The organism is Lentzea sp. NPDC059081, assembly GCF_042738015.1.
In the GTDB taxonomy this organism is placed as follows: Bacteria; Actinomycetota; Actinomycetes; order Mycobacteriales; family Pseudonocardiaceae; genus Lentzea.
The window spans coordinates 55996-111832 of record NZ_JBHYGW010000018.1; the positions used below are offsets into that span (position 1 = coordinate 55996).

57 protein-coding genes, 2 tRNA genes and 1 riboswitch (1 of these 60 cut by a window edge) are annotated in these 55837 nt (G+C 69.4%); of the genes, 17 read left to right on the forward strand and 42 right to left on the reverse strand.

The annotated features are described in order from the left end of the window. Positions 1 to 296: 296 nt before the first annotated feature. From ACFWV3_RS31440 to leuC, 3 genes are all read right to left on the reverse strand, one after another. The gene (locus ACFWV3_RS31440; protein WP_382416531.1) at positions 297 to 977 is read right to left on the reverse strand and encodes an HU family DNA-binding protein; all 681 of its coding nucleotides are present in this window, start codon (positions 975 to 977) and stop codon (positions 297 to 299) included. Positions 978 to 1162: 185 nt separating this feature from the next. Next, on the reverse strand, positions 1163 to 1765 hold the full coding sequence (leuD, locus tag ACFWV3_RS31445; protein WP_382416533.1) for a 3-isopropylmalate dehydratase small subunit: 603 nt from the start codon (positions 1763 to 1765) through the stop codon (positions 1163 to 1165). A 2-nt stretch (positions 1766 to 1767) separates the two neighbouring features. Beyond that, positions 1768 to 3174, reverse strand: a complete 1407-nt coding sequence (leuC, locus tag ACFWV3_RS31450; protein WP_382416535.1) for a 3-isopropylmalate dehydratase large subunit — start codon at positions 3172 to 3174, stop codon at positions 1768 to 1770. Between the two features lie 73 nt (positions 3175 to 3247). Between leuC and ACFWV3_RS31455 the strand changes: the two genes are divergently transcribed. After that, positions 3248 to 3949 carry an IclR family transcriptional regulator gene (locus ACFWV3_RS31455; protein ID WP_177221282.1) on the forward strand — a complete coding sequence of 234 codons (702 nt, stop codon included), beginning with the start codon at positions 3248 to 3250 and terminating at the stop codon, positions 3947 to 3949. Positions 3950 to 4300: 351 nt separating this feature from the next. Here ACFWV3_RS31455 and ACFWV3_RS31460 read toward each other — a convergent pair. From ACFWV3_RS31460 to ACFWV3_RS31470, 3 genes are all read right to left on the reverse strand, one after another. Next, a tRNA-Glu gene (locus ACFWV3_RS31460) sits at positions 4301 to 4373 on the reverse strand. A 136-nt stretch (positions 4374 to 4509) separates the two neighbouring features. Continuing rightward, positions 4510 to 4581, reverse strand: a tRNA-Gln gene (locus ACFWV3_RS31465). 150 nt (positions 4582 to 4731) lie between these two features. Further along, positions 4732 to 5469, reverse strand: coding sequence for an HAD family hydrolase (locus ACFWV3_RS31470; RefSeq protein ID WP_382416538.1), 738 nt, complete (start codon positions 5467 to 5469; stop codon positions 4732 to 4734). Positions 5470 to 5862: 393 nt separating this feature from the next. On the opposite strand from ACFWV3_RS31470, the gene ACFWV3_RS31475 reads away from it, so the two are divergent. After that, positions 5863 to 7119 (forward strand): FAD-dependent oxidoreductase, encoded by a 1257-nt coding sequence (locus ACFWV3_RS31475; protein WP_382416540.1) that lies wholly within the window; start codon positions 5863 to 5865, stop codon positions 7117 to 7119. On the opposite strand, the gene ACFWV3_RS31480 is transcribed toward ACFWV3_RS31475, so the two are convergent. The 7 genes from ACFWV3_RS31480 to ACFWV3_RS31510 form a co-directional block, all read right to left on the reverse strand. Continuing rightward, positions 7109 to 7768, reverse strand: a complete 660-nt coding sequence (locus ACFWV3_RS31480) for a LuxR C-terminal-related transcriptional regulator (protein WP_382416542.1) — start codon at positions 7766 to 7768, stop codon at positions 7109 to 7111. The genes ACFWV3_RS31475 and ACFWV3_RS31480 overlap by 11 nt on opposite strands. Positions 7769 to 7835: 67 nt before the next feature. After that, a complete protein-coding gene (locus ACFWV3_RS31485; protein ID WP_382416544.1) occupies positions 7836 to 8594 on the reverse strand; it encodes a fumarylacetoacetate hydrolase family protein in 759 nt (252 codons plus the stop codon). Between the two features lie 9 nt (positions 8595 to 8603). Then, positions 8604 to 10190: a citramalate synthase gene (gene cimA, locus ACFWV3_RS31490; protein ID WP_382416546.1), complete on the reverse strand. Its 1587-nt coding sequence runs from the start codon at positions 10188 to 10190 to the stop codon at positions 8604 to 8606. 634 nt (positions 10191 to 10824) lie between these two features. Then, the gene (locus tag ACFWV3_RS31495) at positions 10825 to 11805 is read right to left on the reverse strand and encodes an ABC transporter substrate-binding protein (RefSeq protein ID WP_382416548.1); all 981 of its coding nucleotides are present in this window, start codon (positions 11803 to 11805) and stop codon (positions 10825 to 10827) included. After that, positions 11802 to 12542, reverse strand: coding sequence for an ABC transporter ATP-binding protein (locus tag ACFWV3_RS31500; protein ID WP_382416550.1), 741 nt, complete (start codon positions 12540 to 12542; stop codon positions 11802 to 11804). The genes ACFWV3_RS31495 and ACFWV3_RS31500 overlap by 4 nt, the downstream gene beginning before the upstream one ends. Then, positions 12542 to 13564 carry a FecCD family ABC transporter permease gene (locus tag ACFWV3_RS31505; protein WP_382416552.1) on the reverse strand — a complete coding sequence of 341 codons (1023 nt, stop codon included), beginning with the start codon at positions 13562 to 13564 and terminating at the stop codon, positions 12542 to 12544. Before ACFWV3_RS31505 ends, ACFWV3_RS31500 begins: the two co-directional genes overlap by 1 nt. A 35-nt stretch (positions 13565 to 13599) precedes the next feature. After that, a riboswitch (cobalamin riboswitch) is annotated at positions 13600 to 13721 on the reverse strand. Between the two features lie 4 nt (positions 13722 to 13725). Then, positions 13726 to 14277: a dihydrofolate reductase family protein gene (locus tag ACFWV3_RS31510; protein WP_382416554.1), complete on the reverse strand. Its 552-nt coding sequence runs from the start codon at positions 14275 to 14277 to the stop codon at positions 13726 to 13728. 38 nt (positions 14278 to 14315) lie between these two features. On the opposite strand from ACFWV3_RS31510, the gene ACFWV3_RS31515 reads away from it, so the two are divergent. Continuing rightward, the gene (locus tag ACFWV3_RS31515) at positions 14316 to 15230 is read left to right on the forward strand and encodes a sigma-70 family RNA polymerase sigma factor (protein WP_382416556.1); all 915 of its coding nucleotides are present in this window, start codon (positions 14316 to 14318) and stop codon (positions 15228 to 15230) included. Here ACFWV3_RS31515 and ACFWV3_RS31520 read toward each other — a convergent pair. Genes ACFWV3_RS31520 through ACFWV3_RS31535 form a run of 4 tightly spaced genes read right to left on the reverse strand, consistent with a single transcriptional unit; the run spans position 15227 to position 17921 of the window. Further along, a complete protein-coding gene (locus tag ACFWV3_RS31520) occupies positions 15227 to 15730 on the reverse strand; it encodes a hypothetical protein (RefSeq protein WP_382416558.1) in 504 nt (167 codons plus the stop codon). The two genes, ACFWV3_RS31515 and ACFWV3_RS31520, sit on opposite strands and share 4 nt — an antisense overlap. Positions 15731 to 15745: 15 nt before the next feature. Beyond that, complete coding sequence (locus ACFWV3_RS31525) at positions 15746 to 17101, reverse strand: putative T7SS-secreted protein (protein WP_382416560.1); 1356 nt, start codon at positions 17099 to 17101, stop codon at positions 15746 to 15748. Further along, complete coding sequence (locus tag ACFWV3_RS31530) at positions 17098 to 17544, reverse strand: hypothetical protein (protein WP_382416562.1); 447 nt, start codon at positions 17542 to 17544, stop codon at positions 17098 to 17100. The genes ACFWV3_RS31525 and ACFWV3_RS31530 overlap by 4 nt, the downstream gene beginning before the upstream one ends. Next, entirely contained in the window at positions 17541 to 17921 is a 381-nt protein-coding gene (locus ACFWV3_RS31535; RefSeq protein WP_382416564.1) for an SseB family protein, read from the reverse strand. The genes ACFWV3_RS31530 and ACFWV3_RS31535 overlap by 4 nt, the downstream gene beginning before the upstream one ends. Positions 17922 to 18138: 217 nt before the next feature. Between ACFWV3_RS31535 and ACFWV3_RS31540 the strand changes: the two genes are divergently transcribed. Then, positions 18139 to 18558, forward strand: coding sequence for a YciI family protein (locus ACFWV3_RS31540; RefSeq protein WP_382416566.1), 420 nt, complete (start codon positions 18139 to 18141; stop codon positions 18556 to 18558). Between the two features lie 73 nt (positions 18559 to 18631). On the opposite strand, the gene ACFWV3_RS31545 is transcribed toward ACFWV3_RS31540, so the two are convergent. The 7 genes from ACFWV3_RS31545 to ACFWV3_RS31575 all read right to left on the reverse strand — a co-directional run bounded on the left by ACFWV3_RS31545 (position 18632) and on the right by ACFWV3_RS31575 (position 29545). Beyond that, on the reverse strand, positions 18632 to 19669 hold the full coding sequence (locus ACFWV3_RS31545) for a 3-isopropylmalate dehydrogenase (protein WP_355444223.1): 1038 nt from the start codon (positions 19667 to 19669) through the stop codon (positions 18632 to 18634). A gap of 274 nt (positions 19670 to 19943) precedes the next feature. After that, on the reverse strand, positions 19944 to 23219 hold the full coding sequence (locus tag ACFWV3_RS31550) for a S8 family serine peptidase (protein WP_382416569.1): 3276 nt from the start codon (positions 23217 to 23219) through the stop codon (positions 19944 to 19946). A gap of 236 nt (positions 23220 to 23455) precedes the next feature. After that, the gene (gene serA / locus ACFWV3_RS31555; RefSeq protein ID WP_382416571.1) at positions 23456 to 25045 is read right to left on the reverse strand and encodes a phosphoglycerate dehydrogenase; all 1590 of its coding nucleotides are present in this window, start codon (positions 25043 to 25045) and stop codon (positions 23456 to 23458) included. Between the two features lie 709 nt (positions 25046 to 25754). Continuing rightward, positions 25755 to 26018 carry a DUF397 domain-containing protein gene (locus tag ACFWV3_RS31560; protein WP_382416573.1) on the reverse strand — a complete coding sequence of 88 codons (264 nt, stop codon included), beginning with the start codon at positions 26016 to 26018 and terminating at the stop codon, positions 25755 to 25757. 93 nt (positions 26019 to 26111) lie between these two features. Beyond that, positions 26112 to 27125, reverse strand: a complete 1014-nt coding sequence (gene ilvC, locus ACFWV3_RS31565) for a ketol-acid reductoisomerase (RefSeq protein ID WP_382416575.1) — start codon at positions 27123 to 27125, stop codon at positions 26112 to 26114. An 81-nt stretch (positions 27126 to 27206) separates the two neighbouring features. Beyond that, positions 27207 to 27713 carry an acetolactate synthase small subunit gene (ilvN, locus tag ACFWV3_RS31570; RefSeq protein ID WP_030467896.1) on the reverse strand — a complete coding sequence of 169 codons (507 nt, stop codon included), beginning with the start codon at positions 27711 to 27713 and terminating at the stop codon, positions 27207 to 27209. Then, positions 27713 to 29545: an acetolactate synthase large subunit gene (locus ACFWV3_RS31575; protein WP_382416577.1), complete on the reverse strand. Its 1833-nt coding sequence runs from the start codon at positions 29543 to 29545 to the stop codon at positions 27713 to 27715. The genes ilvN and ACFWV3_RS31575 overlap by 1 nt, the downstream gene beginning before the upstream one ends. A 232-nt stretch (positions 29546 to 29777) precedes the next feature. On the opposite strand from ACFWV3_RS31575, the gene ACFWV3_RS31580 reads away from it, so the two are divergent. The 3 genes from ACFWV3_RS31580 to ilvD all read left to right on the forward strand — a co-directional run bounded on the left by ACFWV3_RS31580 (position 29778) and on the right by ilvD (position 32604). Further along, a complete protein-coding gene (locus ACFWV3_RS31580; RefSeq protein ID WP_382416579.1) occupies positions 29778 to 30260 on the forward strand; it encodes a PH domain-containing protein in 483 nt (160 codons plus the stop codon). Continuing rightward, on the forward strand, positions 30257 to 30682 hold the full coding sequence (locus ACFWV3_RS31585; RefSeq protein ID WP_382416581.1) for a vitamin K epoxide reductase family protein: 426 nt from the start codon (positions 30257 to 30259) through the stop codon (positions 30680 to 30682). The genes ACFWV3_RS31580 and ACFWV3_RS31585 overlap by 4 nt, the downstream gene beginning before the upstream one ends. Positions 30683 to 30759: 77 nt before the next feature. After that, positions 30760 to 32604, forward strand: coding sequence for a dihydroxy-acid dehydratase (ilvD, locus tag ACFWV3_RS31590; RefSeq protein ID WP_382416583.1), 1845 nt, complete (start codon positions 30760 to 30762; stop codon positions 32602 to 32604). Here the strand turns inward: ilvD and ACFWV3_RS31595 are convergent. Beyond that, on the reverse strand, positions 32601 to 33227 hold the full coding sequence (locus ACFWV3_RS31595; RefSeq protein ID WP_382416585.1) for a hypothetical protein: 627 nt from the start codon (positions 33225 to 33227) through the stop codon (positions 32601 to 32603). The two genes, ilvD and ACFWV3_RS31595, sit on opposite strands and share 4 nt — an antisense overlap. Before the next feature lie 158 nt (positions 33228 to 33385). On the opposite strand from ACFWV3_RS31595, the gene ACFWV3_RS31600 reads away from it, so the two are divergent. Next, positions 33386 to 33742 carry a hypothetical protein gene (locus tag ACFWV3_RS31600; protein ID WP_382416587.1) on the forward strand — a complete coding sequence of 119 codons (357 nt, stop codon included), beginning with the start codon at positions 33386 to 33388 and terminating at the stop codon, positions 33740 to 33742. A 2-nt stretch (positions 33743 to 33744) separates the two neighbouring features. Continuing rightward, positions 33745 to 34881, forward strand: a complete 1137-nt coding sequence (locus tag ACFWV3_RS31605) for a hypothetical protein (protein ID WP_382416589.1) — start codon at positions 33745 to 33747, stop codon at positions 34879 to 34881. Here ACFWV3_RS31605 and ACFWV3_RS31610 read toward each other — a convergent pair. The 3 genes from ACFWV3_RS31610 to ACFWV3_RS31620 all read right to left on the reverse strand — a co-directional run bounded on the left by ACFWV3_RS31610 (position 34876) and on the right by ACFWV3_RS31620 (position 36846). Beyond that, the gene (locus ACFWV3_RS31610; protein WP_382416591.1) at positions 34876 to 35118 is read right to left on the reverse strand and encodes a hypothetical protein; all 243 of its coding nucleotides are present in this window, start codon (positions 35116 to 35118) and stop codon (positions 34876 to 34878) included. The genes ACFWV3_RS31605 and ACFWV3_RS31610 overlap by 6 nt on opposite strands. A gap of 11 nt (positions 35119 to 35129) precedes the next feature. Next, on the reverse strand, positions 35130 to 35861 hold the full coding sequence (locus tag ACFWV3_RS31615) for a DoxX family protein (RefSeq protein WP_382416593.1): 732 nt from the start codon (positions 35859 to 35861) through the stop codon (positions 35130 to 35132). 70 nt (positions 35862 to 35931) lie between these two features. Next, the gene (locus ACFWV3_RS31620) at positions 35932 to 36846 is read right to left on the reverse strand and encodes a 2-hydroxyacid dehydrogenase (protein WP_382416595.1); all 915 of its coding nucleotides are present in this window, start codon (positions 36844 to 36846) and stop codon (positions 35932 to 35934) included. Between the two features lie 28 nt (positions 36847 to 36874). On the opposite strand from ACFWV3_RS31620, the gene ACFWV3_RS31625 reads away from it, so the two are divergent. Continuing rightward, entirely contained in the window at positions 36875 to 37777 is a 903-nt protein-coding gene (locus ACFWV3_RS31625) for an alpha/beta fold hydrolase (protein ID WP_382416597.1), read from the forward strand. Between the two features lie 10 nt (positions 37778 to 37787). Continuing rightward, positions 37788 to 38948: a PQQ-dependent sugar dehydrogenase gene (locus tag ACFWV3_RS31630; protein WP_382416599.1), complete on the forward strand. Its 1161-nt coding sequence runs from the start codon at positions 37788 to 37790 to the stop codon at positions 38946 to 38948. A 253-nt stretch (positions 38949 to 39201) separates the two neighbouring features. On the opposite strand, the gene ACFWV3_RS31635 is transcribed toward ACFWV3_RS31630, so the two are convergent. Then, positions 39202 to 40149 carry a LysR family transcriptional regulator gene (locus ACFWV3_RS31635; protein ID WP_382416601.1) on the reverse strand — a complete coding sequence of 316 codons (948 nt, stop codon included), beginning with the start codon at positions 40147 to 40149 and terminating at the stop codon, positions 39202 to 39204. Between the two features lie 146 nt (positions 40150 to 40295). On the opposite strand from ACFWV3_RS31635, the gene ACFWV3_RS31640 reads away from it, so the two are divergent. The 3 genes from ACFWV3_RS31640 to ACFWV3_RS31650 are packed head-to-tail and all read left to right on the forward strand — an operon-like array spanning position 40296 to position 41541. Further along, positions 40296 to 40820, forward strand: coding sequence for a hypothetical protein (locus tag ACFWV3_RS31640; RefSeq protein WP_382416603.1), 525 nt, complete (start codon positions 40296 to 40298; stop codon positions 40818 to 40820). Further along, positions 40817 to 41185, forward strand: coding sequence for an SgcJ/EcaC family oxidoreductase (locus tag ACFWV3_RS31645; RefSeq protein WP_382416605.1), 369 nt, complete (start codon positions 40817 to 40819; stop codon positions 41183 to 41185). Before ACFWV3_RS31640 ends, ACFWV3_RS31645 begins: the two co-directional genes overlap by 4 nt. Beyond that, a complete protein-coding gene (locus tag ACFWV3_RS31650; RefSeq protein ID WP_382416607.1) occupies positions 41182 to 41541 on the forward strand; it encodes a VOC family protein in 360 nt (119 codons plus the stop codon). The genes ACFWV3_RS31645 and ACFWV3_RS31650 overlap by 4 nt, the downstream gene beginning before the upstream one ends. Before the next feature lie 329 nt (positions 41542 to 41870). Here ACFWV3_RS31650 and ACFWV3_RS31655 read toward each other — a convergent pair whose 3' ends face one another. The 6 genes from ACFWV3_RS31655 to gatC form a co-directional block, all read right to left on the reverse strand. Further along, a complete protein-coding gene (locus tag ACFWV3_RS31655) occupies positions 41871 to 44441 on the reverse strand; it encodes a CHAT domain-containing protein (protein WP_382416609.1) in 2571 nt (856 codons plus the stop codon). A 96-nt stretch (positions 44442 to 44537) separates the two neighbouring features. Beyond that, positions 44538 to 44837, reverse strand: a complete 300-nt coding sequence (locus ACFWV3_RS31660; protein ID WP_382416611.1) for a hypothetical protein — start codon at positions 44835 to 44837, stop codon at positions 44538 to 44540. A gap of 184 nt (positions 44838 to 45021) precedes the next feature. Beyond that, a complete protein-coding gene (gene gatB / locus ACFWV3_RS31665; RefSeq protein WP_382416613.1) occupies positions 45022 to 46524 on the reverse strand; it encodes an Asp-tRNA(Asn)/Glu-tRNA(Gln) amidotransferase subunit GatB in 1503 nt (500 codons plus the stop codon). After that, positions 46521 to 46718: a hypothetical protein gene (locus ACFWV3_RS31670; RefSeq protein ID WP_330854915.1), complete on the reverse strand. Its 198-nt coding sequence runs from the start codon at positions 46716 to 46718 to the stop codon at positions 46521 to 46523. Before ACFWV3_RS31670 ends, gatB begins: the two co-directional genes overlap by 4 nt. After that, positions 46715 to 48199: an Asp-tRNA(Asn)/Glu-tRNA(Gln) amidotransferase subunit GatA gene (gene gatA, locus ACFWV3_RS31675; protein ID WP_382416616.1), complete on the reverse strand. Its 1485-nt coding sequence runs from the start codon at positions 48197 to 48199 to the stop codon at positions 46715 to 46717. The genes ACFWV3_RS31670 and gatA overlap by 4 nt, the downstream gene beginning before the upstream one ends. Continuing rightward, the gene (gatC, locus tag ACFWV3_RS31680; RefSeq protein ID WP_189154510.1) at positions 48196 to 48495 is read right to left on the reverse strand and encodes an Asp-tRNA(Asn)/Glu-tRNA(Gln) amidotransferase subunit GatC; all 300 of its coding nucleotides are present in this window, start codon (positions 48493 to 48495) and stop codon (positions 48196 to 48198) included. Before gatC ends, gatA begins: the two co-directional genes overlap by 4 nt. A 230-nt stretch (positions 48496 to 48725) precedes the next feature. Here gatC and ACFWV3_RS31685 point away from each other — a divergent pair, with 230 nt between their 5' ends. Beyond that, positions 48726 to 49379 carry an ACT domain-containing protein gene (locus ACFWV3_RS31685; protein WP_382416750.1) on the forward strand — a complete coding sequence of 218 codons (654 nt, stop codon included), beginning with the start codon at positions 48726 to 48728 and terminating at the stop codon, positions 49377 to 49379. Between the two features lie 15 nt (positions 49380 to 49394). Here the strand turns inward: ACFWV3_RS31685 and ACFWV3_RS31690 are convergent, their stop codons facing one another. Beyond that, positions 49395 to 50078: a 3-keto-5-aminohexanoate cleavage protein gene (locus ACFWV3_RS31690; protein WP_382416618.1), complete on the reverse strand. Its 684-nt coding sequence runs from the start codon at positions 50076 to 50078 to the stop codon at positions 49395 to 49397. 188 nt (positions 50079 to 50266) lie between these two features. On the opposite strand from ACFWV3_RS31690, the gene ACFWV3_RS31695 reads away from it, so the two are divergent. Together ACFWV3_RS31695 and ACFWV3_RS31700 are read left to right on the forward strand one after the other, a co-directional pair. Further along, positions 50267 to 50491 (forward strand): hypothetical protein, encoded by a 225-nt coding sequence (locus tag ACFWV3_RS31695; protein WP_093593770.1) that lies wholly within the window; start codon positions 50267 to 50269, stop codon positions 50489 to 50491. 115 nt (positions 50492 to 50606) lie between these two features. Continuing rightward, positions 50607 to 51032 carry an SWIM zinc finger domain-containing protein gene (locus tag ACFWV3_RS31700; RefSeq protein ID WP_382416620.1) on the forward strand — a complete coding sequence of 142 codons (426 nt, stop codon included), beginning with the start codon at positions 50607 to 50609 and terminating at the stop codon, positions 51030 to 51032. Positions 51033 to 51060: 28 nt separating this feature from the next. Here the strand turns inward: ACFWV3_RS31700 and ACFWV3_RS31705 are convergent, their stop codons facing one another. The 6 genes in view from ACFWV3_RS31705 to ACFWV3_RS31730 are tightly spaced (at most 60 nt apart) and all read right to left on the reverse strand, a layout consistent with a single transcriptional unit that may run on beyond the window. Beyond that, a complete protein-coding gene (locus ACFWV3_RS31705) occupies positions 51061 to 51570 on the reverse strand; it encodes a hypothetical protein (protein ID WP_382416622.1) in 510 nt (169 codons plus the stop codon). Positions 51571 to 51630: 60 nt separating this feature from the next. Beyond that, entirely contained in the window at positions 51631 to 52134 is a 504-nt protein-coding gene (locus tag ACFWV3_RS31710) for a GNAT family N-acetyltransferase (protein WP_382416624.1), read from the reverse strand. Further along, a complete protein-coding gene (gene ligA / locus ACFWV3_RS31715) occupies positions 52127 to 54235 on the reverse strand; it encodes an NAD-dependent DNA ligase LigA (RefSeq protein WP_382416626.1) in 2109 nt (702 codons plus the stop codon). Before ligA ends, ACFWV3_RS31710 begins: the two co-directional genes overlap by 8 nt. Positions 54236 to 54267: 32 nt before the next feature. Then, positions 54268 to 54921, reverse strand: coding sequence for a hypothetical protein (locus ACFWV3_RS31720; RefSeq protein WP_382416628.1), 654 nt, complete (start codon positions 54919 to 54921; stop codon positions 54268 to 54270). Positions 54922 to 54926: 5 nt separating this feature from the next. Then, entirely contained in the window at positions 54927 to 55484 is a 558-nt protein-coding gene (locus ACFWV3_RS31725) for a YdeI family protein (RefSeq protein ID WP_382416630.1), read from the reverse strand. Continuing rightward, positions 55481 to 55837, reverse strand: the 3' portion of a protein-coding gene (locus tag ACFWV3_RS31730; protein WP_382416632.1) for a hypothetical protein. The gene runs 153 nt beyond the window's last position; only the last 357 of its 510 coding nucleotides appear in the window; the start codon falls outside the window, past its right edge; it ends in the stop codon at positions 55481 to 55483. The genes ACFWV3_RS31725 and ACFWV3_RS31730 overlap by 4 nt, the downstream gene beginning before the upstream one ends.

Sequence of the window (55837 nt, forward strand, 5' to 3'; positions counted from 1 at the left end):
CAACCGCCGAAGGCGATTCGGCCCGAAGCGGCAGCCGGACGACCGACAAGAGGCGAACGAGCCGCCGTCTGCGAAGCAGCGGCCAACCAACACAGCGATTCGGCCCGAAGCGGCGGCCGGACGGCCGACAAGAGGCGAACTCGCCGCCGTCGCGAAGCGGCGGCCAATAAACACAGCAGCCAAGACAAGCAGCCAGCCCTACAGCCAAATAAACACAGCAAGGCCCCGGTGTGCGCACACCGGGGCCTTCGCATGTTGTGCTGAAGTGACGCAGCCTCCCTCTCAGGAGGCCCGTCTCACTTCTTCTTGGCAGCCGTCTTGCGAGCCGCGGGCGCCTTGGCGGCCGTGGTCTTCGCAGCGGGCTTCGCCGCAGCCGTCGTCTTGGCGGCGGCAGTGGTCTTGCGAGCCGCGGGAGCCTTGGCAGCCGTGGTCTTGGCGGCAGCCGTCGTCTTGGCAGCGGCGGTCTTCGTGGCGGTCGCCTTCGCGGGCGCCTTGGCAGCAGCAGCGGGCTTCGCGGCGGCCGTGGTGGTGCGACGGGTCGTGGGCGCCTTGGTGGCGGCCGCGGCCGTGCGGGTGCGCGTGGTGGTCGCGCGCGTGGTGGCCGCCTTGGTGGCGGGCGCCTTCGTCGCGGCCGCGGGCTTCGCGGCGGCAGCGGCGGCCGGCTTGGCAGCAGCCTTGGCGGCCACGACCTTCGGCAGCTTCTTCGCACCGCTGATGACGTCCTTGAACGTCGAGCCGGGGCGGAACGCGGGCACGTTGGTCTTCTTGACCTTCACGGTCTCACCGGTGCGCGGGTTGCGAGCCGTGCGAGCCGCACGGGCGCGCTTCTCGAAGACGCCGAAGCCCGTGATGTTGACCTTCTCGCCCTTGTTGACGGAGCGCACGATCACATCGACGAGCCCGTCAACTGCAGCACCGGCGGTCTTCTTGTCTCCCAGGCGCTCGGCGAGCGCCTCGATGAGCTGGGCCTTGTTCACCTTCAGTCCCTCCCAGGACGCTCACGGCCCTAGCGTCGGGCCGACTAGAACGCAACGGTAGGCCCAAATCGCGAGAAATACCAATCGCCACGCCAAAATTTTCGTTGTGGCGTGGCTAATTGCGCCCCTTCGAGGGACTCAGGGCGCCGGATTCGCCCCTCTCAAGGGGAGAATCCGGCCTCCTCTCAGACCGCTGGAAGCGGATCCGTTGTGGGCAGCCAAGTCTGGCGATTGCCCTCGAAATCGCTGATCTCGGCCTCGTGGCGCAGTGTCAAAGCGATGTCGTCGAGGCCTTCGAGAAGGCGCCAGCGGGTGTAGTCGTCGATCTCGAAGGGCGCTACCAAGTCCTTGGCGCGAACGGTCTTGTCGGTGAGGTCGACGGCGACCGGAGTTCCGGGCTCCGACTCCAGCAACTTCCACAGCAGCTCGACATCGGACTGGCTGCACTGCGCCGCCACGAGGCCCTGCTTGCCGGCGTTCCCCCGGAAGATGTCGGCGAAACGCGAGGAGACGACGACCCGGAAGCCGTAGTCCATCAACGCCCAGACGGCGTGTTCCCGAGAGGACCCGGTGCCGAAGTCGGGGCCCGCCACGAGGACCGTGCCGGCCCGGAAGGGCTCCTGGTTGAGGATGAAGTGCTCGTCACCGCGCCAGGCGGCGAAGAGCCCGTCCTCGAACCCGCTGCGGGTCACGCGCTTGAGGTAGACGGCGGGGATGATCTGGTCGGTGTCCACGTTGGACCTGCGCAGCGGCACGCCGACGCCCGTGTGGGTGGTGAAGGCATCCATGGTCAGTTCTCCAGGTCTGCGGGGGCGGAGAGGGTACCGCGCACGGCCGTGGCGGCGGCGACGAGCGGGGAGACCAGGTGCGTCCTGCCGCCCTTGCCCTGCCTGCCCTCGAAGTTCCTGTTCGACGTCGAGGCGCTGCGCTCGCCGGGTGCCAGCTGGTCCGGGTTCATGCCGAGGCACATCGAGCAGCCTGCCTGCCGCCACTCGGCGCCCGCGTCGAGGAAGACCTTGTCCAGGCCCTCTTCCTCGGCCTGCCTGCGCACCCGCATCGAACCGGGGACGACCAGCATCCGTACTCCTGAAGCGACGTGCTTCCCCTTGATGACGTCCGCGGCGGCCCGCAGGTCCTCGATGCGCCCGTTCGTGCAGGAGCCGAGGAACACCGTGTCCACGCGGATGTCGCGCAGGGGCGTGCCGGGCTCGAGGCCCATGTACGTCAGCGCCTTCTGCGCGGCCACGCGCTCGTTCTCGTCCCCGATCTGCTCGGGGTCGGGGATGCTCGCGCCCAGAGGCAAGCCCTGGCCGGGGTTCGTGCCCCACGTGACGAACGGAGTGAGCTCGTCCGCGTCGATGTGTACCTCGGCGTCGAAGGTCGCGCCGTCGTCCGTGCGCAGCGTCTTCCAGTAGGCGACGGCCGCGTCCCAGTCCGCGCCGGACGGTGCGTGCGCGCGGCCCTTGATGTAGTCGAAAGTCACGTCGTCCGGTGCGATCATGCCGGCGCGGGCGCCCGCCTCGATCGACATGTTGCAGACCGTCATGCGCGCTTCCATCGACAGGTTCTCGATCGCCGCGCCGCGGTACTCGAGGACGTAGCCCTGCCCGCCGCCGGTGCCGATCTTCGCGATGACCGCGAGGATGATGTCCTTCGCCGTCACGCCGGGCCGCAGCGCGCCGTCGACGTTGATCGCCATCGTCTTGAACGGGCGCAACGGCAACGTCTGCGTCGCCATCACGTGCTCGACCTCGGACGTGCCGATGCCGAACGCCAGCGCGCCGAACGCGCCGTGCGTGGACGTGTGGCTGTCGCCGCACACCACGGTCATGCCGGGCTGCGTGAGGCCGAGCTGCGGGCCCACCACGTGGACGATGCCCTGCTCCAGGTCACCCATCGGGTGCAGCCGCACGCCGAACTCCGCGCAGTTGCGGCGAAGCGTCTCGACCTGCAGGCGCGACACGGGGTCCGCGATCGGCTTGTCGATGTCGACGGTCGGGACGTTGTGGTCCTCGGTGGCGATCGTCAGGTCGGGCCTGCGCAGCTTGCGGTTCGCAAGGCGCAGCCCGTCGAACGCCTGGGGGCTGGTGACTTCGTGCAGCAGATGGAGGTCGATGTAAAGCAGGTCCGGCTCCGCACCACTTCCGTGGCGCACAACGTGTGCCTCCCACACCTTCTCCGCGAGCGTGCGGCTCATCGCGACATCTCCCACATGATGGACGTGCCGACAGATCTGGACTTCTCACTGCTTGGGAAGTTAGTATCGGCTTGTGGGACAGCATAGCGGGATCGGCGTGCTGGACAAGGCAGTGGCCGTGTTGAACGCCGTGGCAAAAGATCCATGTGGCCTGGCCGAGTTGTGCAATCGCACCGGCCTGCCGCGAGCAACCGCACACCGCCTGGCCGTGGGCCTGGAGGTGCACCGCCTCCTGCGCCGGGGCTCTGACGGCCGCTGGCGCCCCGGCGCCGCTCTCGCGGAACTGGCGGGCGGCGCAACGGACCCGCTTCTCGACGCGGCCTCCTCGGTACTACCGCGCCTGCGCGACATCACCGGCGAGAGCGTCCAGCTCTACCGCCGCGACGGCATGCAGCGAGTCTGCATCTCGTCGGCAGAACCCCCTTCGGGCCTGCGGGACACGGTCCCCATCGGCGCGAGACTGCCGATGACGGCGGGCTCGGGCGCCAAGGTCCTCGCCGCCTGGTCAGACCCCGGCACCCAAAGGGCAGTGCTGGCCGACGCCGTCTACGGCGAACGAACCCTCCTGGAAGTAAGACGCCGAGGCTGGGCCCAGTCGGTAGCAGAACGAGAACCAGGCGTAGCAAGCGTCAGCGCCCCGGTAAGAGACTCTTCCGGCGCCGTAGTGGCCGCAGTCTCCGTAAGCGGCCCCATCGACCGAATGGGCCGCCGCCCAGGAGCCCGCTGGGCAGCAGACCTACTGGCAGCCGCCGAGGCCCTGCAAAGCCGCCTCTAGCCCCCCGAACACAACACACAACGGCCGCTCTCCCCAAGGGAGGGCGGCCGTCGCCATGACAGACCAGAAATAGCCACCACAACCAACAATGACAACGCTCGACGGGTGACCGCAGTCACGCACCAGAATGAGACTCGGACGAGCGAAGCGAAGTCCCACCAATGACGATGCGAAGCGAAGCGAGCCCGAAATGGCAAGCGAAGCGAAGCCCCACCCTTTCCCCGATGGGAAACCTACGGGGGGTCCGGGGGACGAAGCCCCGCCGGCTGGGGGTCTGGGGGCTCGGCCCCCAGAGAACAAAGCGAAAGAGGCCTGTCAGCGCTTTCCGCTGACAGGCCTCTCCCACCTCTGTAGCCCCGAAGGGATTCGAACCCTCGCTACCGCCTTGAGAGGGCGGCGTCCTAGGCCGCTAGACGACGGGGCCCTAGAACTTCTTGCTGGCGTGAACCTTATCAGATCGCTCTGTCCGGTCCAAATCCGGCTATTCAGTTTGTTTTTTGCTTTACCGCAGTTCCTGCTTCGCTCCGAAAGCCTACCCGAGGGCGGATCTTCCGTTGCAGCTGGGGTACCAGGACTCGAACCTAGACTAACTGAACCAGAATCAGTCGTGCTGCCAATTACACCATACCCCATTGGCTTTCACGATCGACTTGGTTCTCCTCGCGGAGTTCCGAGCCCCTCGTTGCTGCCGTGAGAAATACTAGACCACGCCCCCGCCAGAAGTGAAATCGGCCCCCACCTGCAGGCAAACACGCAGGTGGGGGCCGGTCTCGGGGCCTATCTCACGCGGTGGCGGCGGACAGCTCGCAGACGAGGAGCTCCGGCAGTTCCGCCAGCGACGCGATCGAGGACAGTCCCGCGGGCAGCGTGCCTCCGGTCGGACCCGTCCGGTTGATCCAGACGCCGTGCATCCCGGCGTCGCGCGCACCGATCGCGTCGGCGTGCAGGCGGTCTCCCACGTGCACGGTGTCACCCGGCGGGACACCGAGGGCGAGGCAGGCCGTGTGGAAGATCACGCGGTCGGGCTTGGCGCAGCCGACCTCGCCGGCGATCAGGACCGCGTCGAAGTACTCGGAGAGGCCGAGCTGGGCGATCTTCACGCGCTGGTGGCGACCGGACGCGTTGCTGATCGCGGCGATCGGGAGACCCGTGGCGCGCAGCCAGTCGAGGGTCGGGATCGCGTCGGGGAACAGGCACCAGCCCGAGGCGAGGTGCTCCTGGCGGCCGAGCTCGCGGCGGGTGGCCTCCTCCAGCGTGAGCTCCTCGCCCAGCGCGGAGAAGAAGGCCTGCGTGCGGATGTTGCGCATCGACTCGTACGGCAGTTCACCGGCGAGCTGGCGGGAGACGTGGTCGTCGGTGATCCGCTGCCACAACGACCAGGCGTCGGCGTTACCGACCATCGAGGCCAACGCGGCGCGCGAAGAGGTGCTGTAGTCGACAAGTGTGTCGTCGACGTCCAGGCACACAGCGCGGATCTCGCCGGTTCTCTTACGCGTGAAAGTCGGGGACGCAGTTGTCACCCCGGAAGGTTAGGTGCGATGGGGCCTCGTCCGATTCGGCTAACGAGGTGATTCCTCCAGCCGCTTGCACGATCAAGCGGACCTTGAGACCCCGAACGAACCAGTCGCGCTCCGCCAGCCGCCGAATGCAATCACCCGGTCGAGTGTTGTTCGGCGACACAACGCCCTCCACATGAGACGGCGGTTCCGCGAGCGCGACACCCTAGCTCGCGAAACACCATTGTGCATCAACCGCAACCTTTTCGAGGCCTGGTTTCCCAGACTGTCCACTGTGGATCATGCCGCGTCCCGGTCCCGGCACGAGAGCCGCACCACTCGACACTCTGCTTGACGGACAAGGCGATCAAGAGCATGCTGAGTTTATTCAACAGCGGTTGAAAAGAGGGGATCGAGATGGAGAGGACAACCTGCGTCGTCGTCGGTGGCGGACCGGCGGGGATGGTGCTGGGGCTGCTGCTGGCCCGCGGTGGTGTCGAGGTCGCGGTACTGGAGAAGCACGGCGACTTCCTGCGCGACTTCCGCGGCGACACGGTGCACGCGTCGACGCTCACGCTGATGGACGAACTGGGGCTGGGGCCCGCGTTCGAGCAGGTGCCGCACCAGAAGGTCGACAAGATCGAGGCGCTGCTGGAGGGCGGCGAGAAGGCCGCGATCGCCGACCTGAGCCGCCTTCCCGGCGCTCACAAGCACATCGCGATGGTGCCGCAGTGGGACTTCCTGGACCTGCTGGCGGACGCGGGCAGGCTGGAGCCGAAGTTCACCCTGCGGATGAACACCGAGGTCACCGGGATCACCAGGCAGGGCAACAGGGTCACGGGCGTCGCCTACCGCGACCGCGCCGACGGTCACACCGGTGAGATCGCCGCGGACCTCGTGGTGGCGGCGGACGGCAGGAGCTCGATCCTGCGCGACGCCGTGGACCTGCCCGTGTACCGGTTCGGCGCGCCCATGGACGTGTGGTGGTTCCGCCTGCCGCGCAAGGAGAGCGACGCGGTCAGGGGTGGCGCCGGCCGGTTCAGCGCGGGCAGCGCCCTGGTGCTGATTCCACGCGGGGAGTACTTCCAGTGCGCTTTCCTGATCCGCAAGGGAACCGACGAGCAACTGCGCGCCGAGGGTGTCGAGAAGTTCCGCGAGCGCGTGGTCACTTTGGTGCCATGGCTCGCCGACCGGGTCGATCACATCAAGAGCGTCGACGACGCGAAGCTGCTCGACGTGAAGCTGGACCGGTTGAAGCGCTGGCACGTGGACGGTCTGCTGTGCATCGGTGACGCGGCGCACGCGATGTCGCCGATCGGCGGCGTGGGCATCAACCTCGCGGTCCAGGACGCGGTCGCCGCGGCCAGGCTGCTCGCGAAGCCGTTGCGGGAAGGCACGCTCAGCGGCTCCGCGCTCGCGAAGGTGCGCCGCCGCCGCTGGTTCCCGACCGTGGTGATCCAGACGATGCAGCGGGTGGTGCAGAACCTGTTCCTCAAGCGCGTGGTGGACGGCGACGCGACCGTCTCGTCGAGCGGTGTCCCCGCTCCGCTGAGGCTCGTGCGGCGCTTCCCGTGGCTGCAGGCGATCCCGGCGTACATGGTCGCGATCGGGCCACGTCCCGAGCACGCGCCGGACTTCGCGCGCAGGGCCCCGCAGACCATCGTCAGGTCGTGACGAACGCCTCGGCCGACTCGCCGAGCACCATCGCCACGGCGTGGGCGCGGTCCCGTGCGCCCAGCTTGCGCAGGATCGCCTTCACGTGCGTCTTCACGGTGTCGTTGCTGATGAAGAGCCGCTGGGCGATCCTGGCGTTGTCCATGCCCTTCGCCATCTCGGCCAGCACGTCGAACTCCCGTGCCGACAGCTGGCCGAGCGAGGCGGGCGGGGGCATCCGCGCCGGTAAGCGCGCCAGCGACCCCACCCGCGCGTCGATCGTGGCGGGAGCACCGCGCACCGCGGCCGCGATCGTGGGCAGCAGCTCGGCCACGGGCGAGGTCTTCAGCAGGTAGGCCACCGCGCCGGCGTCGAGAGCGGCGCGGGCCCAGCTCGGACTGTCCGCATTGGACAGCACGACGACGCGGGCACTCGGTCTGAACTGCGCCGTGTCGCGCACGGTCCGCAACGGTCCGCCACCGGGCACGTCGAAGTCCGTGACGACGAGGTCCACCAGTGTGCTGCGCAGACAGCGCGCAGCGTCGGCCACGGTGTGGGCGATTCCCACAACGCGGAAGCAGTGCGTGCGGTGCAGCGAGATCCGCAGCCCCTCGGTGATGAGCTGCGAGCCGTCGACGAGCAACACACGGGTGGACGCCAGGTCCGTCATGACACCGGGAAGTTACTAGCGGGTACCGGAGTGCGTAACCTGCCGGACGCCGGATTGCTCCGTACGGCTACCTATTTGCCACCGGATTGGTGAGCGTTCCGAGGCCGTCCACCGTCACGGAGACCGTCTGTCCGGCCGTCAGCGGCCCGACACCCGCCGGCGTCCCGGTGAGGATCACGTCGCCGGGGAGCAGGGTCATGATCGAGGACACGTACTCGATGAGCGACGGAATGTCGTGCACCATCAAGGAAGTACGTCCGTCTTGTTTGACGTCGCCGTCGACCTCGGTGACGATCCGCACGTCGGACGGGTCGAACTCCGTCTCGATGAACGGACCCATCGGGCAAAACGTGTCAAAACCCTTGGCGCGGGTGAACTGCACGTCCTTCTTCTGCAGGTCCCGCGCCGTGACGTCGTTGGCGATCGTGTAGCCCATGATCACGCTCTTCGCCCTGGCCGCCGGCACGTCGCGGCACGGCTGGCCGATGATGACGGCCAGCTCGCCCTCGAAGTCCACGCGTTCCGAGACCGCCGGGAGCTTGATCTCCACGTTCGGCCCGACCACCGAGGTGTTGGGCTTGAAGAAGATCAACGGCTCCGCGGGCACCTCGTTGCCGAGCTCGGCGGCGTGGTCCGCATAGTTCCGGCCCACGCCGATGATCTTGGTCGGCAGGATGGGTGCGAGCAGCCTCACATCGGCGAGCGGCCACTTGCGTCCGGTGAACGTGGGCGTGCCGAAGGGGTGTTCGGCGATCTCCGCGGCTTCGTCGCCCTGGACCTCGACGAAGGCAACGCCCTGCGGGTGGGCAATCCTGGCAATACGCACACGTCAACCTTAGACGGACGCCCGCATGGCCTTGTGGACGAGCGCGTCACACAGCGCCAGCCAGCTCGCCTCGACGATGTTGCCGTGCACGCCCACGGTGGTCCACTCGCGTTCACCGTCGGTCGACTCGACCAGAACGCGCGTCACCGCGTCGGTTCCGGGGTGCTCGGTGAGGATGCGCACCTTGTAGTCGGCCAGCTCCACGGCGTCCAACCAGGACAGGTGCGGCAGCAACGCCTTGCGCAGGGCCGCGTCCAGCGCGTGCACGGGCCCGTTGCCCTCGGCGGTGGCGATGACCCGCTCCCCCGCCACGTGCACCTTGACCGTGGCCTCGGACACGATCTCGCCGTCGGACCGGTGGTCCAGCACGACCCGGTACGACTCCAGCGAGAACGGCGCGGTGTCCAGCTGGGACAGTTCGCGGCGCAGCAGCAGCTCCATGGAGGCGTCGGCGGCCTCGAACGACCAGCCCTTGGCCTCCAGGTCCTTGACCCGCTTGAGAGCGCTCCCCACCTCCTCTGACCGGCCGGTCAGGTCGAGACCGAACTCACGTCCCTTGAGCTCGATGCTCGCCCGACCGGCCATCTCGGTGACCAGCACCCGCATGTCGTTGCCGACGGTGTCCGGAACGATGTGGTTGTAGAGCTCCGGATCCACCTTGATCGCGCTCGCGTGCAGACCCGCCTTGTGGGCGAATGCTGACGACCCGACATAAGCCTGGTGGGTGTCGGGTGCGATGTTCGCGATCTCGGCCAACGCATGGGAGACACGGGTGAGCTCGGCCAGTGCCCCGGTCGGGAGCACCTCCATGCCGAGCTTGGTCACGAGGTTTCCCACGACGGCGAACAGGTCCGCATTACCTGCTCGCTCGCCATACCCGTTGGCAGTGCACTGCACGTGCGTCGCGCCCGCCTGAACGGCCGCGATCGTGTTCGCCACCGCGCAGGACGTGTCGTCCTGGCAATGGATCCCCACGCGAAAACCGGTCTTCTCGACGACCTCGGCCACCGTCTCGGCAAGCCCGAGCGGCAGCTGCCCGCCGTTGGTGTCGCACAGCACGACGACGTCGGCCCCACCCTCCACAGCGGACTCCAGCACGCGGAGGCTGGTGTCCGGCGAGAAGGCGAACCCGTCGAAGAAGTGCTCGGCGTCGAGGAAGACGCGCCTTCCATGGTCCTTGAGGTACCGGACGGTGTCGCGCACCATCCTGAGGTTCTCGTCGAGGTCAGTCCGCAGCGCCCGCTCGATGTGCCGCAGGTCCGACTTGGCCACCAGCGTGACCACCGGCGCCTGGGAGTCGAGCAACGCCTTGACCTGCAGGTCTTCCTCGACCTTGACCCCGGCCTTGCGCGTCGCCCCGAACGCGACCAGCTGGGCGTTCTTCAGCTCCAGATCCCCCGCCGCCGCCCGCGCGAAGAACTCCGTGTCCTTGGGCAACGCGCCGGGCCAGCCGCCCTCGATGAACCCGACGCCGAGCCCGTCCAACAGCCGCGCGACAGCGAGCTTGTCCGTGACGGAGTACGAAATGCCCTCACGTTGTGCGCCATCACGCAACGTCGTGTCGTAGACGTGGAACTCGTCGGTGGGGCCGGCCATCGGGGGTCATCTCCTCAAATCCGGACAAACAAAAAGACCCCCCGCGGGATGCGAGAGGTCTGCGCGTCGGGTGCCAGGGGCGGCAACTACCCGACGCGCTCGTCGATAATGATGGCGAGGTTCTGAGCCATGCCGGGGATGCTGCCACAGCCTCCGCCGCCCACCAAGGGCCGGGACCGAATCTCCCACTATCTGGTCACGGCGCACGCCTGGCCAGGCACGCACGCCAACGGCAAGCCATGGCCGATGCCGTAGGCGAGGCGAAGCAACCCCCGCACTGCCAACGGCGAAGCCAAGGCCCCAAGCGATGCCGAAGGCGAGCCGTGCGGACCTGACGCCGATGGGTAGCGGTGAACCCACTCGTGGTGTGGCGATTGGGGCTTGACTTTGGGTGCGAGGTGCTACCACTAGTGGATCGGCCGGTTGCGAAGCATCCGGCCTTTTCCGGCCGAACCAGCGCCTCGCAAGGGCCCCGAAGTCAAGCCCCAATCGCAATCGTCGCGGAGCGGCGATGTACCCCGCTGCTTCGTCCGAGGTGCACGACCACGCTGGAACAGGCACCTGACCGCACTGCCGACCACGCTGGAACGGCCACCTGACCGCATTGGCGACCACGCTGAAACCCCAAAGACGATCAAACCCCGGCGAGGAACCGAGCAAACGCCTCCACAGAAGCAGGATTCCGAGGCCCCTCCACCAACGCCGCATACGGCAACGAGAAGAACCTCTTCCCCTTCACCGCCGGCGAGTTCGCCAACGGCGCGAACCCCTCCAAGAACGCCTGCTTCTGCGCCGGAGTGTTCGCCTCCCCGTCCGCGTAATCCACGATCAGCACCACATCAGGCGACCGCTCCACCACGGCCTCCCAGTTCACCGTGGTCCAGCTGTCGTTGAGGTCCCCGAAGACGTTCTCCCCACCGGCCTTCCCGATGACGTCCTGCGGCGCCGCGTTGCGACCGGACGTGAACGGCTGGTCCTGCCCGCTGTCGTAGAGGAACACCTTCGGCCGAGGCTTGCCGGCCATCAGCGCACCAGCCTCCTCGACGCGCCGCTGGTAGGACCGCACCAGTTCCTCGGCCCGATCCGACACCCGGAAGATCGTGCCCAGGTTCCGCAGATCCGTGTACAACGCATCCAGAGCGGGCATGATCCCGCGCTGCTTCCCCACGCCGTTCCGGCACGCCTCGGTCAGTTGGTAGGTGCCGATCCCGAGCTGCTTCAACGCGTCCGGCGTGAACCCGGTGCTCTCGCTGAACCCGTAGTTCCACCCGGCGAACACGAGGTCCGCGCCGGCTCCCTGCACGACCTCCTTGGAGATCTTGTCGGCGAGGTGTCGGGACCCCTCGAAGTCCGCCTTCCAGGGTGAGGTCTGGAGGTCGACGGTGTTGCCGCTGTCGACGACGTACCCTGCCATGCGGTCCTTCAGGCCCAGCGCGAACATCAGCTCGGTGATGCCGGTGTCGTTGGTGACCACTTTGGACGGCACCCGGTCGAACGTGACCTGCTGGCCGCAGTTCGTGACGGTCACGGGGTCGGACTCGGAGGTGTCCTGCGCGACCGTCGCACCGCATCCCGTGACGAGGAGCAGGGACGCCAGAGCGAGGGCGGTTCTCAAGGGGTGACCTCCTGGTCGAACAGGAGCTGGGGAACTCCTGTGGTGGGGTGCGCGACGACGTGCGCGGTGACGTGGAAAACCTTGGCGATCAGCTCCGGCACGAGGACCTCGGAAGGCGTGCCGGAGGCGACCAGTCGTCCCTCGTCCAGCACGTGCAGGCGGTCGCAGTAGGACGCGGCCAGGTTCAGGTCGTGCAGGACGGTCAGCACGGTGACGCCTAGGCCGCGGGTCAGGGACAGCACGTCCAGCTGGTGGCGGATGTCGAGGTGGTTGGTCGGCTCGTCGAGGACCAGCACGCGGGGCTCCTGGGCGATGGCCCGCGCGATGAGGACGCGCTGGCGTTCGCCGCCGGAGAGGCTGAGGAAGCTGCGGGAGGCGAGGTGGGAGACGTCCACTGTGGCCAGTGCGGCCTCGACCACCTCTCGGTCGTGAGCCGGGGAGCGGTCGTGCGGCAGGCGGCCCATCTCCACGACCTCGGCGACCGTGAAGTCGAACTCGACCTGCGACTCCTGGGTCAGCGCGGACAGCTCGCGGGCCAGGTCGTGTCGCTTGTGGACGTTGCGGCCGTCGATCAGCACGGCGCCCGCGTCCGGCTTCAGGGCGCGGTAGACGCAGCGCAGGGTCGTGGACTTGCCGCTGCCGTTCGGGCCGACGATGCCGACCACCTCGTCGTCGGCGGACAGCGTGATGTCCTCGATGATGCCGTCGACGGTGAGCTGCTGGACGTCGACGCGCATCAGCGGCCTCCGAAGACGTAGGTCCTGCGACGCATGAGGAAGATGAAGCACGGCACGCCGATCGCGGCGGTGATGACGCCGAGCGGCAGCTCTTCCGGCGCGGCCAGCATGCGGGCGGCGACGTCGACCCAGACGAGGAACGACGCCCCGGCCAGCGGGGCGAGGGGCAGCACGCGCCGGTGGTCCGCACCGACGACCATCCGCGTGAGGTGCGGCAGCATCAGTCCGACGAACCCGACGGCACCGCTCACCGCGACCAGCACGCCGGTGATGCCCGCGGTGACGATGAACAGGTGCGTGCGGAACCGGGTGACCGCGACGCCGAGCGTGGTCGCGGTCTCGTCCCCCATCGCCAGCGCGTTGAGCTGCCGCGCCTTGGTCATCAGGTACACGATCCCGAGGACCGTCACGGTCAAAGCGATCGGCAACGACTGCCAGTTCGCCCCGCCGAGACTGCCCAGCAGCCAGAACATGGCGCTGCGGGCCGCCTCGCCGTGCGGCGCCTGGAACACGAGCAGCATCGCCACCGCGGAGAACCCGTACGCCAGCGCGGTTCCGGTCAGCACCAGCCGCAGCGGTGTGAGCCCTCGGCTCGTGCGCGCGGTGAGGTAGACCAGCGCCGTGGCGCCGAGACCCGTCAGGAACGCGCCCGTGGACAGCGCGTAGACACCGAGGCCCTGCAACACCCCGAGCGTCGCCACGGCCGTCGCCCCCACGCTCGCGCCCGACGAGATGCCGAGCACGTACGGGTCCGCGAGGGCGTTGCGGACCATGGCCTGGATCGCCACGCCGACCACGCTGAGACCGGCGCCCACGACCGCGGCCAGCAGCACGCGGGGCAGCCGGATGTCCCAGACGATGTGGTACTGGCCGGCGAGGTCGGCGGGGATCGTGCCGCCGGTGAGCGCGGCCCACAGCAGGTCGAGGGTGACGTCGAACGGCACGGAGACGGGACCGAGCGCCACGCCCGCCACGATGCTGACGACGAGCACGCCGACGAGCGCGCTGATCTTGGAGATCACTGGGTCCCTTCCCGCAGTCCACGGCAGGAGTCGGAGTAGCTGTGCATGCCGTGTGCGGGTATTCGGGCTTGCCCCCGGGGAGGGGCCTACCGTTGCGGGTCAGCGCCGGACTTCGACCGGACTTCCCCCACACGCGACATCTGCACTCTAACCCGACACGATCACGTGTCCGTCCGGTACCGCATGAGCGCACCACTCCCCTTCTGCTCCACGGACGTGAGACGCAGCTCTCCCGGAACGGTGAAAAGCCGCTCGCCGGCACCCAGGACCGTCGGGAACACCATCAGCCGGTACTCGTCGACGAGACCGTGTTCGGCCAACGCGCGCACAACGCTGATGCTGCCCACGACGACGATGTCCTGACGTGCCTTCAGCGCGCGCACGGTCGACACGAGATCGTCCGTCACGGATGAGTTCTGCCACGCGTCCGCGCTGGTCAGGGACTTGGACACGACAACCTTGGGGATGGCGTTCATCCGGTCGGCGAACGGGCCGGTGCGGCTGGGCCACAGCTTCGAGAAGTGCTCCCAGGTCGTGCGCCCGAAGAGCATGACGCCGGTCTCGAACAGCGGGCCGAGGTCGAACTTGTCGCCCGCCACCGCCTTCTCCCCGTGCCGGAACGCCCAGCCTCCGCCGGGGGTGCCGGCCCGTCCGTCGGGGTCCTCGACGACGTCGTCCAGTGTGACGAACTCGGTGACAATCAGATCGCTCATGCCAGTACGTACCGGCGACGGCGGTGATACTCATCGCGATGACGAGCACCGGTTTCGAGACGCGTCTGGAGCAGCACCGCCGCGAGCTGCTGGCGTACTGCTACCGCATGCTCGGATCGGTCCACGAGGCCGAGGACCTGGTGCAGGACACGCTGCTCCGCGCGTGGAACGCCCGCGAGCGCTACGACGAGCGCAAGGCCTCGGTCCGCACGTGGCTGTACCGCATCGCGACGAACGTCTGCCTGACGGCGCTGGAGGGCAAGGCGCGCCGGCCGCTGCCGTCCGGGCTGGGCGCGCCGGGCACCGATCCGGAGGCCGCGCTCGTGCCCGCCTTCGAGGTGCCGTGGCTCCAGCCGTTCCCCGACGAGTCGGCCGATCCCGCGGAGCTGGCGGTGCGGCGGGACAGCCTGCGGCTCGCGCTGGTCGCGGCGATGCAGACGTTGCCCGCCCGCCAGCGCGCCGTCTGGGTGCTGCGCGAGGTGCTGGAGTTCAGCGCCGCCGAGGTGGCGGTGCAGCTCGGCACCACCGTCGCGTCGGTCACCAGCGCCCTGCAACGGGCGCGGGCGGGCTTGGCCGGAGTCGCGCCCGCCGGTGATCCCGCCGCCGCCCGCACGGTCGAGGCCTACGTGCGGGCCTTCGAAGCCGCCGACGTCGAGGCGCTCGTCGCGTTGCTCACCGAGGACGCGGTCCTGGAGATGCCGCCGGTCCCGTTGTGGTTCCTCGGGCGCGACGACTACGCGGCGTTCATCCGCCACGTGTTCGCACGGCGCGGCGTCGGCTGGCGCATGACTCCGACCGCCGCCAACGGACAACCGGCCGTCGCCGCCTACACGGGCGACGGCCGGTTGCACACGCTGCAGGTGTTCTCCGTCGTGGACGGGCTGATCGCCCACACCTTCGTCTTCCAGGACCCGGCGGTGTTCGCGGCGTTCGACCTGCCCGCGACGCTCTAGGAACCCGGCGCGAACCGGTCGAAGTACGCCGCGCAGTTCGCCATCTGCTGCTCGACCAGCCCCCACTTCGGGGTGTCGTGCGGCTCCAGCACCGCGAGCACGTCGACGGTCTCCGTCACCTTCTCGCCGGGCACGAGGACCTCCGCGCGGTCGCCGGGGAAGATCGACACCTGGTGCCCGACGTGCCACACGTCCCGCCGGGCGCCCTTCACGAGCACCTTCCACAGCGGCGGCGCGAACTGCTCCAGGTCCTCCAGCTCGTTGCGGATCTTCCACAGGGCGTTGAAGACGGAGTCACCGGTGGACGTCCTGCGGCCGAACGGGCCGTAGAGCGCCATCGTGATCTCCTGCATCGTCCGCGCCTGCCAGACGACGCGTCCGACCCACACCTGTTCCCTGCCCGACGCGGGATCCTCGCCGTACAGCGGAACCTGGCGCGACACCGGGGGGAACTCACCACCGCGCGTCCACTCCGGCATCTCTTCCGACTGGGTCTGCACTGTCTCGACGCTCCTCTAGGCGTGCTTGTCCAGGATGTCGCGCATCATCTGCCGCTGCTGGGCCATGCGCTGTTCGGTCGCGGTGCGCTCGGCGAGCGAGAGCTGCGGCAACGAGTCCTGCATCTCCGCGACGGACCGCTGGAGCTGGAAGTACTGGCTCTTGTCGGGTTCCGGCAGGTGCTCCGGCTCCCGGACGCGGGGCTGCTCGTCCGGCTCGTGCCTCGGTTCCTCCGCAGGAGGGTCGGGCTCGCGGTCGTGCGGCGCGGGCTCGTCCGTCTTCTGTGGACCGAACGGTTCGTCGCCGTGGTGCGGGTGGTAGTCCTGCGTGTGCGCCGGCGGCTCGTAGCCGGGACGGTGCCACGGCGGCAGTCCGTCGTCGACGTGCTTCGCGACCTGCGTGGCAGCCTGTTCGGTCGCTTCGCGCAGCACCGCTTTCTCGGCCGCGCCGACCAGACCCGCACCGTCCGTCGCGACGGCGATGGCCGCGTCACCGGTGAGCCTGCCGAGTGCCGAGAACGGGTCCTTCTTCCACTCCTCGAAGTTCAGGAGCCCTCGCACGGCCTCGGCCGGATGCGTGGCCAGGTGCACCATGCCGGACGCCTGCTTCACCAGGTGCTCCGCGTACTCGCCGGGGTGGGCGACGTTGTACGGGTCGAGCGGGTTGCCGGCCCTGACCATCTCGAGCAGGTTCAGGCCCGACTCGGCCATGCCGGAGTGGAACGACGACACCTGAGTGACGGTCTGCTCGAAGCTGTCCTCGATCGAGGCGGCGAACTTCGACAGGAACCCCGGTTCCTCCGGCGCCCTGTCCTTCGCCTTCGTGACGATCGCCGCGGTCTCGGCCGCCGCGGCCTTCAGCGTCCTGCGCGCGTCGGCGAGCATCCGCCGCGCCGCCTCGCGCTTGGCCTTGCCGGGATCGACGAACGGCGCGAGCGGCACCGGCACCGGGCCACCCGCTTCGGCAGCGGCGGAAGCCTTGCGGTGCTGGGACTCCGCAGCGTCACGTTCGTCCTCGGCCGCCTTCGTCTCCGCCTCGGCCTCGTCGTGCAGCCGGATCGCTTCGACGGCCGCGCGTTGTGCGCGCTCGACCGCGCCGCGGTAGGTCGTCAGCGCCTCGACGACGGGCCCGAACGCCTCGGCCGCGTCCCGCCACTTCGGCATCTCCTGGGAGAAGTACCGCTGGAACCTCTCCGCCGCCTCGCCCGTCCAGTGCCCCACGTCCAGTGTGGACAGCCCCGAGCTCGCCTCCTGGCAGGCGTTCGAGAGCTTGCGCAGGCCGGTCGTGGTCTCGTCGAGCGTCATGACGTCGCCCGGCACGAGCTCCACGGGGTCACGGGTGTCGCCGAGCTCACCGCGTCCGAACAGGCTCATGGACGATCACCGGCCGGCTTGAACGAGGCCTGCCGCCCCGGCGACGAGAAGGCAGCCGGTTCCCGCAGCAGGTCCTCCCACGACTTCCTCGTCGGGTCGGCCGTGGAGTTCGGGTCGCCGATCAGCAGCTGGAAACCCTGCTTGAGCTTGTCCTCGGCCTCCTCGTAGACGCTGCGGGTGTCCGTCAGCGCCTCGACCATCGCCGCGCCCTCCTTGACGAGATGGCGCACGCCCCACTTCCAGCGGTCGAAGAACTCCTCCAGCGCGTCGGCGAGCACGTCGTCCCCGCACTCGTCCTCGTCGGGGCAGAGGAACCCGAGGCTGGTCGTGCCGGCCATCAGGTGGCCGCCGTCGGGCGCGAACTCCTTGAGCAGCGCCACCGTGTCGTTGATGCCCTTGATCGACCGGTTCATCGCGCCGAGGTCGACGCCGAACCCGGTCACGCGTCCACCGCCAGCGCGTCGGCGACGATGCCGCGCACCGGCGGCAGGGTCATCATGTGCGCGGTGCCGGTGTCGAAGACGACGCCGGTGCGCCGCGGCAACGCCGGCAGGTAGTGGTCGAGCAGCCGCGCACCCGTGACGGCCAGGTGGTCGGCGGCCGGTTCGCCGCGCGCCTCCACGTGCTGTGCCAGCAGGCCGGGGCTGGAGAAGGCGGCCAGCCAGTCGAGTCCTTCGAACGTGACCACCGGCAACGACAGCGGGTCCACCCGCCGCAGGTACACCGTGCTCGCGCGGAACGCCCTGACGAAGGCCGCCGGGTCCCCCTCACCGTCGCGGTAGCGCCTCGCGTGGGCGACGGCCTGGTTCTCGTCGTGCATGTCTCTCCTGTTCCACCAATCCCCCCAGATCGGCGGAGCCGTACGTTACCGATTGATCACCGTCCGTATCGGGTGAGAACCGGTGACTGAGGCGGGAGTCACGCGCAAAAGATCTTGGAAAAGATTTCTGCGGCCGTGTCGATCCGGCGCTGGACCCGTTCGACCTGTGGATGCTGAGGGGGTCGCACGGCCCCAACGAGACGCAGGGAGACACACCGTGAAGTACATGCTGATCATGCGCGCCACCGACGAGGGCTTCGCGAGCATGGGCGAGATCGACTTCGACAAGATGCTGGAGACCGTCGGCGCCTTCAACGAGGAGCTGATCCGCGCCGGCGTGCTGCTCGCCGCCGAGGGCCTGTCCGACCCGTCCGAGGGCGTCGTCGTCGACTACTCCGCCGAGCCGCCGGTCGTCACGGACGGCCCGTACGGCGAGACCAAGGAGCTGTTCAACGGCTTCTACCTGCTCAACGTGTCCTCCAGGGAGGAGGCGGTCGAGTGGGCGAAGCGCATGCCGCTGACGGGGCCCGGCTTCAAGACCGAGATCCGCCGGGTGCCGACGATCGACGAGTTCCCGCAGGACAACGAGTGGATCCAGAAGGAGCGCGCGTGGCGGGTGGCCAACGGCCAGCTCTGACCCGACCCCGCGCGTCCGGAAGACGCCGAAGCCCCGGCCGGATGTTCCGGCCGGGGCTTCAAAACGCGGTGGATCAGCCCGTGCGCACGTTCGACGACACGAGAGCGGCGAGCCGGTCGCCGATCGCGTAGGTCGCGCCCGGCGACTGGTGGTCGCGGGTCGCCAGGTCGAACGCCACGGAGGCCTCGATCCGGCGCGACGCCTCGTGCTCGCCGAGGTGGTCGAGCAGCAGCGCCACCGACAGCACGGCGGCCGTCGGGTCCGCGATGCCCTGGCCCGCGATGTCGGGCGCCGAGCCGTGCACCGGCTCGAACATCGACGGGTTGCGGCGGGTGACGTCCAGGTTTCCGGACGCGGCCAGGCCGATGCCACCCGTGACGGCGGCGGCGAGGTCGGTCAGGATGTCGCCGAACAGGTTGTCCGTCACGATCACGTCGTACCGGCCGGGGTCGGTGACCAGGTGGATCGTGGCCGCGTCGACGTGCTGGTACGCCACGGTCACGTCCGGGTGCTGCAGCGAGACCTCCTCCACGACGCGCGACCACAACGAGCCGGCGTGCGTGAGGACGTTCGTCTTGTGCACCAGCGTCAGGTGCCGGCGCTGGCGGGCCGACGCGCGCGCGAACGCGTCGCGGACCACCCGCTCGACGCCGAACGAGGTGTTCAGCGAGACCTCGGTGGCGATCTCGTGCGGGGTGTCCTTGCGCAACAGACCGCCGTTGCCCGCGTACGGGCCCTCGGTGCCCTCGCGGACCACCACCATGTCGATCTCCGGCGGGTCCGCGAGCGGGCTGCGGACGCCGGGGTACAGACGAGCGGGGCGGAGGTTCACGTGGTGGTCGAGCTCGAAGCGCAGGCGCAGCAGCAGCCCCCGCTCCAGGATTCCGCTCGGCACCGACGGGTCGCCCACCGCGCCGAGCAGGATCGCGTCGTGCTGGCGGAGCTCACCGAGCACCGACTCGGGCAACAACTCTCCCGTGGCGTGCCAGCGCGCCGCGCCGAGGTCGTAACGGGTGATCTCGGCCGCCGGAACGACCTCGCCGAGGACCTTCAGGGCCTCAGCGATGACCTCGGGCCCGATCCCGTCTCCTGGGATCACTGCGAGCCGCATCCACACACCTCCCAGGTGTCCGTCCCCAATTGGTGGGACTACTTTCCTCCGCGAAAGGCTACCGGCATCGCGGCCACTCGCCGCATGCCGGACACCCCTTCGGGGTGTTCTCTCCCGTACTGCGGGACACCCACACGGCCCATTCCCACTTTCGAGTGTCACTCGACCGCAGGAAGGGTGTCGCGTCAAGGGGTGACGGGCGGCAGTTCCAGCCCGTGACACGGGAAGAGGCCCGGTTCTCGGTGAGAACCGGGCCTCCCCCTCAGACATCGGACTAGTGAGCGCCGCCGCGGCCGCTCGACTTCACCGTGACGACCGACGCGCGTTCACCGTTGGCGTTGTGGTGGTTGAGGACCAGCAGGCCCTCGGACTTGTCCGCCTTCAGCGCGGCCTCGTCCTTGTTCACCACGAGCGCCGTGCCCGGCTTCGCGAGGTACGACAGCGCCGCGTCGCCGCCGCCCTGCGCCCACAGACCCGGCTTGAGCGGGTCGAAGGACAGCGGGCGGTCGATGACGTCGATCAGCTTGTTCGCGTTGCCCGGCGCCGCGTAGTAGCCGGCGGTGCCGACGGTGTACGAGAGGCGCGAGGTGCTCTTCGCCGGGTCGATGCCGAGTGCCGAGAGCAGCACCGGCAGGACGACGACGTTGGTGTCCTGCACGTTCGCGTCGACGTCGCCGAACAGGCCGTTGACGCCCTGGATGTCGACCGTCTCGCCCGTGGCGAGGTTGACGGTCGTCGCGACCAGGAGGTCGGTGTCGGTCAGACGGGTCGCGTACGTCTCGAAGTCCGCCGTGCCGTCACCGTTGGTGTCGATGTCGACGAACGGGACGGTGTTCATGCCGAGGTTGTACCAGTTGCCCCACGTGGCGACACCGAACGCGAGCAGCGCCTCCTCGGGCTTGCCCTGGGCCTTGGCGAGCGGGGCCGTGGAGGCCGCGCCGACGTAGCGCAGGTCGCCGCCCTTGGCGGTCTCGTTGAGCGCGCAGTTCTCGGTGACGTTGCGCTTGCAGTCGCGCAGCTTCGGCGACTGGGCCTGCAACTCGAGGACGCTGACCAGCGAGCGGTACGCCTGCGAGCCGGTGCCCTGGTCGAGGCCCTTGCCCGTCAGGTTGAGGATCGCCTGCTTGTCGTTGCCCCGGAACTTGAGGCTGTCGACGGTCTTGATGTCCGCGACGGGCTTCGGCGCCGAGTAGACCGACAGGCGCAGCGGCACCGTGGCACCGGCGGTCGGCGTGAGGGTCACGCGACCGGAGGCGTCCGCGAGGAACTGGCGCGGCACGTCGAGCTGCGTCGGGACGACGGTCGGGTCGACCGTCTTGCGCAGCGCCTTCGGGTCGTCGATCTTCAGCGTCACCTTGACGCGGGCGATGCCGCGCGGGCTCAGCTTGACGGTGTTCTGCGAGAGCACGTAGCTCACGCCGGGGATCGTCGTGGCCGCGGTGTAGCCGACCTTGTACTCCACGGACTTCGTGGACTTGTTGACGATCTTGATGGTCTTGGTCTTCTGGACCGGCTTGGAGACCTCGACGACGCCGAAGTTCGCGCTGACGTAGCCGTTGTCCTCCTCGACGTAGGCGAGGACCTGGTTGTCGATCGCGGCCTTGCCGTCGACGCGGCCGGTGCCGACGCGGTTCGGCGCGAAGGTCTTGCCGTCCTCCTTCACGTCCGCGCCCGCGGTGTTCATGATCGCGGCCTTGACCTCTTCCAGCGTCCAGTCCGGGTGCGTCTGGCGCACCAGGGCGGCGATGCCGGCGACGTGCGGGGACGCCATCGAGGTGCCGGAGATGACCAGGCGGTCGTTGCCGGAGCCGACGGCCGTCGACGAGATCGTGTCACCGGGCGCCGCGACGTCCGGCTTGATCGAGCCGGAGCGCGTGCCGCGGCTCGTGAACGAGCTCGGCGTGTCCGAAATGGACTGGTCGTAGGTCGGCGTCGAGGTGCGCAGGTCACCCGCGAGGCGGACGACCAGCGTGCCCGCGTTCAGCGCCGGGCGGACGGCCGCGGTGGCCGAGCCGGTGAACTGGAACATCGGGATGCCCGCGTTGCCGGCGATGCCCGCCGCGAAGTTCTCCAGCGTGGAGGACAGCAGCACACCCTGACCGCCCGCGGCCTGGACGTTGTTGGCGCGGACGGCGGAACCGCAGCGGCGCGTCGCGTCGTTGTCGTCCCACTCCAGCCACACGAACTTGCCGGCGACGGCGTCGGTGATGGCCTGGCAGCCGTCGAGGTTGCCGGCCTGCGTGAGCTTCACGACCGGCAGTTCCTTGTTGTAGCCCAGGTAGCCGGTGAAGCTCTGGCTGTACTGGCCCGGCTTGAGGCCCTGGCCCTTGACCTCGGCGCCGTCGCGCAGCACGTACGAGTCGCGCACGGACGCGACGGTCAGCGCCTCGGGCGTGTTGCCCGGCGAGCCGCCGATGTCGTAGAGGTCGCCGCCGTTGCCCGCGGAGAAGACCGGCATGACGCCGACCTTGTACAGCTTCTTCACGAAGAGGCTGTCGGGGTCGTCCGGTGCGCCGTAGTCGGAGCCGAGCGACAGGTTGACCACGTCGAGGTGATCGGAGAAGTCGCCGTCGCCGTCCGGGTCGAGCGACCAGTCGAGCGCCTGCGAGGTGACGTTGGTCGAGCCGTCGCAGCCGAAGACCTTCAGCGCGTAGATCAGGGCCTTCGGCGCGGTGCCGGGGCCGATCTTCATCGCGTTGAGCTTGTCGGCGTCGAGCTTGGTGTAGTCGCCCTTGAACGTGCTGCCGTCGGCGTTCTCGCCGAAGCCGGCCGTGGTGCCCGCGACGTGCGAGCCGTGGCCGTTGCAGTCGATGGGGTTGGGGTCGGGCTTCGGCGTGTTGAGCGCCGGGTCGTCGCTGGCCCCGTCGTACTCCTCGCCCACGAAGTCGTACCCGCCGACGACCTTCGCGGTCGGGAAGTTCGGGTCCTTCGCGCGCGGGTTCACGGCGCGGAACGCGTCGACGGTGCCGGGACCGCCGAAGTTCGCGTGCGTGTAGTCGACGCCGGTGTCGATGATGCCGACGCGCACGTCGTCACCGAGCTTGCCGTACTGCTGCCAGACGTTGAGCGTCCTCGTCAGCTGCACGGCGTTGGAGTTCTGGCGCTTCTTCGGGACGACCGGGTAGACCGCGAGGACGTCCTGGCGCTGCGCGAGGTCGCGGACCTTCTGGGCGTCCGCCTTCACGACGACGCCCGGGACGCCGTTGGAGGTGCGGTACAGCTCCTTGGTCTGCGTGTCCGCGCTCTTGAGCTGGCCGACGACCTGGTCCGCGGTGGCGGAGGTGTCGTTCTTGGCCTGCTTGGCGGCCTGCTTCGCGACTTCCTTGCCCTGGCTCTTCTTCTCGTCGAACGCGTCGACGGCGGGCTTGCGGTCGAGCGCGACGAACGCGGTGACCGTGCCGCTGGAGTTGAGCCTGGGAGAAACCTTGAGCTGCAACGCTTTCGCGTCCAGCTTCTGTGCACCCTTGACCGGCTGCGCGAGCGGTTCGCTCTGCGCCTGAGCCGTGGCAGGTGCGATCAGCAGTGTGGTGATGGCAGAGAACACCACCAAACTCGATCGTCTCTTCACAACGTTGCCCCAACCGAGGTGTGTGCCTTCGACCCGAATCAGTGCCAAGCCCTCCATGGCACGGGTCGACCTCGAGGGGACGCTAATCGCTGATCGTGTCTTTGCGATTGCCCCGAAAGTATGAATGTTGTCTACAGGGAGTTGCCTGTTATGCGTTCGTTGTGAACGGCGATAGCCACGGGAAGGGGACTTTGCGTCCCCTTCCCGGTTTGTCGTGACTATCCGAAGTCGACAGAGCGAACGGTGCGCGCGCCCACGGCGGCACCGATCGGGTCGAGGACCTGCGTGTCGACCGGGCGGTCCACGCGCAGCACCATCACGGCGTCGCTGCCGGTCTGGCTGATCTGCGCGGCCTCGATGTTCACGCCGGCCTCGCCGAGCAGCGTGCCGACGGTGCCCATGACGCCGGGGCGGTCCGGGTACTCGAGCAGCAGCACGGTGCCCTCGGCGCGGAGGTCGAAGTTGCGGCCGTTGATGTTGACCAGCTTCTCGACCTGCGCGATGCCGCTGACGGTGCCGGACACGCTGTTCGTCGTGCCGTCGGCCTGCACGGCCTTGACCGTGACGAGGCTGCGGTGGTTCGGGCTCTCGGTCTCCTTGACGACCTCGACGGTGACGCCGAGGTCGGCGGCGAGCTGCGGCGCGTTGACGAACGTCACCTGCGACTCGACGACCTTGGAGAACACCCCGCGCAGCGCGGCCAGCGGCAGCACCGCGACGTCCTCAGTGGACAGTTCGCCGCGCACCTCGACCGTGACGCTGGTCGGCGCCTTCGGCGACAGTGCACTGAGGACGGTGCCGAGCTTCTGCACCAGCGGCAGGTACGGGCGGACCTCTTCGCCGACCGCACCGCCCTGGACGTTGACGGCGTCCGGCACGAACTCGCCGGCGAGCGCGAGGACGACGCTCTTCGCGACGTCCGTGCCCGCGCGGTCCTGGGCCTCGGTGGTGGAGGCGCCGAGGTGCGGCGTGACGACGATGCCCGGCACGTTGAACAGCGGGCTCTCGGTGGTCGGTTCGGTGGAGAACACGTCGACGCCGGCACCGCCGACCTGGCCCTCCTTGACGGCCTCGGCGAGGGCTTCCTCGTCGATGAGACCACCGCGGGCGGCGTTGACGATGATGACGCCGCGCTTGGCCTTGGCCAGCTGCTCCGCGCCGATGAGGCCCTTGGTCTCTGGCGTCTTCGGCAGGTGGATGCTGATCGCGTCCGCCTTTTCGAGCAGCTCTTCCAGGGTGACGAGCTCGATGCCGAGCTGGGCGGCGCGGGCGGCGCTCACGTACGGGTCGTAGGCGATGAGCTCGACGCCGAACGCGGCGATGCGCTGCGCGAACAGCTGGCCGATCTTGCCGAGGCCCACGACGCCGACGGTCTTGCCGTTGAGCTCGACGCCGTTGAACTTCGAGCGCTTCCACTCGTGGTTCTGCAGCGTCTCGTGCGCGGCGGGGATCTGCCGCGCGACGCTGAGCAGCAGCGCCACGGCGTGCTCGGCGGCGCTGACGATGTTGGACGTCGGCGCGTTGACGACCATCACGCCGTTCTGCGTGGCGGCAGGCACCTCGACGTTGTCGAGACCGACACCCGCGCGGGCGACGACCTTGAGCTTGCGGGTGGCGGCGAACACCTCGGCGTTGACCTGGGTGGCGGACCGGACGAGCAGCGCGTCCGCGTCGGCGACGGCCTCGAGGAGGGCGGCGCGGTCGGTTCCGTCTACGTGGCGCACTTCGACGCCTTCGCCGAGAGCGTCCAGAACGGACGGTGCGAGCTTCTCGGCGATGAGAACAACGGGTCGGCTCGTGTTGGTCACGGACATCGCTCCCAGGAAGGGTCGGATCGTGGGGCGCGGGCGTGGTCGGGGGCGGCTGGCCCGCGCCGACCGGAGCACCGCAATGTGTCCGGACTGTTAACGAGCATAGTCAGGAGGCTTGCGGCTGGTTCTCGGCGGGTGGCTCAGGTCACTGTGCGCGTCTTGTGGGATGGGACGTTGTTTGCGCTGGTTACCTGGGTCCCTGGTCGGCGGGTTGCCCTGCGTTTGGACGTTGACGAGTTTGGCGCGGGGTGGTCGGGTTTTGGTGGAGTGGGGAGTGGTTCGGGCTCGGTCCGGGTTTTGGGGCTTGGGCCGGGCGAGTTCTGGGCTTGGGCCGGGCGAGTTCCAGCGTGGTCGCCGATGCGGTCAGGTGCCTGTTCCAGCGTGGTCGTGCACCTCGGACGAAGCAGCGGGGTTCATCGCCGCTCCGCGACGATCGCGATTGGGGCTTGACTTCGGGGCCCTTGCGAGGCGCTCTGTCGGCCGGAAAAGGCCGGATGCTCCGCAACCGGCCGATCCCATCAAGGGGTAGCACCTCGCACCCAAAGTCAAGCCCCAATCGCCTAACCACGAGTGGGTGCACCGCTACCCATCGGCGCAAGGGCCTGCACGGCTCGCCTTCGGCATCGCTTGGGCGCCTCGGCTTCGCCGTTGGCGGTGCGGGGGTGTTTCGCCTCGCTTCGCATCGCCGCTGGTGCGCCCCTGCTGGCTACCAGGGCTCGTCGAACTCGCCGTCCTTCGCGCCCGCCACGAAAGCGTCCCACTCCGCCATCGTGAAGACGAGCACGGGTTCGAGCTGCTTGGAGTTGCGCATCGCGACGTACGTGGCGCCGTCGGTGTGCTCGACGAAGGCGATCTCGACGTGGCCGTCTTCCGGTTCTGGCTCCGGCGGGCGCTTCCACTCCGCGGTGCGGAGGTCCAGGTTGCCGCGCACGTGCGCCTTGTCGTCGTAGATCGGCGCGCTCTCGGTCATGCGAAGAAGTTAGCGGATGCGGAAAGCGGAAAGGCCCGCGGCGCGTCACACACGCGCTGCGGGCCTCCCTGGGGGAAAGACCTGGTGAGAACGTCAGGCGGTCTCGGTGATGGGGCGGTCGACCCACGACATCATGTCGCGGAGCTTCTTGCCCGTTGCCTCGATCGGGTGGTTCTCGCCCTCCTGCTGGAGCTTCTTGTAGTTGGCGCGGCCGTTGTCGTCCTCGGCCACCCACTCGTTGGCGAAGGTGCCGTCCTGGATCTCGCCCAGGATCTTCTTCATCTCCTCCTTGACGGCGGGAGTGATGACGCGCGGGCCGCGGGTCAGGTCGCCGAACTCGGCGGTGTCGGAAATCGAGTAGCGCATGCGGGCGATGCCGCCCTCGTACATGAGGTCGACGATCAGCTTCAGCTCGTGCAGGCACTCGAAGTACGCGACCTCGGGGGCGTAGCCCGCCTCGGTGAGGACCTCGAAGCCGGCCTGGACGAGGGCAGAGGCGCCACCGCAGAGGACGGCCTGCTCGCCGAAGAGGTCGGTCTCGGTCTCTTCCTTGAACGTCGTCTTGATGACGCCGGCGCGGGTGCCGCCGATGCCCTTGGCGTACGAGAGGGCGAGGGCCTGGGCGTTGCCCGAGGCGTCCTGCTCGACCGCGATGAGCGCCGGGACGCCCTTGCCGTCGACGAACTGGCGGCGGACCAGGTGGCCGGGGCCCTTCGGGGCGACCATGGCGACGTCCACACCGGACGGTGCGGTGATCAGGCCGTAGCGGATGTTGAAGCCGTGGCCGAAGAAGATCGCGTCGCCCTCGTTGAGGTTGGCGGCGATCTCGTTCGCGTAGATGTGGCGCTGCGCGGTGTCGGGCGCCAGGATCATGATCACGTCGGCCCACGCGGAGACCTCGGACGGCGTGCCGACCTCCAGGCCCTCCTCCTCGGCCTTGGCGCGGGACTTGGAGCCCTCCTGCAGGCCGATGCGGACCTCGACGCCCGAGTCGCGCAGCGACAGCGCGTGGGCGTGGCCCTGGCTGCCGTAGCCGATCACGGCCACCTTGCGGCCCTGGATGACGCTCAGGTCGGCATCGTCGTCGTAGAAGATCTCAACGCTCACTGTATTTCCTTCTGTGTTTGATTGCCGCTGCTCCGCAGACGGCGGCGAGGTCGCCGGGAAGTCTGTCATCCGGCCGACTCGCTAACGGACCGCGGTGGCGGTGATGGAACGAGCGCCACGGCCGATGGCGACCATGCCGGACTGGACGATCTCGCGGAGCCCGTACGGCTCCAGCATGCGCAGCAACGCGTCGAGTTTTTCAGACGTGCCGGTGGCCTCGATGGTGACCGCCTCCGGCGACACGTCGACAACCTTCGCGCGGAAGAGCTGCACGGTCTCGAGGACCTGCGAGCGGACGGTGGCGTCCGCGCGGACCTTGATGAGCACCAGCTGGCGCTGCACGGAAGCCGTCGGCTCCAGCTCCACGATCTTGATGACGTTGATGAGCTTGTTGAGCTGCTTGGTGACCTGTTCCAGCGGCAGCTCGTCGACCGACACCACGATCGTCATGCGGGAGATGTCGGGGTACTCCGTGCGGCCGACCGCCAGCGACTCGATGTTGAAGCCGCGGCGGGAGAACAGGCCGGCGACGCGTGCGAGCACACCGGGCTTGTCCTCGACCAAAACGCTCAGCGTGTGCCTGGTCATCAGATGTCCTCGTCGAACAGGGGGCGGATGCCGCGGGCGGCCATGATCTCGGAGTTGCCGGTGCCCGCCGCGACCATGGGCCACACCTGGGCGTCCTTGCCGACGACGAAGTCGATCACGACCGGGCGGTCGTTGATCTCCAGCGCCTTCGCGATCACCTCGTCCACCTCCTCGCGCGACTCGGCGCGCAGGCCGGCGCAGCCGAGAGCCTCCGCCAGGAGCTTGAAGTCTGGGATGCGGTGCTTGTGCGTCCCCAGATCCGTGTTGGAGTACCGCTCGCCGTAGAACAGCGTCTGCCACTGGCGGACCATGCCCAGGTTGCCGTTGTTGATCACGGCGATCTTCACTGGCAGGCCCTCGATGGCGCAGGTGGCGAGCTCCTGGTTGGTCATCTGGAAGCAGCCGTCGCCGTCGATGGCCCACACCGTGCGGCCCGGCTCACCGGCCTTGATGCCCATGGCGGCCGGCACGGCGAAGCCCATCGTGCCGAGGCCGCCGGAGTTGATCCACGTGCGCGGGTGCTCGTACTTCACGAACTGCGCCGCCCACATCTGGTGCTGGCCGACGCCCGCCGTGTAGATCGTGTCGGACGGCGACAGCCGGCCGATGCGCTCGATCACGTACTGCGGCGACAACGTGCCGTCGTCCGGCCAGTCGTAGCCCAGCGGGAAGGTCTCGCGCAGCGACTTCAGCGTCTCCCACCACGGCGCCAGGTCGACGGCCTTGGTGTTCTCGCGCTCGGCGCGGACGGCGTCGATCAGCTCGGTGATGATCTCCTTGCAGTCGCCCACGATCGGGACGTCCGCGCGGCGGTTCTTGGAGATCTCGGCCGGGTCGATGTCGGCGTGGATGACCTGCGCGTCCGGGGCGAACGACGACAGCTGGCCCGTGACGCGGTCGTCGAACCGGGCGCCCAGCGCGATCAGCAGGTCCGACTTCTGCATCGCCGCGACGGCCGCGACGGTGCCGTGCATGCCGGGCATGCCCAGGTGCTGGTCGTGCGAGTCGGGGAACGCGCCGCGCGCCATCAGCGTGGTGACGACCGGGATGCCGGTGTCCTCCGCGAGGCGCATCAGCTCGGCGTGCGCGTCGGCCTTGATCACGCCGCCGCCCACGTAGAGGACGGGCTTGCGGGCGTTGACGATCAGCTTGGCGGCTTCGCGCACCTGCTTGCCGTGCGGCCGGGTCGTCGGCCGGTATCCGGGCAGGCGCATCTCGGGCGGCCACGAGAAGCTGGTCTGCTCCTGCAGCACGTCCTTGGGGATGTCGACGAGGACCGGGCCGGGTCGGCCGGTCGCCGCGATGTGGAACGCCTCCGCGATCGCCCGCGGGATCTCCGCGGCGTCGGTCACGAGGACGTTGTGCTTGGTGATCGGCATCGTGATGCCGCAGATGTCCGCCTCCTGGAAGGCGTCCGTGCCGATCAGCGGCCGCGACTGCTGGCCGGTGATCGCGACGACGGGCACGGAGTCCATGTTCGCGTCCGCGAGCGGGGTGACGAGGTTGGTCGCGCCCGGTCCCGAGGTCGCCATGCAGACCCCGACCTTGCCGGTGGCCTGCGCGTATCCGGTGGCCGCGTGGCCGGCGCCCTGCTCGTGGCGGACGAGGACGTGCCGGACCTTCGTGGAGTCCAGCAGCGGGTCGTACGCGGGAAGGATCGTCCCGCCGGGAATGCCGAAGACCACTTCGCAGCCGACCGCCTCGAGCGACCGGACGAGCGACTGAGCACCGGTTACACGAATCGGTGCGCCCGTCGGCGGGGCCGGTTTGGGCCGCGGACCTGGACGTGGCGACGTGGGCTCGGAAGCCTGTCGCGATGGTGCGCTGGTCATCTCATTGCCTCGTGGGTATCGGGGTCCGGACACGAAAAAACCCTCGACAACCCGGAGAAGGGTCGTGCGAGGGTCGCGCGTCGACGCAGGCTGTTCGGCTCAGGCGTCGACGCGCCTGAGAAGTACGAGAACGAGCGTGCGCTGCATGGCCGGGACGTTATCCCCTCTGGCAAGAGGGCGTCAACTCTGCGAGACGGAATTCCCGGATCGTGGACGTGGAACAATCGTCCGGGTGAAGAAGCTGGTCTTTCGCATCCCGGCAACAGCCCTGCTCGCGGCGGGTCTGATCGCCATCTGCGTCACGCCTGTGGCGTGGGTCGCTCCCGGGCTGCAAGCGCTCTACGTCCTGCCGCTCGGCTACGCCTACTGGGTCGTCCGCAACCGCACCACCGTCACCGAGGACGAGATCGTGGCACGCGGCGCGTTCGGCACGACGACGCTCCAGTGGTCCGAGGTGAAGTACATCCGCCTGATCCAGAAGGGCTGGCTGCGGGCGGTCAAGGAGGACGCGTCGGAGGTGACGCTGCCCGCGGTGCGGTTCATGCACCTGCCGGCGCTGTCGGCGGTCAGCGGTGGCCGCGTGCCCGACCCGACGGTCCAGGACACCGAACCCGCAGAGGAAGCCACCGAGGAAGTCCCTGAAGTGGTCACCGAGGAAGCCACCGACGAGGCTCCCGAGGTCGTGGAGGACAAGGTCGTAGAGTCGGAGAAGTGACCGAACGAGTTCCGCTGCTGAGCCTGCTGCTGTCCATCGCGGGCTTGCTGACCTCGGCTTATCTGACGTACACGCACTTCAACGCGAACGCTCTGCTGTGCTCGGCCGACGCCGTCATCGACTGCGAGACCGTGACGACGAGCGAGCAGTCGGAGCTCCTCGGCATCCCCGTCGCGTTCCTCGGACTCGCCTTCTTCGCGTTCCTCACCGTGATCTGCCTCCCGTTCGCGTGGCGGATCGACGCGCTGAGGTGGGTGCGGCTGGGAGCGGCCGGCATCGGCGTCCTGATGGTCGTCTACCTGGTCGCGGCCGAGTTCCTGATCATCGGCAAGATCTGCCTGTGGTGCACCGTTGTGCACGTCATCACGCTCGCGCTGGCCTATCTGCTGGTCACGGCGAGCCTGCGCACAAGTAACCTTTGAGGCACCGCTCCCAGACTGGTGGACGCCTCACCCCCGCGTCCCGCGCGTTTCTGCCTTGAACTGAATCTGGAGGAGCAGTGCCTCAGCTCCGCTCTCGCACCACCACGCACGGCCGCAACGCAGCCGGAGCCCGCGCCCTCTGGCGCGCGACCGGCATGACGGACAGCGACTTCGGCAAGCCGATCATCGCGATCGCCAACTCCTACACGCAGTTCGTGCCGGGCCACGTGCACCTGCGCGACCTCGGCGACATCGTGGCCGACGCGGTGCGCGAGGCGGGTGGCGTGCCGCGCGAGTTCCACACCATCGCGGTCGACGACGGCATCGCCATGGGCCACAGCGGGATGCTCTACTCGTTGCCCAGCCGCGAGATCATCGCCGACTCCGTCGAGTACATGGTCAACGCGCACCAGGCCGACGCGATCGTCTGCATCTCGAACTGCGACAAGATCACCCCTGGCATGCTCAACGCGGCGATGCGGCTCAACATCCCCGTCGTGTTCGTGTCCGGCGGGCCGATGGAGGCCGGCAAGGCCGTCGTCGTCGAGGGCGTGGCCGTGGCGCCGACGGACCTGATCACCGCGATCTCCGCGTCGGCCTCCCCTGCCGTGAGCGAGGACGGGCTCTCCGAGGTCGAGCGCTCCGCGTGCCCGACGTGCGGCTCGTGCTCCGGCATGTTCACCGCGAACTCGATGAACTGCCTCACCGAGGCGCTCGGGCTCTCCCTGCCGGGCAACGGCTCCACGCTGGCGACGCACGCCGCGCGCCGCGAGCTGTTCTCCGAGGCCGGCCGCGTGGTCGTGGAGCTGTGCAGGCGCTGGTACGGCGAGGACGACGAGTCGGCGCTGCCGCGGTCGATCGCGAACCGCAAGGCGTTCGAGAACGCGATGGCGCTCGACATGGCCATGGGCGGCTCGACGAACACCGTGCTGCACATCCTCGCCGCCGCGCAGGAGGGCGAGATCGACTTCACGCTGCAGGACATCGACGACCTGTCGCGCCGCGTGCCGTGCCTGTCCAAGGTGTCGCCGAACAGCGACTACCACATGGAGGACGTCCACCGGGCCGGCGGAATCCCCGCGCTGCTGGGCGAACTGCACCGCGCGGGCCTGCTGAACGAGGACGTCACGTCGGTGCACACGCCGACGCTCGCCGAGTGGCTCGGCAAGTGGGACATCCGCGCCGAGTCGCCGTCCGAGGAAGCCTTGGAGCTCTTCCACGCGGCACCGGGCGGAGTCCGCACGACGGAGGCGTTCTCGACGTCGAACCGCTGGTCCTCTTTGGACACCGACGCCGCCGGCGGCTGCATCCGCGACTTCGACCACGCCTACACCCGCGACGGCGGCCTGGCCGTGCTGCGCGGCAACCTGGCCGAGCGCGGCGCGATCATCAAGGCCGCCGGCATCGACGAGGAGCTGTGGCACTTCGAGGGCCCGGCGCGCGTCGTCGAGTCCCAGGAGGAGGCCGTCTCGGTGATCCTGAAGAAGGAGATCCAGGCGGGCGAGGTGCTGGTCGTGCGCTACGAGGGCCCGTCAGGCGGCCCCGGCATGCAGGAGATGCTGCACCCCACGGCGTTCCTGAAGGGCTCCGGCCTGGGCAAGAAGTGCGCGCTGATCACCGACGGCCGCTTCTCCGGCGGCTCCTCGGGCCTGTCGATCGGCCACATCTCGCCGGAGGCGGCGGGCGGCGGCACGATCGGCCTGGTCGAGAACGGCGACCGGATCCTGATCGACGTGCACGAGCGCCGCCTCGAACTGCTGGTGGACGCCGACGTGCTGGCCGAACGCCGCGCCAAGATGGAAGCGTCCGAACGGCCGTGGCAGCCGGTCGACCGCATCCGCCCCGTCACGGGCGCACTGCGTGCCTACGCGCGCATGGCCACCGACGCGTCGACGGGTGCGGTGCGCGACCCGAGCCGTTAGGCGTTCTGCTTCTTCTCGATGAAGTCGAGGAACTCGGCGAGGCGTTGGACCTCGGGTCCTTCGTAGCCGGGTGCGAAGGTGAGCTGGGCCTGCTGTCGCTTCGGCTGCAGCAGGCCCTTTTCCGTGAAGAGCGCCACCAGCGCGTCGTGACTCCACTCGGCGAACCCCGACATCGCGGCGTGGAGGTCGGGCACCGCGGCGACGACGTCCTCGGCGTACTCCGCCCAGGTGCCGGCCTCGCCGTTCCAGCGGTTCGGGAGGTTCCAGAGCGTCGCGACGACCTGGTCCTGCTGCTGTTGCCGTTCGGCGGCGATCGCGATGTTGTAGGTCAGGTAGGCGTCGTTGAACAGCAGCCTGTACTGGATCTCGGTGAGGGCATCGGGTGCGAGCGCGGCCACCAGTTGCTCCGCCTGTCCGGTGCCACCGAGCCGGTTCGCCAGGTGCCTCCAGAACACGTCGTCGTGGAAAGCCGTCTCGGCGAACTGCCCGTAGTCGACGAACGCGCCGGCCACGCCGGCTATGAAGTCCTCCCTGTCGCGGTCCCAGTTCCAGCCGGCCGCCTGCAGCGCGCCGGCGAAGACCTCGCTGGTGGCGAAGTCGCTGTCGATCCCCGTCGTTGGCATACGCGCCATCGTCAGGCGCTGCGGCCCTCGGCTGCCAGGCGTGTTGAGGCAGCCGAACAGGCAACGGCGGCTTGGCCCGCTCGGGTGCCCGATCGACCGTGGGCCGGCTCGGCGGTTGCTCGGAGACTCCGGTGCATCAACCCGGTGAGGAGCGGCCGATGGCAATCGAATACGACGCGCGCCTGCAGGCGAAAGTGATCGACTTCAAGAAGACCTACCTCGGCGAGCTGAAGCCGGACGCCACGGTGACGGCCGAGCTGTGGGAGGCCCTCGCCGCCGTCGCCGCGGGGAAGCCCGCGAAGCCCGAGCCGGTGGACGAGTCCGTGGCGAGGTTCGTCGCCGAGCTTCGGGGCCGGTACCCGGAACTGGCCGCGCTGGCCGACCTCGGCACGGACGAGAAAGCCCTCGAGGACAGGTTCATCGAGCTCCTGCTGGTCGACGACGAGCTGCTGAACGCCGTGCGGGAGGTCAGCCGCGTCGCCGACCGGATGGCAGCCGGCCCGAAGGGCGCGTGAGCATGAGCCAGCGAGGGATCGACGACGAGATCAAGAAAGCGGACGACGGGAAGCAGGAGCGCAAGGACGACCTCGAGCTTCTGGAGCTCAAGTCCGTCAAGCACGACGACGACGTCATCGTCGAGATCGGAAGTCCTCCTGACAGACCGCGCAAGCGCAGGGAGATGAAGGACGAGGACTCCGACGACGAGGCGGTCACGGTGCTGATCACCGAGATCCGGGACCTGACGAAGATCACCTCCGACCGGGACTGGGCCAGCGTCACCGCCGACGACGACGCGGCGTCCATCAAAGCGGTCGTGAAGAAGGCGATGAGGAACGTCCTGTCGCAGTACCCCATGCGCAAGGACTCGGAGCGCTACCTGAACATCAGGAACATCGCCATGGCCGAAGCCCGGGCGATCATGGACTTCCACAACCGGGAACGGGCGAACGCCGACAGGAACATCGGCAAGCAGAAGCACCTGGTGCGCTCGCACGGCGGCTCGTCGGCCAAGTGGACCGCCGGTGCGAACGTCGCCAAGGGCGTGATCACCACGCTCAGCGGGATCGGCCTGGTCGTCGTGGGCACGTACAACGTGCAGTCGTTCCAGGAACGGGCCGACTACGAGATCCCGGGACCTGATCCGGGCCCGCACTTCAACGCCACGACCAACTCCACGGTGACCGTGCCGGAGACGGGCGACCACGCGACCAGGGACTGGGCCAGGCTCGCGGCCATCGGCGTGGGAGCGGCCGCTGTGCTCATGGGCATCACCACCACGTTGACCGCCCTGGTGGACCTCACCACCTCCATCGGCGGCGCGCTGGCCACCACCGAGATCGAGATGGACCTCGAGGAGGGGACTGCCGCGCAGGACCCGATCACCAGCACGCTCACCGAGATCACCAAAGCGCAGACCGCCCTCTCGAACAGCAGGACCGACCTGCGCACCGCGAACGCCGCGGCGTTGGAGGGCCGCAGCAAGCTCACGCTCGCCGAGGCGGAGAAGCTCAAGGCGCAGCTGCTGATCATCGAGGCGAGGATCTCCGTGCTCCGGCAGCTCTACGACAAGTACAGCGCGGCACGCGACGAGGTCGTGGTCCGCCACCCCAAGATCGGCGACCTCATGCCCAAGCCGGCGCTCAAGAAGCTATAAGGCGAACGCCAGCGCCACACACGCCCCGAACACGAGCCAGCCCGTCAGCGGTCCGCTGACGGGCTGTCCGGTCCTCTTCACCAAGACACCGCTCACGACCAACCCGGCCAGCAACCCGACCGGCGGCAACAACGACCGGCCGGTCAACCCGAACGGGAACGCCACCAGGTACACGACCGGGATGCCGATCACCAGCAACGCCAGCTGCAGCACCGCGCCCGTCAGGTTCTTCCCCACGAGGAACGTTCTTACCGGAACACGAAGAAGGTCACCGCCGCGCCGCCCGCACCCAGCAGCAACGCGATGAAACCGGCCGCGACCGGGTGGCGGAACCAGCTGCGGTTGTAGTCCAGCGCGGCACGCCCAGGCCCGGCGAACAGGGCCGCGAAGGCCATGCCGGCCAGTGCCAGCTCCAGCTCCACGCCGTTGGGGCCGAAGAAGCCGCCCTTGTACTTCAGCGCGATGACGTTGGCCATCACGGCGAGCAGGCCCGCCGCCGCCAGCGGGGTGAAGAGGCCCAGGACCAGGAGGCTGCCGCCCGCCAGCTCGGTGACGCCGGTGACCCAGGCGAGCACGACGGACTCGCGGTAGCCCATCTTCTCGAGCGACTGCGCGAAGCCGTCGATGCCGGGGCCGCCGAACAGGCCGAAGACCTTCTGCAGGCCGTGCAGCACGAAGATGCCGCCCAGCACCGCGCGCAGGCCCAGCAGGCCGAGGTCGGGGCCCGCGGTCCAGCCGAACTTCTTGCGGTCGTCTTCGAACGGGTCGTCCAGGGCCGTCGAGTCCTCAGTGGACTTCTCCAGCGGCGTGTAGCCCGTGTTGTCGAACGCCTTCGTCGACGAGTCGTACGGCTGGGAGGTGCTCCCGCCGACTCTGTCCGTGCCGTCGTCGAAGTGGTGCACTCCCCCTCCGCTGCTCGAGTAGAACGAGTCGTCGGAGAAAGCGCTCGAGGTGCTCGAGCCTTTGTCGTGAGTAGCCACGCCCGCACGCTAGTGAGGCCGCATGCGGGCGCGCGAGAGCCGAACGGCAGCCCAGTTTCACCCGGACGGACTAATAGGTCCCGTGGACCAGATTCCGGGGCCGCTCTCCCGCACGGTACCGAGCCACCTCGGACACGACCACCGCGTAGGCGCGCTTCGTGTGGCCAGTGCAGCTGCCGGCCACGTGCGGGGTGAGGAACAGGCCCGGCGCGGTCCACAGTGGATGGTCCTCGGGCAGCGGCTCGGGGTCGGTCACGTCGAGGGCGGCGCGCAGGCGGCCGGAGGTCAGCTCCGCGAGCAGCGCGCCGGTGTCGACGACCGGGCCGCGGGCGCCGTTGACCAGGATCGCGCCGTCCTTCATGGCGGCCAGGAACTTGGCGTCGACCAGGTGCCTGGTCTCCTCGGTCATCGGCGTGAAGACCACCACCGCGTCGAACTCCGGCAGCAGCGTCGGCAGCTCGTCCACGCCGTGCACGCCGTCGCGGGCGGTGCGGCCGACCAGCGTCGCCGTGGCGTCGAACGGTTCGAGCCGGCGGCGTAACTGGTCGCCGAGGTCGCCGGCGCCGACGATCAGGACCTTCTTGTCCTGCAACGTGTCCGTCAGGTGGTAGTCCCAGCGGCCCTCGGCGCGGGCGCGGTCGAAGACCAGGAAGTCGCGGTAGATGGCGATCAACGCGCCGATCGCCCACTCCGCGGTGCTGCCGCCGTGCGCGCCGCGGCACGTGGAGAGCATCACTCCGTCGGGCACGCGGCCCACGAAGTTCTCGGCGCCCGCGCTCAGCAGCTGCACGAGCTTCAGGTTCGGCAGCTGCGCGAACACCTCGCGCGGGTCGGTGCCCGCGAGGAACCTCGGCACCAGGACCTCGGCGTCCAGCCCGTCCGCCGGCAGCGGCTCGCCCGGGGTGTAGCGGACCGGCCGGACACCGTCCACCTGGGACAGCGCCTGCACTCCGAAGTCATCTGGCACGAGCACGGTGAGCGTCACGAGGTCAACGTACGTCAGAATGGCGGGCATGCGGGAGCACGACGTCATCGCGTGGGACGGCACGAAGATCCGGACGTGGCAGGCAGCGGGCGAGGGCACACCCGTGCTGCTGTGCCCCGGCGTGGGCTCAGGCCCCGAGTCGTGGCCGTCGCTGACGGACCGCGGCGGCCTGCTCAGCTGGTACATGCGCGGCACGATGGGGTCGGACCGGCCCGTCGACGAGCGCAACATCTCGCTGGAAGACCACGTGGCGGACGCGATCGCGGTGCTGGACGACGCGGGCGTCGACCGGTGCGTCGTCATGGGCTGGTCGATGGGCGTCACGATCGCCGCCGAGCTGGCGCTGCGCCATCCCGAACGGGTCGCGGGACTGCTGCTCGTCGCGGGTGCGCCGGGTGACTCGTTCGACGCGATGCTGCCGCTGGTCCCGAAGAGCATCCGCCGGTTCGTCGGGGTGACCGGTACGAAGCTGCTGCAGCAGGCAGGGCCGGTCCTCGACCAGGTGCTGCACCGCGTCCCGGTCACCGACGCCACGACGTTCCTGCTGCGGCACAGCGGGGTGATCAAGCCCAGCAGCGACCAGAAGGCCGTCACCAACGCCGTGGGCCGGTTCCTCCAGCACGACTGGCGCTGGTACTTCACTCTGGCGCTCGCGCTGGGCGAGACCCCGCGCCAGGACCTCGGCCCGATCGTGTGCCCCATCACACTGCTGGCGGGCCGCGACGACGTGCTGGCGACCACGGAGAGCATGTCCGGTCCCGTCGCCGCGCTGCCCCAGGCACGCCTGCGGGTGCTGCCGTGCAGCCACTACCTGCCGCTGGAGGCACCCGAGGTCGTCGCCGCGGAGCTCGACCTGCTGCTCGACCGGGTGAGGTCGGTCGACTTCGCCACGGCCGAGGCGTTCACTTCGGGTTCACGGTCGCGCACCTAGCCTGGGAGTCGTGGTTCGTTCCATCGCGTTGCTGACCGCCGCCTGCCTGCTGGCAGGGGGCTGTGCGAGCTTTCCCGACGAGCCGGCGCCGACGAGCTGGAGCGCGCAACCACAGCTGACCCCGCAGGCGGGCCCGAAGCCAGAGCTGCCGGGCGAGTTCCGGCCGACGCCGGGCGAGCAGGGCCGCGGGCAGACGCCGCAGAACGTGCCGCCGCCGCAGGGCTGCAAGGACTTCAACCCGGCCGTGATCGCCACGTGCCTGAACACCGTCACGGGCGTCGCCCCGATCGGCGCGGACGCCCAGGGCGGGGTCTCCGCCTACGCCACGGAACGCGGCGGGCGCCTGCTCAAGGTCACCAAGGACGTCGACCCGGTGGTGGTCGCGCAGATCGAGACCGACGCGGGCTCCGACGGCGGCCTGACCGGGCTCGCCCTGTCGGCCACGTTCGCCGAGGACCAGCTCGCCTACGTGTACGTGACGACCGCGACGGACAACCGGGTGCTGCGGATCGCTCCCGGTGACACGCCCAAGCCGATCCTCACCGGCATCCCCAAGGGCCCGACCGGCAACCGCGGGGTGCTCGCGAGCGACCGCAAGGGCGCGCTGCTCGTGGCGACCGGCGACGCGGGCAACCCGGCGCTGGCCGCCGACCCGAACTCGCTCGCGGGCAAGGTGCTGCGCATCGACGGCTCCGGCAAGCCGGCCCAGGGCAACCCGACTGCGGGCTCCGCGGTCGTCTCGTCCGGGCTGACGCTGCCCGGCGGCCTGTGCGTGTCCGCGGACGCCCAGAAGATCTGGGTGACCGACTGGACCGCGAACGCCGACGTCGTCTACCGCGTCGTGCCGGGCAAGCTCGGCGAGGTCGCGTGGAACTGGCCGGACAAGCCGGGCGTGATGGGGTGCGCGTCGTACTCGGACACGCTGACCGTCGCCACGGCCAAGACGCCGGGTCTGCAGTCGCTGTCGATGAACGCCTCCGGCGCCTTCACCGGCAAGCCCGAGATCACGATGGCCGAGGACGGCTTCGGCCGGATCGGGCCGGTGGAGATGCTGAACGAGTCGGCGTCGCTGGTCGGCACGGTCAACAAGGCCGCCGGTCAGCCCGTCTCGTCGGACGACCGGGTCGTGATCATCGTGCGCCCGAACAACGGTGGCGGCACGAAGGACTAGGCGCTGTCCTGAGGATCTTCACCCAGGGCACGGCTCGTGACGGGACCCACCCCACCCGAACCGCACCACCTAGGCAGCAAAAAGCCGCCCAACCCGAACAGGCGTGCCATCAACCCGCCGAGGGCGCTGGGGGTCTTTGATCAGTTGGCGGGGTCCGGGGCAGAGCCCCGCGCATGAAACAGGAACCCGCCCACCCAACGCGACCACCAGCACACCCCCACGCCACCAGACCCCGAAGATCCGCAGGACACCCCTAGCTCCCGAGGGCGAACGCTTCGCCCCCGGACCGCCACCACCGCGCGTAGACGTCGCTCTCCTCGACCAGCCGGAGGTACCCGGCGGCGACCTGGTCGCACAGGTCGTCGATCTCCCCCGCCACCGGCGCGTCGGTCCGCCAGGCCAGCACGACCTCGCGGACCAGCGGGTTTCCCGCGACGGGCAGCCGGGCGACGCCGGGTGGCGTGCCGCCGACCGGGTAGAGCGGGCACACCGCGCCGGAGGACCTGATCAACGTCAGCGCCACGTGCGGCTCGCTGCTGAAGTGCGCGATCCGCTGCTCGAACCCGGCCACCGCGCACTCGCGCGCGAAGTGGGCGTTCATGCCGCTGTCGTCCGGCTCGGGCATGACCCACTTGTCGTCGGCGAGCGCCGCGAGCGGGATCTCGGACGCACGCGCGTACGGGTGGTCGTCCGGCACGCCGACGAACAGCGGCTCACGGGTGAGCAACTGGTGCCCGGCGTTCGGCGGAAGCGAGAGCGGAGTACCGGGAAATCGACGCATCACGGCGATGTCGAGTTCCCCCGTCGTGAGCAACGCGGTGAGTGTCGCGGTCTCCTTGATGGTGCGGCTCGTGACGTTGTCCCGCAACGCGCTCACGAGTAGTCCGAAGTGATAAGCGGGGATTCCGGCGACCCTGGTCGGCGCATCGGAGCTTTGTGCGTTACGGCGCGTTACGCGTTCCAGGGTGATGAGCTGCGTCAGCATCGAACGCGCTTCCTGGACGAAATCCGACCCTGCGGGCGTGAGCACGACGCCACCGGCCGAACGCAGGAACAGCGCCCCGCCCAGGTGGCCCTCGATGCGCTTGAGCTGCGTCGTCACCGCCGGCTGGGTGAGGTGCAGGCGGGCGGCGGCCTTGCGCAGACTGCCGCAGTCGGCGATCGCCACGACCAGTTCGAGATGCCTCACCTCTAGACGCATGCGGCCGATGTTATCGCCGAATGCAATAACCCCAACACCCTCCGAAGTATCGCGTGGCACTGGCCAGTCTCGATACGTTCGGCGACGTGATGGAATTGGCCGAACGCCCGGCGCGCACCGATGCGGTGCTGTTTTCGGACCGCGCCGTGAAAACGTTTCTGGAGGCCGCGTCCGCCGAATACTCGTTCATCACCGAGGACGAGCCGAGACCGTGTTTCGCGGTGCTGCTCGGCCGGTCCGCCGGCACCGAGGCCGTCGTCTCGGAGGTCGCGTTCGGCCGCAACGCGCGCCTGACCGACCCGTCGGCACGCGAGGAGTTCGCGTCGACGATCGTGCCGCGGTTCGGCACGGCGTACGAGAACCCGGTGCGGGCGTGGTGGCTCGACCCCGCCGACCTGCTGAGGATCACGCGGGCGGCGGACGCGCGCGGCCTCGACGTGCTCGGCTCGATCCACCTGCACCCGGACTGGCACCGGCTGGGACCGGAGTGCGAGCGCGACCGGCCGTTGAGCGACAGCCCGACGCCGATGGACGAGCACATGTTCCGCAACAGCGGGTGGCCCGTGAACGTCGTCTGCTACCTCGAACGCCGGCACGGCGGCCTCTACTACTCGCTCGCCGCGTGGGACGCCGAGTGCCTGCGCCTGCCCCTGAGGACGAACCACTCATGACCGAACCGATCTACTCCCTGTGGCAGCGCATGGAACAGGGCTGGGCGGCGGGCGACGGCCCCGCGTTCGCCGCCGTCTTCGCCGAGGACGTCGACTTCGTGACGGTGCGCGGTGAGGAGCTGTTCGGGCGGCGGGACGTCGCCCTCGGGCACTCGCGGCTCTTCTCCGGGCCCTACCGCGACACCAAGCTCACCGCGGAGATCAGCCTGATCAGGCCGTTGACCGACGACGTCTCGGTCGTGCACGTCACGTCGTCCATCGCCCCGGCGGGCATCACCACCCACGCGCAGGCCGTCGTCGTGCGGCGGGGCGGGGAGTGGGAGATCGCCGCGTTCCACAACATGATCCCGAAGGGACAGTCATGACCAGGCCCCGGTTGCGCCACATCGCGTTCGTCGTGCAGGACGCGAAGAAGATGGCGGACTTCTACACCTCGCGGTTCGGGATGGAGCTCTTCCACACCGACCCCGACGGCAGCCACTTCGTCACCGACGGGTACCTCAACCTGGCGTTGATCCAGCAGCGCCTGGACGGGGACGTGCCGGCCGGGTTCAACCACTTCGGCTTCCACGTGGAGTCGGTGGAGCCGTACCTGGAGTCGCTGGAGCCCCGTCCGGCGCTGCGCGGCGGCGACCGGCCGTTCGCGGAGTACCGGGCGATCGACCCGGAGGGCAACTGGTTCGACCTGTCGGCGCACGGGTTCCTGCCGCTGGGGCTCTGACCTGGGATTTGTTTCCCCGTGCGGAAGGCGGGAACCCTGGAGCGGGGTATTGCAAGCGGGGGCGGGAGAGGCTGTCGGGGCCTTCCCGCCCCCGTTTCGTCTCATCGGGTGCCGGTCCGGAAGATCGCGACGACCAGGCTGCCGTAGCGCTGCACAACGGCCCGCGCACCGGCTGGAGCCGATAGGCGGGCCGTTGTTTCCCCTCGGTCACCGTCGAGAGTGGCACAGAACCACGCAGGTGGGCGAGAGAAGTTCACCAACCACCAGGGTTCTCAGGGCACGAATCACCGCTGACCAGCACGTTCACTCCGCACGACCACTCGGTCGGGCTAGCCCGACCCCAGGCACAGGAACGGCCGCCGGAACGGGTCCTTCGCCATCGCCTCGGCCAGCGCCACCGCGGGGGCCGCCCCCGCCGCGAGCGCCCGGTGGTAGTCGGCCATCGCGGCGGCACTCGCCTCGTCGCCGACCTTGCTGGCCGCGGCGACCACGGTCCGCGTCCCGCCCGCGAGCATGGCGCCCGCGAAGCCGAGCGCCTCGTCACCGGGCCGGATGCGGTTGAGCGCCAGCTCGCACGCGGCGAGCACGACGTGCGCCGGCGGCGTGCGCAACCTGCCCAGCTCGTGGGCGAACAGCGGGCCGTCGGCGAGCTCGAGCCGGGAGAACAGGGCGTTCTCGGTCTCGTGCTCGCCGTGGGCGGCCACGTGGACCAGGTCGGCGCCGTCGAGGTGCGCCAGGACCTCGCTGGCGGTCGCGGCGTCCCCCGACAGGACCGTGGCGTTCTCGTGGTGGGTGGCGAGCCTGTCGACCTCGCCGTGACCGAAGAGGAGCCCCGGACCCTCCACCACCAGCACGCGGTCGGTCCTCGGCTTGCCCGCCTGGGCCGCGGCGAGCCAGGCCGTGGCCGAGGGGGCGGTGGCGACGGGCCGGCCGTGCAGGCTCGGCAGCACGCCCCACGGCACCGCGTAGAGCTCTCCGGTCGGCACCACGACCAGCTCGCGGTCGCCGATGAGGTGCGCGAGCGGCTTCACCAGCAACGCGTCGAGCCGGTCGGCCTGCTTGTGCGCCGACAGCCCGATGACCTGCACCAACGGCGCGGGCAGGTGGTCGGGTGCGAGCGCGTTGAGGTCGAAGTGGAGTTTCTGGGCGCTTTCCAGCGCCTCCGCCGCGGCGCCGAGCCGCACGAGGCTGACCCGTCCGCCCGCGACCACGACGGCGGCCATCTCCCCGCCGGACACGACGAAGCTGACCATGGCCCGCTGCCCCAGCTCCGCGATCACCTCGGCGACGCCGGCGACCGGCCGCGGCTTGCCCCACCGCTGCGAGTGCCAGCCGAGCCGGTTCGCCTCGCGCTGCGCCTTCACGAGCTTGGCGCGCAGGTCCGCGGTCGGCTGACCCGACAGACCGTGCCGCAGGATCGCCCAGCTGAGGTTGCGCACCTCGCTGATCCGCTCGGCGACCTCGTTGTTGTTCTCGACTGACTCCAGCGGCTCGTACCGGTAGGTCTGCGCCCGCGTGCGTTCGAGCCAGGCGAAGAGCCGGCGCGCGTCGGCGTCCTCCAGCACGAGCTTGATCGCGAGCTCGCTCAGCTCGCGGCCGTGCACCGCCGTGGCGGACACCAGCTCCAGGCCGCCGAGCTGGTCGCGCACGCGGCCCAGCTCGTCCAACGCCTTGCGCGCGTGCACCAGCGCGGCCCGGCGACTTCCCTTGGCCAGCGCCAGTTCCGCCAGCACCAGCCTGCGTTGCATGCGGTGGTCGAGCGGCGTGACGGCCCGCGGGCCCGGCACCCGCCTCAACAGCTCCTCGGCTTCAGCCAGTCGTCCACGCCGGACCTCCAGCCGCGCCGCGAGCAACAACGCGAGCCGCGACTCGTCCACGAGGTGGTTGGCCGCCAGCTCGTCCGACAACGTCAACGCCTTCAGCACCAGCGCGTTCGAGACACGCCTGGTGCGCATGGCATGACGGCCGTGCGCCCACAGCTCGATCAGACCGGCCATCATCCACCACGTGCTGCCGCGGCGGACGAGCTTGCGCTCCGACCGCTTCGCCATCCGGCGAGCCAGGTCGAACTGGCCGTCCAGCAACGCCGCCGACGCGCGGAACATCTCGACCTCGGCGATCTCCTGGCCGAACTTCTCCTTGCGCATCACGGGAAGCGCCTCGTCGAGGTGCTGACCGGCCTCATCGGACAGACCGATCATGAGCATGGCCTCTGCCTGGTCGAACTGCAGCCGCGCCAGGAGAGCACGTTGATCATCGGCGCGCAGAATTCGTTCTGCTTCCTCGTACCGGCGCAGCGCCACGGCGAGATCACCGCTTTGTTTGTGGACGTTTCCGAGCGCGTGCAGACCGAAGTGGTAGAGGTGGTGCAGTTCGTGCTTTCGCGCGAGGCCGATTCCGCGTTCCAGATCGGCGATCGCCCCTGCGCTCTTGCGCACCGCGGCTTGCGCGAACCCCCTGTTGACCAACGTGCGGACGAAGCCCTGGACCAGTGCTCCGTTCTCGCCGGGCGTCATCTGCTCGACCTCGTGCTCGACAGCGTCGATGAACCTGGTGAACCAGGGAACCGCGTGCTCCGGCTGGCCCATGCGCATGACCATGAGGCCGTGGTTGTGGTCCACACCGGCGTTCAAGATCGTCCTGGTGGCGGCGTCCTCAATGGTCGCGATGTCGCGACGGGCGGCGTCGAACGCCTCGACGGCCACGGCCATACCGCTCGTCTCACCCTGGCAGAGGCCCAGGGTGTAGAGGATGCGTGCGCGGGTCGCCGCACGTTCTTGGCCGGGCTCCACGCGGTCGATGTGCGTGAGCGCGCGCTTGAGCAGGCGAATGGCCGAGGGGAAGCGAAATTCCGCTTGTTCCGCCCAGCCCTTTTCGAACAACTCGCGCGCTCTCTCCATGGCACGAGCGTGCATGTGATCATCACACCACACGTGTCCACCTGGCGCTGCCCGCCAACCAGGCACTGAACCGGTCGGCGGGCAGGACACGCTGAGTTACTGGCTGGCCAGGTTGTCCGCGTGGTTCGGGCACGACGGGTCGTGTTCGACGTCGCCACCGGAGTCCACGCCGCCCTCGGAGACGAGCGTGCGCGGCCTCACCAGGAAGCCACCCGTCCCGCCGCAGCACATCGGCGTGACTTCCGGGTCTTCCTTCTTCGTCGGCGGGTCCGGCACCTCGGTCGGCGGCGCGGGCACCGGCGCCGGCTCGACGACCGGCGTGCCCTCGAGCACCGACTCCGCTTCCTGAACGACCTCGGTGCCGGCCAGGTCCAGGTTTTCGCGCTGAACAGTCATGAGGATTTCCCCCCTCGTTTGGACTATTACATTCCATCCCCCCAGATGGACGCCCAACGAGAGTGGCACACACGGCTACAGGTATACGTCTCATTTAGCTAACAGCCACTCGTCCGGCCTAAGATCACAAAGGGCCACCTGCACAAACAGGTGACCCTTTGTGATTTATCCGTCGATTGTGTATCTACGAGCAGCGAGCGAGCACGATCTCACGCACGCGGGCCGCGTCGGCCTGACCCTTGGTCGCCTTCATGACCGCGCCGACGATCGCACCGGCCGCCTGGACCTTGCCGTCGCGGATCTTCTGCGCCACGTCCGGCTGGGCCGCGAGGGCCTCGTCGACGGCCTTCTCGAGCGCCGAGTCGTCCGACACGACCTTGAGGCCGCGCTTCTCGACGACCTCGTCCGGGCCGCCTTCGCCCTCCAGGACGCCGTTGACGGCCTCGCGGGCGAGCTTGTTGGTGAGCGCGCCGGAGTTCACCAGCTCGATCACGCGGGCCACGTCGGCGGGCGTGATGGGCAGGGCCGACAGCTCGACGCCGCGGGTGTTGGCCTGCTGGGCCAGGTACGACACCCACCAGGAGCGGGCCTCGTCCGGCTTGGCGCCGGCGACGACGGTGGCCTCGATCAGGTCGAGGGCGCCGGCGTTGACGAGGTCGCGCAGGACCTCGTCCGTGAGGTTCCAGTCCTGCTGGATGCGCGCGCGGCGCTCCCAGGGCAGCTCGGGCAGGGTGCCGCGGAGCTCCTCGACCCACTCGCGCGACGGCGCGATCGGGACCAGGTCGGGCTCCGGGAAGTAGCGGTAGTCCTCCGCCGTCTCCTTCTTGCGGCCGGGGGACGTGCTGCCCGACGACTCGTCGAAGTGACGGGTCTCCTGGGTGACCTCGCCGCCCGACTCCAGCACCGCGGCCTGGCGGGTCATCTCGAAGCGCACGGCGCGTTCGACGCTGCGCAGCGAGTTGACGTTCTTGGTCTCGGTGCGGGTGCCCAGCGCGCCGGTGGTCTTCGGCGACAGGGACACGTTCGCGTCGCAGCGCAGCGAGCCCTGGTCCATGCGGACGTCGGACACGTCGAGCGCCTTGAGCAGGTCGCGCAACGCCGTCACGTACGCACGCGCGACCTCGGGAGCGCGTTCCTTGGTGCCCGGGATCATCTTCGTGACGATCTCGATCAGCGGCACGCCTGCGCGGTTGTAGTCGAGCAGCGAGTGCTCGGCGCCGTGGATGCGACCGGTGGCGCCACCGACATGCAGCGACTTGCCGGTGTCCTCCTCCATGTGCGCGCGCTCGATCTCGACGCGGATGACCTCGCCGTCGTCCAGCGTCACGTCGAGCCAGCCGTTGAAGGCGATCGGCTCGTCGTACTGCGACGTCTGGAAGTTCTTCGGCATGTCCGGGTAGAAGTAGTTCTTCCGCGCGAACCGGCACCACTCGGCGATCTCGCAGTTCAGCGCGAGGCCGATGCGGATCGCGGACTCGACGGCCTTGCCGTTCACCACCGGCAGCGAGCCGGGGAGACCCAGGCACGTCGGGCAGGTGTTGGTGTTCGGCTCGCCGCCGAAGACGTTGGCGCAGCCGCAGAACATCTTCGTGTTGGTGTGCAGCTCGACGTGCACTTCCAGGCCCAGGACGGGGTCGTACTTCTCGACGACCTCGTCGTAGTCCATCAGCTCAACCAGAGCGGTCATGCCAAGTCGTCCTTCCGCAGAGCGCGCGCGGCCAGCGCCGCACCGGTGACCGCCACCGCGATGCTCGCGATCGCGTTCGCCAGCATCAGCTTGTCGTTCTTCGCACGGGCGTTGCGGAAGCCGGAGAACGCTCCCACCGCACCCGCGACGGCGCCGGCCAGGCCGAGGAATCCCCTTGCCCTCTTGATGTTCACAGCGACGGGCCTCCAAACGCTCCACGCGCCGCCTCGTACGCCGCGGCGACCCGGTACATGCGGTGGTCCTGCAACGCCGGCGCCATGATCTGCAGACCGACCGGCAGACCGTCCTCATCGGACAGACCGCTCGGCACGCTCATGGCGGGCGTGCCCGCGAGGTTCGCGGGGATGGTGCAGAGGTCGGCCTTGTACATGGCCATCGGGTCGTTCGCGCGCTCACCGATCTTGAACGCCGTGGTCGGCGTGGTCGGCGAGATCAGCACGTCGAAGTTCTCGAACGCCTTGGCGAAGTCCTGCGTGATGAGCGTGCGGACCTTCTGCGCCGAGCCGTAGTAGGCGTCGTAGTAGCCGGACGACAGCGCGTACGTGCCGATCATGATGCGGCGCTTGACCTCGGGACCGAAGCCGGCCTCGCGGGTCAGCGACATGACCTCCTCGGTGCTGCGCGAGCCGTCGTCGCCGACGCGCAGGCCGTAGCGCATGGCGTCGAACCGGGCGAGGTTCGACGAGCACTCGCTCGGCGCGATGAGGTAGTAGGCGGGCAGCGCGTAGTCGAAGCTCGGGCACGACACGTCCGCGATCTCCGCGCCGAGCTCCTTGAGCTGCGACACGGCGGCCTGGAAGCTGCGCAGCACGCCCTGCTGGTAGCCCTCACCGCTGAACTGGGTGACGACGCCGATGCGCAGGCCGGCCAGGTCGCCGGTCAGGCCCTCGCGGGCGGCGGCGACCACGGGCGGCACGGGCGCGTCGATGGACGTGGAGTCCATGTGGTCGTAGCCCGCGATGACCTCGTGCAGCAGCGCGGCGTCGAGCACCGTGCGCGCACAGGGACCGGCCTGGTCCAGCGACGACGAGAACGCGACGAGGCCGTAGCGCGAGACGCCGCCGTAGGTGGGCTTCACGCCGACGGTGCCGGTGACGGCGCCGGGCTGGCGGATCGAGCCACCGGTGTCGGTGCCGATGGCGAGCGGGGCCTGGAACGCGGCGAGCGACGCCGACGAGCCACCGCCGGAGCCACCGGGGATGCGGTCGAGGTCCCACGGGTTGTGCGTGGGACCGTACGCCGAGTTCTCGGTCGACGAGCCCATGGCGAACTCGTCCATGTTCGTCTTGCCGAGGATGACGACGCCGGCTTCCTTGAGCTTGCGCGTCACCGTCGCGTCGTAGGGCGGCAGCCAGCCTTCGAGGATCTTGGAACCGACCGTGGTCGGCACGCCCTCGGTGGTCATGACGTCCTTGAGCGCCAACGGCACACCGGCGAGCGGGGAGACCTGCTCACCGGCCTTGACGGCCTCGTCGACCCTGCGGGCCTGCGCGAGCGCGCCCTCGGTGTCGACGTGCAGGAAGGCGTGGACCTTCGCGTCGGTCTCGGCGATGCGGTCCAGGTGGGCCTGCGTGACCTCGACGGAGGTGACCTCACCGCTGTGGATCTTCGCGGCGAGCTCGGCCGCGGTGGCGTGGATCAGGTCGTTGGTCATGCTTCCTCACCCAGGATGCGGGGCACGCGGAACCGGCCGTCCTCGGCCTCAGGAGCGCCGGAGAGCGCCTGCTGCTGACCGAGGCTCGGACGGACCACGTCCTCGCGGAAGACGTTGGTCAGCGGAACGGCGTGCGACGTCGGCGGGATGTCGGCCGTGGCGATGTCGCCAACGGACGCCACCGACTGGAGGATCACGTCGAGCTGGCCGGCGAACAGGTCGAGCTCGTCCTCGGACACAGCCAGCCTGGCGAGCTTCGCCAGGTGCGCGACCTCGTCGCGGGAGATGCTGGGCACTCCTGTCAACCCCCGTAGGGTCGGGATACGAATCGGGAACCCCGTGAGTCTATGGGCTGGTCAGACGCGCCTTCGAACGGGTTACCGCCACTACTGTTGACTGGCACGTCAACTTAACCGTTCCGCAACGCGGACAGCAGGTCATGCGTTGACGATGCGTCTGCGAGAATCACCGACCGGCAACGGCGCGAGACGCGGGGTCTCACGCACGAGCTATGGAGGCGTTCACCTTGTCGTTCCTGATCCGGGTCCAGCTCCCGGACCGTCCCGGCACCCTCGGCGCGGTCGCTTCGGCTTTGGGCGAGATCGGGGCGGACATACTCAGCGTGGACGTGGTGGAACGCGGTTCCGGCCTCGCGATCGACGACCTCGTCGTCGAGCTCCCGTCCGGCCGCCTGCCCGACACCCTGATCACGGCCGCCGAGTCGGTCGAGGGTGTCGAGGTCGACGCCGTGCGCCCCTACGCGGGCATCCTGGACACCCACCGCGAGCTGGAGCTCGTGGAGGAGATCGCCGAGGAGCCCCGCAAGGGTCTCGAGGTCTTCACCGAGGGCGTCCCGAAGATCATCCGGGCCGGCTGGGCCATCGTCGTGGGCCCCCAGGGCACCGGCATCAACCGGCTGACCGCGTCGTCCGCCGCCCCCGAGACCCGCATGGCCGACGTGCCGTGGTTCCCGCTGGAGCGCGCGACCGTGCTCGACGGCGAGGACGAGTGGGTGCCGGAGACGTGGCGCGAGCTGGGCACCGAACTGGCCGCGACGCCCCTGGGCAAGCCGGACCGCGTGCTCGTCGTGGGCCGTCCGGGCGGCCCGATGTTCCGCGCGGCCGAGGTGGCGCGCCTGGCGCACCTGGCGGGCATCGTCGCGGTCGTGCTGCCCGACTAGGGCTCTCTCTCCTGACTAGCGCGGGGCCCTGGCCCGGTGGTTGCGCCGGGCCAGCGCGACGAGCTCGGCGTTGTTCTTGGCGCGGGTCCCGTCCGGCTTCACGAGCGTGTCCTCCAGCCCCATGCGCACGTGGTGTTCGAGGCGCGCGGCGTAGGTGAGGACGGGCCACGCGTCGGCGTCCCTGCCGTGCAGCAGGACCGGCAGGCCGAGCGGTTCCACCGCGCTCAGCAGCGACTCGGCGGTCTTCGGTGTCGCCGCGACGGTGATCCTCGTGATGCCGCCCGGCAGGTCCCGCAGGTCGGCGGGGCCCGCGACGACCAGTTCCACGCCGACGTTGACCCGGTGCAGCGCCAGTGCCAGCTCGCGCCACGCCGGGTCGCCGGTGTGCACGCTCGCCACGTCGGGCCTGCCCGCCGCGAGCGGGCCCCAGCTGGCGATGAGGGTCGCGCGGGTGCCGGGGACGTTCGTCGACACGCTGATCTCGATGCCCGGCACGGCCGCCCTGACCGTGGCGATCGTGGTGGCGATCTCCGGTCCGGCCAGCGTCTCGGCGCCGATGACGTCCCTGGGGTGGAGGTGCACCGACGTGACGCCGAGCGCGGCGACGTCGGCCGCGTCCTCGGCGAGGCGTTCGGGGGACAACGGCAGGGCCGGGTGCTCCTCGGCTGTGCGGGAGCCGTTCAGACAGGCTTGCAGCACAGTTCATACGGTCCCACACAATTCTCGTGTGCGTAGTGACTCGAGGATTGGTTTTGTGGGCATCCGGACGGGCCTGGCGCGCCGGAAGCGCTGATGATTCCGGGTGCTCCCGCATCTTCTGCGGGATCGCCGGACTGACCCCAGAATCTGCCGTGATCGCCCGACTCCCTCCCGGAGGTATGAAGATCATGGCCATCACCGTGAACCTCGACATGCTGCTCGACAAGGCGTACGAGAACCTCCCCCTCACCGAGATCCTGGACGCGCCCGTCGACGCGCTGCAGGGCGTGAGCCCCGGTGACGCGGAGAAGCTCAAGGCCGCGTTCAACATCAAGACCGTGCGGGACCTGGGCACCAACAAGTACTTCCGGGCGGCCGTGACGCTGCTCGACCTGGAGGCGACCGCGCGGTAGCGCACGGCACCGGCGAGCGCGCGGCCGTGCGCTCGCCGGCCGCGCCCGGCCGGTGGAGCGGGTCCGGCGACGATCATGTTGGTCGTTCGCGCGGTCACCCGGTTGGATGACCCCCGTGTCGACGGACCTCACCACCGAACTGCTGCTGCACCGCGCTGGCACCAAGTCGTACTGGCGCGGCCTGACCTATCGCGACGCCGTGCTGTCCCTGCGGGTGCACAGCAGGCACGTGGCGGCACGGGTGCGAGGTGGTGACGACGACGCCTACGTGGTGGAGCTGTCCTGGTCCGGCACGCACCTGGTGGGGGCGTGCAGCTGCCCGCACGGGTCGGAGGGGTTCTTCTGCAAGCACTGCGTCGCCGTCGGTCTGGTGCTGCTGGACCGGGGCGAGACGGTGCCGCCGCCCGACGCCGAGGACGTGGAGCTCAAGGACGTGCTGAGAGCCTTGCCCGCGGAGGTGCTGCGGGACCTGCTGTACGAGCAGGCGGCCGGCGACCTCAAGCTGCGGGCGCGGATCGTGCAGGCGGAGCGCAAGAACTAGCGGGGCGCAAGAAAGCAGCGGGGCCGGCTCAGCACTCCGACGGCCGCTGGGTTTCCGGCAGCAGTGCGCAGTGCTTGTAGGGCCGCACCGCGACGTCGGCGAGGAGCCAGCGCTCACCGGAGCGGACGAACGTCAGCAGGTGCGGCAGGCCGTAGCCGGTGAACGGGACCGGTCCGGCCTCCTCGAAGTACAGCTCGCCGAGCTCGTGGACGTGCGCGACCACGCCCCTGCCGTTCTGGTCGACGTCGACCCTGTCGACGCGTGTCGTGACCACGGCGGACCGGTAGCGCGTCCGCGACGACGCCGTGGCGGCGGCCAGCTTCGCCTCGTGCTGCGCCAGCGTCGCCGCGAGTGCCGGGGTCACCGGCACGCCGAAGCCCGGTGTCTGCTCGCCGGTGGTGACCTTGCGCGCCCGGTTCTCCAGGTAGCGCTGCGCGAGGGCGGCGATCTCGCCACGGTCCTGCTCGGCGAGCGCGGCCGGAGTGGCCGCACCGCCCAGCAGCAGCACCGGTACCAGTGCGACCACGACCGACCTCATTCGCGAACCCCCATCCGCGCGGACCCGTCCGATCAGACGCGCGGCGGCGGACGGGGTTGCTCAGAGCGGCAGGCCGTAGGCGTAGGCCAGCAGCTGGAGACCGGGCAACGGCTGCCAGTCGCGGTCGGGCAGGCGCGTGAAGCCGAGGCGCTGGTAGAGCCGGTGCGCCGCCAGCATCTTCTCCGACGACGACAGCACCAGGCCGTCCGCGCCCTCGGCCCTGGCCCTGTCGATCACCGCGCGCACCAGGGTCTCGCCCACGCCCCTGCCGCGGGCCTCCGGTGACACCGAGAGCATGCGGAACTCCAGCTCACCCGGCCGCGAGATCTCGGCGTAGGGCGTGCCGGGGTGCACGACGGTGACGGACCCGAGCACCTCGCCCGTCTCGTCGTCCGCGGCCACGAGCACCTCGGCGTCGCGGAAGCGGGACGTGGCGTCGGCGAGGGTCCTCGCGTAGTCGTCGTGCGCGTTCACGTAGCCGTCGGCGCTGTAGGCCTGGACCGTGATCGCGCCGACGGCGGACAGGTCGGCTTCCGTGGCCGGACGGATGATCAGGTCAGTCATCTGTGCCCTCTTCCCCGATGACGGCGACCTCCCGCGCCGCGTCCGGGCCCTGCTCCAGCAGGACGCGGAAGCCCGCCTCGTCGAGGACGGGGACCTTGAGGGAGATCGCCTTGTCGTACTTGGATCCTGGTGAGTCGCCGACCACGACGAAAGCGGTTTTCTTGGAGACCGAGCCCGCCGCCTTGCCACCGCGGGCGAGGATCGACTCCTTGGCCGAGTCGCGCGAGTACTCCGTCAACGAGCCGGTGACCACGATGGACAGGCCCTCGAGGTTGCGGGTGATCGACGCGTCGCGTTCGTCCTCCATGCGCACGCCCGCCTCGCGCCAGCGCCGCACGACGCCTTGGCGCCACTCGGTTTCCCGCCACTCCACGACGGCTGCGGCGATCGTCGGGCCGACGCCCTCGGCACCGGCGAGGACCTCCTCCTCGGCGGCGACGATCGCGTCCATCGAGCCGAACTCCAGGGCCAGCGCGCGGGCGGCGGTGGGGCCGACGTGCCGGATCGACAGCGCGACCAGCACCCTCCACAGCGGACGGGACTTGGCCGACTCCAGGTTGTCCAGCAGCTTCAGCGCGTTGGCGGACAGCTCGCCCTTCATCGTCTTGAACCGCTCCACCTGCAGCAACGCCTCGGCGTCGAGGTCGAACAGGTCGGCCTCGTTGGTGTACACCGTGGACTCGGTGATCGCGGCCGCCGCCTCGTAGCCGAGCACCTCGACGTCGAGCGCGGCGCGGGAAGCCAGGTAAGCCAGGCGTTCGCGCAGCTGGCCGGGGCACGTCTCCGCGTTGGGGCAGCGGATGTCGACGTCGCCCTCCTTCATCGGCCGCAGCACGGCGTTGCACTCGGGACACCTCGTCGGCATCACGAACTCGCGCGCGTCGTCGGGCCGGGCCGCCAGCACGGGACCGAGCACCTCGGGGATCACGTCGCCGGCCTTGCGGATGACGATGCGGTCGCCGATCAGGACGCCCTTGCGCTTCACCTCCGACCCGTTGTGCAGCGTGGCCCGCGCGACCGTCGAGCCCGCCACCTTCACGGGCTCCATCACGGCGAACGGCGTGACGCGGCCCGTGCGGCCGACCTGGACCTGGATGTCCAGCAACGTCGTGGTGGCCTCCTCCGGCGGGTACTTGTACGCGATCGCCCACCGCGGGGCGCGCGACGTCGTGCCCAGGCGCCGTTGCAGCGCCACCTCGTCGACCTTGACCACGAGGCCGTCGATCTCGTGCACCGCGTCGTGCCGGTGCTCGCCCCAGTACTCGACCTTGGCGCGCACGGCAGCCGGGTCGCTCAGCACCTCGGTGTGCGGGGACGTCGGCAGGCCCCACGCCTTGAGCGCCTCGTAGGCCAGCGACTGGCGCGCCACCTCGAAGCCCTCGGTCCTGCCGATGCCGTGGCAGATCATCCGCAGCTTGCGCGAGGCGGTGACCTTGGGGTCCTTCTGCCGCAACGACCCGGCCGCCGTGTTGCGCGGGTTGGCGAACGGCGGCTTGCCCTGCTCGACCAGCGACGCGTTGAGCGCCAGGAAGTCGTCCACCGCGAAGAAGACCTCGCCGCGCACCTCGACCAGGTCGGGCACCGGGTACTCGTCGGACCCCTTCAGCACCGAGGGCACGTCCGCGATCGTGCGGACGTTCAGCGTCACGTCCTCGCCGGTGCGCCCGTCGCCGCGGGTGAGCGCCCGCGTGAGCTTGCCCTTCTCGTACAGCAGGTTGATCGCCAGGCCGTCGATCTTCAGCTCGCACAGGAAGTGCGTGCCGGAGCCGATCTCCTTCTGCACGCGCTCGAACCACGCCGTCAGCTCGTCCTGGGCGAAGACGTTGTCCAGGCTGAGCATGCGCTCCAGGTGGTCGACCGCCTTGAACTCGGTCGAGAAGGTGCCGCCGACGAGCTGCGTGGGCGACTCGGGCGTGGCGAGGCCGGGGTGCTCGGCCTCCAGCGCCTCCAGCGACTTGAGGAGCGCGTCGAACTCACCGTCGGTGACGATCGGGTCGTCCAGCACGTAGTAGCGGAACTGGTGCGAACGCACCTCTTCCGCGAGCACGGCATGCCGCTCGCGCACCTCGGCCGGGACGTCTTCAAGGCTCTCGCTGGTCACGTCGGTCAGCTTAGTGAGCAGGTCCGACAGTTTCAGTCCTGAGCCGTTCCGGCGAGCGTCCTGACCAGAGAACGCAGCTCCAGCAGGCTGATCGTGCCCTCCGGCTCGAGCTGCGCGGTCTCCACGCGCCGCAGCCGCTCCCCCGCCAGCCGCTCGCCCAGAGTGACGTCCAGGGGCAGGAACGTCATCGTCTGCCGCTGCTGGTCGCTCAGCTCGGCCAGCGCCGGGTGGTAGACCGCCACGTCGACGACGTCCCCGTCCACCTGGGCCACCACCCGGTAGTCGCCCAGCCGCATCCTGACCTCGCCGAGGTTCACGACCACCTCGGTCGGGTCCGGCACCGGCGGCACCGAGTCGTGGAACTCCCAGACCATGTCGGTCGGCGGCGCCGCCTGGATCCACGCGTCGGTGTACGGGCGCAGCCGCGGGTCCTCCTGACCGGTGACCACCAGCGCGTACATCGCCATGTGGCCCTGTTCGAGGGAGAACACGAGGTCCGGGTGCAGCCCCGCGACGAGGTCGCCGAGCTCGTCCTCGACGCGGTGCGGCTCGCCGTCGCCGAGTGCCGCGCTCACCACCGGCACCAGCTCGAACCACCGCTCCCAGAACCGCTGCGCCGCCTCGTCGGCGTTCGGCAGGTGGGCGGGGACGACGTCGTCGGCTTTGCGGCGGCGGAACCACTTCATGATTCTCAAGCGTAGAGCTTGCGCCCCTCGGCCAACATTTCGACGAACTGGGCGATGCGCCGCTGCCGCGTCTCCGGCCTTTTCGCGTCGTGGATGCGCAGCAGCACCGCGTACCGGTTCTGGCTGTTCAGCGTCTTGAAGAACTCGGCCGCTTTGGGATTCGCGTCGAGCGCCGCGACGAGGTCGTCGGGCACCTCGATCGTCGCCGGACCGGCGTAGGCCGCGTCCCACCGGCCGTCCGCCTTGGCCTTCTCGATCTCCTTCAAGCCCGCCGGCAGCATCCTGCCGGCCGCGATCAGTTCCTCGACCTTGCCGCAGTTGCGCTTGGACCACTTGCTGCGCGCCTTGCGGGGCGTCCAGCGCTGCGAGTAGTAGGTCTCGTCCACGGACCGCACCAGCCCGTCGATCCACCCGTGGCACAGGGCGACGTCCAGCGCCTCGTCGTAGGTGATCGTTTTCAGCCCCGAGCCCTTCTTGGCGTACTTGAGCCACAGCTCGGTCTCGTTCGCGCCGTTCTCGTGCAGCCACGCGTCGAACTCCGCGGGCCCCTCGAAGACGATCAACGCACCCTCCTCAGGCAGAGCGTCATCTCCTCATAGGGAACACCGAACTCGGCGGCTTCGGGGCAACTTTCTCGTGCGACGTCCACGACCTGCACGTTCACCCTCGGCGCCGCACAGTCGAACTTGGACACGACCGACCGCTGCAGGTCCTCGGTGTCGAGCTCGAAGCAGTCACCCCTGCCGGCGTTGGGCATCAGGCACAACGCCGCGTCGTGCCTGGTGTCCCGCAACACCTTGTAGTCGCCGCGCGGGCACTCGCCGTTGGTGGCGTCCAGCACGGCCCCGACCTTCAACGCGGCCCTGTCGCAGCCGACGACGGTGAGCCCCTGGTCGTTCTCGCCGGGGCCGCTGAA

Coding starts and splice junctions, on each gene's coding strand:
- leuD (WP_382416533.1), bottom strand. CDS start 1,765: ATGGATGCCTTCACCACCCACACGGGCGTCGGCGTGCCGCTGCGCAGG.
- leuC (WP_382416535.1), bottom strand. CDS start 3,174: ATGAGCCGCACGCTCGCGGAGAAGGTGTGGGAGGCACACGTTGTGCGC.
- ACFWV3_RS31475 (WP_382416540.1), top strand. CDS start 5,863: ATGGAGAGGACAACCTGCGTCGTCGTCGGTGGCGGACCGGCGGGGATG.
- ACFWV3_RS31480 (WP_382416542.1), bottom strand. CDS start 7,768: ATGACGGACCTGGCGTCCACCCGTGTGTTGCTCGTCGACGGCTCGCAG.
- cimA (WP_382416546.1), bottom strand. CDS start 10,190: ATGGCCGGCCCCACCGACGAGTTCCACGTCTACGACACGACGTTGCGT.
- ACFWV3_RS31500 (WP_382416550.1), bottom strand. CDS start 12,542: ATGCGCGTCGACGTCCAGCAGCTCACCGTCGACGGCATCATCGAGGAC.
- ACFWV3_RS31510 (WP_382416554.1), bottom strand. CDS start 14,277: ATGAGCGATCTGATTGTCACCGAGTTCGTCACACTGGACGACGTCGTC.
- ACFWV3_RS31515 (WP_382416556.1), top strand. CDS start 14,316: ATGACGAGCACCGGTTTCGAGACGCGTCTGGAGCAGCACCGCCGCGAG.
- ACFWV3_RS31525 (WP_382416560.1), bottom strand. CDS start 17,101: ATGAGCCTGTTCGGACGCGGTGAGCTCGGCGACACCCGTGACCCCGTG.
- ACFWV3_RS31535 (WP_382416564.1), bottom strand. CDS start 17,921: ATGCACGACGAGAACCAGGCCGTCGCCCACGCGAGGCGCTACCGCGAC.
- ACFWV3_RS31545 (WP_355444223.1), bottom strand. CDS start 19,669: ATGCGGCTCGCAGTGATCCCAGGAGACGGGATCGGGCCCGAGGTCATC.
- ACFWV3_RS31560 (WP_382416573.1), bottom strand. CDS start 26,018: ATGACCGAGAGCGCGCCGATCTACGACGACAAGGCGCACGTGCGCGGC.
- ilvN (WP_030467896.1), bottom strand. CDS start 27,713: ATGACCAGGCACACGCTGAGCGTTTTGGTCGAGGACAAGCCCGGTGTG.
- ACFWV3_RS31575 (WP_382416577.1), bottom strand. CDS start 29,545: ATGACCAGCGCACCATCGCGACAGGCTTCCGAGCCCACGTCGCCACGT.
- ACFWV3_RS31595 (WP_382416585.1), bottom strand. CDS start 33,227: ATGCCAACGACGGGGATCGACAGCGACTTCGCCACCAGCGAGGTCTTC.
- ACFWV3_RS31600 (WP_382416587.1), top strand. CDS start 33,386: ATGGCAATCGAATACGACGCGCGCCTGCAGGCGAAAGTGATCGACTTC.
- ACFWV3_RS31605 (WP_382416589.1), top strand. CDS start 33,745: ATGAGCCAGCGAGGGATCGACGACGAGATCAAGAAAGCGGACGACGGG.
- ACFWV3_RS31625 (WP_382416597.1), top strand. CDS start 36,875: ATGCGGGAGCACGACGTCATCGCGTGGGACGGCACGAAGATCCGGACG.
- ACFWV3_RS31635 (WP_382416601.1), bottom strand. CDS start 40,149: ATGCGTCTAGAGGTGAGGCATCTCGAACTGGTCGTGGCGATCGCCGAC.
- ACFWV3_RS31645 (WP_382416605.1), top strand. CDS start 40,817: ATGACCGAACCGATCTACTCCCTGTGGCAGCGCATGGAACAGGGCTGG.
- ACFWV3_RS31650 (WP_382416607.1), top strand. CDS start 41,182: ATGACCAGGCCCCGGTTGCGCCACATCGCGTTCGTCGTGCAGGACGCG.
- ACFWV3_RS31655 (WP_382416609.1), bottom strand. CDS start 44,441: ATGGAGAGAGCGCGCGAGTTGTTCGAAAAGGGCTGGGCGGAACAAGCG.
- ACFWV3_RS31660 (WP_382416611.1), bottom strand. CDS start 44,837: ATGACTGTTCAGCGCGAAAACCTGGACCTGGCCGGCACCGAGGTCGTT.
- gatB (WP_382416613.1), bottom strand. CDS start 46,524: ATGACCGCTCTGGTTGAGCTGATGGACTACGACGAGGTCGTCGAGAAG.
- gatA (WP_382416616.1), bottom strand. CDS start 48,199: ATGACCAACGACCTGATCCACGCCACCGCGGCCGAGCTCGCCGCGAAG.
- ACFWV3_RS31695 (WP_093593770.1), top strand. CDS start 50,267: ATGGCCATCACCGTGAACCTCGACATGCTGCTCGACAAGGCGTACGAG.
- ACFWV3_RS31705 (WP_382416622.1), bottom strand. CDS start 51,570: ATGAGGTCGGTCGTGGTCGCACTGGTACCGGTGCTGCTGCTGGGCGGT.
- ACFWV3_RS31710 (WP_382416624.1), bottom strand. CDS start 52,134: ATGACTGACCTGATCATCCGTCCGGCCACGGAAGCCGACCTGTCCGCC.
- ACFWV3_RS31720 (WP_382416628.1), bottom strand. CDS start 54,921: ATGAAGTGGTTCCGCCGCCGCAAAGCCGACGACGTCGTCCCCGCCCAC.